The organism is Pseudomonas pharyngis (assembly GCF_021602345.1).
Taxonomy (GTDB): domain Bacteria; phylum Pseudomonadota; class Gammaproteobacteria; order Pseudomonadales; family Pseudomonadaceae; genus Aquipseudomonas; species Aquipseudomonas pharyngis.
Genome location: NZ_BQID01000011.1, coordinates 57,672 through 115,342, shown reverse-complemented (window position 1 = coordinate 115,342; position 57,671 = coordinate 57,672). Strand labels below are relative to the sequence as shown.

Below are 57,671 nucleotides of genomic sequence, written 5' to 3'. Positions count from 1 at the left end.
GGCCGCGATGGAGTTTAAGCAAAGCCTTGCCCAGCGGATCATCATCGCCTTTGCGCTGATGAGCGCGCTGGTAGCTGGGGCGTTTGCCATGGGCATCGTCGCGACCGTGCACCTGGTCGAGGAAAAACTGATTTCCGCCGGGCTGGGCGGCGACCTGCAACGCCTGCTGTTGATGGACAACGTCTCGGACTGGAGCCATCGACCAGAACCGGATCAGTTGTTTTATTTCAGTGGCGGGCCGGGGGATTTCGAGCTGCCCAAGGACCTGCGACACCTGGATTCAGGTTTCCATGAAGTCTTTCGCGAGCAGCTGTCGTATCACGCAATGGTCGAGATCGTTGATGGTCGGCGTTATGTGCTCCTGCAGGATCAAAGCGATTTCGAAGAGCGCGAGCGCGTATTGTTCGCCGTGGTGCTGGTGGGCTTCGTGCTCAGTCTGGCACTGGCGGTGTTCCTCGGCTGGGTGCTGGCCCGCAAGGTGATGGCCCCGGTGGTGCGGCTGGCGCGTCAGGTGCGCCATCGCGATCAGTTGCTCGGACTGGCACCTCCGCTGGCGCCCGACTACGCGGCGGACGAGGTGGGCGAGCTTGCGGTGGCGTTCGACGCGACACTTGGGCGATTGCGTCAGGCACTGACGCGGGAGCGCTTGTTTACCAGCGACGTCAGTCACGAATTGCGTACGCCGTTGATGGTGCTGGCCAGCTCTTGTGAGCTGCTGCTGGAAAATCCGGGCATCGATCAGCGCGGCAAGGCTCAGGTTCAGCGCATTGCGCGGGCCAGTGAAGAGATGCGTGAGCTGGTACAGACCTTCCTGATGCTCGCTCGCGCCCAACGTGAAGACGCCGGCGCGGCACCCCAGCAAAGCCTCTCGCAAGTGGCTGACAGTTTGCTGTGCCTCTGGCGAGAGCCCATCGAATCCAAGGGCTTGCAGCTGATTTTCGAACCGGGCAATCCGCCCGATACCCGTTACAACGCGACACTGCTCAATGCCGTGATGGGCAACTTGTTGCGTAACGCCTTGCACTACACCGAACAGGGATTCATTCGCTTGACCCTCAATGCCAACGGATTCGTGGTCGAGGATTCGGGCGTCGGCATTCCCGAGGAAAAGCGCGAGGCGATGTTCCAGCCTTTTGTGCGCGGCAACGAAAAACGCGGAGAAGGGCTGGGATTGGGTCTGTCACTGGTTCAACGCATCTGCGAGAACCAGGGCTGGAGTGTCACTTTGAGCACGATGGAGCCTAATGGCTGCCGTTTCGAGGTGGATCTGGGCAAGCGCTGAAAGCGGTGCATCTGACACGAGAGTGCCTCCAACCTGTCTAAATCCTGTATAACCTTGAAATAGTTTGCCGGTTTACATGACGTTTTTTTCACAAAGGGATGACCTGACGCTGACACGCCGCTGCTTAAGGTGACGTCATCAGTAATTTCAGGAGTCCTGGTGATGGCCGGCCCGATCAAGCTCGATTTTTCCGAAAAATACGACGACAACCATGCGCAGAAGTACCTGCGTAAACATCAGGACGGTCTGGGGCGTCGTTTGTCCAATTGGCGAGATCAGCAGTTGGCCCGCAAGGCGTTGACCCTTGTTGGCGAGCCGGGCCTGGTGCTGGACCTGCCATGCGGTGCTGGACGTTTCTGGCCACTGCTGGCGGAAAAACCCAATCGGGTGATCATCGGGGCGGACAACTCCGAGTCGATGATCAAGACCGCCATGCAGGCACAACCGGCGGATGTGGTGAAACGGGTACAACCCTTGCACACATCTGCGTTCGACATTGCCTTGCCTGATAACGCCGTCGACAGCATTTTTTGCATGCGACTGCTGCATCACATCGGCGAAGCCGAGCACCGCCGGGCGATTCTGCGCGAGTTCGAGCGTGTCACCCGGGACAGCGTAATCATTTCGCTGTGGGTGGACGGCAATTTCAAGGCCTGGAAACGCAAGCGCGCCGAGCGCAAGCGTGGGCAGGAAGGTTACCAGAATCGATTTGTGTTACCGGCCGCAACGGTTGAAAAGGAATTCGAAGAAGCAGGATTCCGGATCCAGGAACAACTGGACTTTATTCCGCTCTATGCCATGTGGCGAGTCTACGTATTACGCAAGAGGTAAGAGGATGGCAGTGCAATTTGCAGCAGAAGCGGAAGTCGCTCCCGAGGATCGCTTCGACTACTACTGGAACCAGCGCGGTGAGTGGGTGGAAGAACCCAATGTGCGTCGTGGTGGCGAAAGTGGTGTGCAGCGGGTGGTGGGGCGCGATGGTCAACTGCTGTATGCCAAGCGCCAGACCGGACATATCTATCGCAGCTGGCGGCACCCGTTCGGGCGGCCTACCGTGTTGCGTGAACTGGATGCGCTGACCGGGGTTTCCCGTCTCGGGGTTCGTGTTCCTGAAATCGTGTTCTGTGGTGCGCAGCCCGATCCGAAATTCAATTGGCGCGCGCTGTTGGTGACCAAATCCCTCGACGGCTTTCAGGAGTTTGAGCAATGGAAGGCCGCCGGCGGTCGTGAGCAATATGGCGAAGCCGTCTATGAACGCGTGCTCAAGGACCTCGCCGAAAACCTGGCACGCATGCACAAGGGCCGTTGGCAGCACAGCTGCATCTACATCAAACACGTGTTTGTGCGGGTGACGGGCGAAGGTGAATCGGCGAAGGTCGAAGTCGCCCTGATCGATCTGGAAAAGTGCCGTCAGCGTCTGACCGCTCATCGCGCGGCCGCCCATGACATGAAGCAACTGCGCCGCCACTCGTCGTTCAGCGCTACGGACTGGAAAAAACTCGTCTACTTTTATGAGACGGCGTTTGGCAGCGCTATCAAAGGTTTATAGCGATGAAACTAGAAATTGCACGAGGTTTGTTTCTGGTAGGAGCCTTGGCAGTTGCATCATTGGCGGTGGCGGCCTGGGAACAGCCACGCATGCAGGTCATTGGCGCATCGGCCAGTGATCCGCATTGCCCGATGCCACGGGTGGCGAAAGCCGCCGTGGCCACACAACCCGATCATGATCTATTGCTGTTCATGTTCGGACTTTCTCAAGGGATGAGGCCGCAGAGTTGAATCGATTGAAATCTCTTTCTACAAGAGCCAAAGGCCTCGCTGATGCGAGGCCTTTTTTATTGCGTCATGGTTTGGGATCGGGTTTCGCCAGCAGGGTGTAAACGCATGGCAGGACAAACAGCGTAAACAGCGTCCCGATCGACATCCCTGTGGCAATCACCGTCCCGATGTCGAAGCGGCTGACCGCACCGGCGCCGGTGGCCACGATCAGCGGCACCATGCCGAACACCATCGCCGCCGTGGTCATCAACACCGGGCGCAGACGAATAGCCGCTGCTTCCTCCACCGCCTCGCGGGGTGTCAGGCCCTTCTCCTTGCGCAGCTGGTTGGCGAACTCGACGATCAGGATCCCGTGCTTGCTGATCAGCCCGATCAGCGTCACCAGCCCGACCTGAGTGTAGATGTTCATGCTCGACCAGCCGAGGAACAGCGGAATCAGCGCCCCGCAGATCGACAGCGGCACGGTCACCAGAATCACCAATGGATCGCGGAAGCTTTCGAACTGCGCCGCCAGCACCAGGAAGATGATCGCCAGCGCTAACGCGAAGGTCACCCACAGCGCGCTGCCTTCCTGGACGAACTGCCGGGAGGCGCCGCCGTAATCGAAAGCAAAACCGGCCGGGGCTTCTTCCCGGGCGATCTGCAACACGCTGTCGATGGCTTCGCCCATGCTCACCAGCGGGAACCCGGACAGCTTGGCCGCGTTGAGTTGCTGGAACTGGTTGAGCTGTCGCGGTCGCGCGCGGTCAGTGACGGTGATCAGGGTCGACAGCGGCAGCAGTTCGCCCTGGGTGTTTTTCACGTAGTAGTTGTTCAGCCAGTCCGGGTTGTCGCGGTAGGCCCGTTCGACCTGGGCGATGACCTTGTAGCTGCGGCCTTCGATGGTGAACCGGTTGATCTCGGCTTCGCCGAGCAAGGTCGCGAGGGTGCCGCCCAGATCCTGCATCGACACGCCCATCTGCGCAGCCTTGGCGCGGTCGATGTCGACCACGACTTCGGGTTTGTCGAAAGCCAGATCAAGGTCGACGAAGGCGAACTTGCCCGACTCCATGGCGCGCTTCTTGATCCGGTCGGCCACTTGCAGCAACAGCTCGTAGTCGTTGGCGGTGTTGATCACGAATTCGAACGGCAGACCTTCACCGGTACCGGGGAGGGATGGCAGGTTGAAACCGAAGATCTGCAGGCCCGGAATGCCCTCGAGTCTGCCCTGCACCTCGGGGAGGATTTCCATTTGCGTGCGGCTGCGCTCGTTCCAGGGCTTGAGCAGGAAGCCGCCGATGCCGCTCTGCACGCCGTTATAGCCGTTGATCTGGAACGATGAGTAGTACTCCGGGAACTCCTTGAAGATCTTGATGAACTCGTCGGTGTAGGTGTTCAGGTAATCGAGGTTGGTCGGCTGCGGGGCGTTGGCCATCATGAAAATGATGCCCTGATCCTCGTCCGGCGCCAGTTCCGACTTGGTGAACTTGAGAAGCACCGGAATCAGGCACAGCACGATCACCGCAAACACCAGTACCACCGGCCGGGTATTGAGCGTGCCGTGCAGCATGCTCTGATAGCGCCGCTTGAGGCTGTCGAAAATCCGGTCCAGTCGATGGGCCAGGCCCGTGGGGTTTTCATCATGGCGCAGCAGCATGGCGCACATCATCGGCGACAGGGTCAGCGCGACGACGCCGGAGATTACTACCGCCCCGGCCAGGGTCAACGCAAACTCCTTGAACAGCGCCCCGGTCAGCCCGGTCAGGAAACCGATCGGTGCGTACACCGCCGCGAGGGTGATGGTCATCGACACCACCGGCATGGCGATTTCCCGGGCGCCTTCGAGCGCGGCTTCCAGTGGTGTCTTGCCTTCCTCGATGTGCCGGTGGATGTTTTCCACCACCACAATCGCGTCGTCGACCACCAGCCCGATGGCCAGCACCATCGCCAGCAGGGTCAGCAGGTTGATCGAGTAGCCCATCATCTGCATGAAGAACATCACGCCGATCATCGACAGCGGAATGGTCACCACCGGAATCACTACCGAACGCAGGGCGCCGAGGAACAGGAACACCACCACGATCACGATCAGCATCGCCTCGAACAGGGTTTTCACCACTTCGTCGATGGACGCCTGGATGAACAGCGTGGCGTCGTAGGCAATCTCGCTCTTGAGGTTGGGCGGCAGCTGGGCTTCCAGCTCCGGCATGATCTTGCGCACTTCCTTGATCACTTCCAGCGGGTTGGCCCCGGGCGTAGCCTTGATCCCGATGTATACCGAGGGCGTACCGCCGAATGAACTGATCGAGTTGTAGTTCTCCGCGCCCATCTCGACCCGCGCCACATCGCTGAGCAGCACCCGGCTGTCGCCGCTGACCTTGAGCGGAATCTTGCCGAAGGCTTCGGCGGACTTCAGTTCGGTGTTGGCGTTGATGCTGGTGACCACGTACTCGCCTTTCACTTCGCCGGCGGCGGAGAGGAAGTTGTACTGGCGCACCGCATTGGTCACGTCGCTGGCACTGAGCCCGAAGCCGGCGAGTTTCACCGGGTCGATCCACAGGCGCATGGCGAACACCTGGTTGCCGAGAATCTCCGCTTCGGCCATGCCCGGCAGGGTCGCCAGTTTCGGCTGGATCACCCGCGACAGGTAGTCGGTGATCTGCGGGTTGTTCAGCTCCTTGCTGAAGAAGCTGATGTACATCAGTGCCGAGGCGTCGGCGGCTTCCTTGCTCAGCACCGGATCTTCGGCGTCCTGGGGCAGTTTGTTCTTCACCTCGTTGGCCTTGGCCAGCAATTCGGTGAACAAACGGTCGCTGTTGGAGCCGATGCGTGCGTAGATCGAAATCACCGAGAAGTTTTGGCGACTGACCGAGGTCATGTAGTCGATGCCTTCGGCGCTGGCCAGGCTCTGTTGCATCGGCTGGGTGATGTAGCCCTGGATGGTTTCGGCGTTGGCCCCGGGGTACGCGGTGGTCACCGTGATCAGGGCGTTTTCCATTTGTGGGTACTGGCGCAACGGCAATTTGCTCCAGGCCTGGAAGCCCAACAGCACAATCAGCAGGCTGACCACGGTGGCGAGCACCGGGCGGCGGATGAACGGATCGGTAAAGGCCATGGGGTTTCCTTGATCAGTCGGCGCGGGGCGGACTGTTCTGCTCGCCGAGGGTCTTGTCATCGCTGATGGCAATGTGGGCGCCGTTGTCCAGTTTGATCTGGCCGGCCGTCACCACCTGTTCGCCACTCTGCACGCCCTTGTTGATCATCACCTGGCCATCGCGGCGTTCGCCGGTCTCGACGAACCTGCGCTCGGCGATCAGCACGGGTTGGCCCTTGTCGTCTTTCTCGACGGTGCCGTCTTCGGCTTTTTTCTGGGTAACCACGTACGTCGAGTTGCCGTAGAGGGTGTAAGTGATCGCGCTTTCCGGGACCACGATGTGTTTCTGCGGATCCGGCAGCAGCACCTCGATGCTGGTGAACATGCCCGGCAGCAACTTGCCATCGGGGTTGGCCAGGGTGGCGCGCACGAGGATGTTACGGGTGGTGCTTTCGACGATCGGGTTGATGGCGCTGATGGCACCGGTGAAATGCTGGCCGGGATACGCCGCGACCGTGATCTGCACCGGCTGACCGAGGGCCAGTTTCGGCACCGATTGTTCGGGCACGTAGAAGTCGGCGTAGAGACTGCTCAGATCCTGCAGAGTGGCGATCTTGGTGCCGCTGGCGAGGTAGTCGCCGATGTCGACGAGGCGGATGCCGATGGTGCCGCTGAAGGGCGCGACGATGCGTTTTTTGGCCAGTGCCGCATTGAGTTGATTGACCGTGGCCTTGTTCTTTTGCAGCTGCGCCGAGAGCCGGTCGAATTCGCCTTTGGAGATGGCGCTGCTGCCGACGAGCTGGCTGCCGCGACCGTAATCCAGCTGCGCGAGGCCGAGATCGGCCTTGGCGGTTTCGAGGAAGGCGGCTTCGACGGCGCTGTCCAGTTGCAGCAAGGGTTGGCCGGCCTTGACCTTCTGCCCCGATTCGAACTTCAGCTCGGTGACGGTGCCGGCGTTCTCCAGACTCAGGTCGACGCCTTGCAAGGCCTTCAGCGTGCCGACAGTGGGCAGACGCATCTGCCACGGGCGCTCGACGGCCGTGGCCACGGCGACGCTGATCGGCGGCTTCGGTTTGGAAAAGCCCTGGATCATCGTATAGATCGAGAAGGCTTTGTAACCGGCGAGAAGCAGAACGATCAGCAGTACAACACCTAACATGATCAGCATGCGGCGACGCAGCATATTTCCAGTTCCTTGGAGAAAATCAGGCGAGACAGGCGGGCACATTACCCCGAGTCCGGCAGGGATTCCAACTGCCAGTTTTACCGGGTGTAAGGGAGGACGGTGGAGAAAAGCGGGGCCGCCGACCGAGCGGTCGGCGGCGAATTTCAGGCCATCAGATGAAGATGGTTGTCCCAGAGCCCTGCGGGCAAATCCAGCGGTTTGGCCAGCAGATCATCCTGGCGGCAATCGTAGTAGCGGCAACGTCCCTGACCGGAGGTCACGACAAACCCGTCCTTCACCGCACCGACGCCGGCGCAGTCGGGCAACGGGGCGTCGAGGCGCACTTCGCCGCTGTCCAGATCCCAGATGAAGAAGCGGTTGCCGCGCGGTGCGGTCAATGCCACCAGACGCAGGTCGCTGTGCACGGCGACGCTGGCGGTGTAATGCCCCATCGACTGCAACTGATGCTCCGGCACCGGGAACGCCACGAATGGCTGGCCGGGACGTTTGATCGCCAGCAGCTCCGAACGCTCGTGGGAAGGCCCCATGAATTGCTGGCCGGCAACGATGGTACCGTCGCTGGCGATCCCCAGGTGGCGCACGCTGTTCATCTGCTGGGCGAGGGTTTCCTTGCTCAGCAGGGTGCCGTCCCGTTGCATCAGCACCAGGCTCGGCTCCATGGCGTCGAGGTTCATGTCGACCCGGCTTTCGGCCTCGGTGCGGATCCCGCCGTTGGCCACCACCAGGGTTTCACCGTCGGGCATCCACGACACCTGATGCGGGCCGAGACCGTGGGTGGAGATCTCGCCGCTGTGCACCAGCCGTTCGCCTTCGAACTTGTACACCCCGAGCAGGCCACGGCCCGGATCGGTGGTGTCGTTTTCGGTGGCGTACAGGTAGTCACCGCTGTGGTGGATCACCGCGTGGCCGTAGAAATGCCGGTTCGGCTGCGACGTCACGGTTTGCAGCAATCCACCGTTGCGCAGGTCGATCAGGTAGCTCTCGGTGCCCGGCCGGCGGGCGACGAACAGCGCGATCGACAGCGTCGGGTGATTGATGATGTCGTGGCAACGCTGGCCGACTTCGGTGGCGAACACCTGGGTGCCGTCCAGTCGATAACCGACGGCGTAATGCTTGCCGTCGGTGTCGTCCCGCGCCGACAACAGCAGCGGGCTTTGGTCCTTGCGTTTGAACAGCGTCCAGCCGCCCAGTGTCACTGCTCCCAGCAGCAAACTACCTAAAGTCAGAGCCTGGCGTCGCAGCATGGCACGTGCCCTCATCAGTCACCGTCGTTGGCGTTGAAGCCCAGTTGAATGCCCAGCGCCTTGGCCAGCTCGCCTTCGTGCAGGCGGTGGACGACGTTGAGGCTGTCGTAGATATCGTTGAGCTGCTGGCGACCGGCGTCATCGTTGAGCATTTCGGTCAGCGAGCGCTGAGTGCTGCCGAACAGTTTGAGCGACGCCGCGTAGGCTGCATCGATCTTGTCCGCCAACGGTTTCTGCTCCGCCGGCAGCAGGCCGCGCAGGCCTTTGTTGTCGACGCCTTCCCAGACGGTTTTGGCCGCTGCGAGGCTGGCTTCCAGCGCCTCCATGGACGACTGGCTGCGCCATGCATCGGCCTGGAACGGCTGAGGCACGCCCTTGCTCTGGCGGCCCATCGGCGTGCCGAGTTTTTTCTTCAGGGTGTCGAGGGCGGTGACCTGAACCCGCAGCAGATCGGCGATCGCTTCGTGGGAGTCGGCGTAGCGCTGGTTCGGGAACTTGCTCATCTGCGCGAGCATGCCGTCGGTGTTGTTCCAGCTGCTGAGGATCTCTTCGGCCAGTTGTTTCTGACGCTCGCCGATGGCCACCAGCAGTGGGCAGTATTTGGCTTTCTGCGCGACGTTGGCGACGTCAGGCTTGGCGTCGAACAGGATGTACTCGTAAGCGGACAGGCCTTGCACCACAACGCTGGACTTGGCCAGTGCGGCGGCGTCGATCTGCGGCTGCGCGGTGACCAGTTGCTCGACCTGACGGCCGACCAGGTTTTTCTTGTCCGGCCAGAATTGCACCTGCCACGAGCGGTTGCCCTCGGCCAGCGGGCCGATCAGCAGCGGTTGCAACTCGGCCCAGGCTTTCTGCGCATGCAGGAAGTCGGCACGGGCGGTGTCCAGCGACTCTTTGCCCTGGCAGTAGGCGAGGGCGCTGACGGCCAGTTGCTTGTCGGCTTCGACCCAGCGGGTGTAGGTCGGCAGGATCACCGATTTGGCGATGGCCGCCGAGGTGACGGCTTGCGGATCCTGCGGCGAGCACGCGCCGAGGGCCAGTGCGGCAAGGCTGGTGAACAACAGCTTGGGACGGAACATGTCGGGCTCCCGATTCGTTCAAGTGTTTAAAGTGAGTTCAAGAACGCCAGCAGCGCGGCACGCTGCTCGGCGTTGAAAGACAAAACCTGTTGCTGCGCCGCTTTCGCTTCGCCGCCATGCCAGAGCACGGCTTCGAGCAGATTGCGGGCGCGGCCGTCATGCAGAAACTGGGTGTGGCCGCTGACCGTTTGCGTCAGGCCGATGCCCCACAGCGGCGGGGTGCGCCAGTCGCGGCCGGAGGCCTGGAATTCAGTACGGTTGTCCGCGAGGCCTTCGCCCATGTCGTGCAGCAGCAGATCGCTGTACGGGCGAATCACTTGATGGGCCAGTTCAGGTTCGGCGGCATTGGCGGCGGTGGTGTATTTCGGCGTGTGACAGGACTGGCAGCCTGCCTGGAAGAACAGGCTCTTGCCGGCCAGCACCTGCTCATCGTTGACGCCACGGCGGGCGGGAACGGCGAGGTTGCGGCTGTAGAACAGCACCAGACGCAGGATGTTGTCGCTGACTTCCGGTTCGCCGTCCGGGCCGTTGCCGTTCGGCGCCTGTTTGCAGGCGGTTTGCGCGTCGGTGCAGTCATCAAACGGTCTCAGGCTGGTGGTCAGGCCCATATCACCAGAGAACGCGTGAACATTTTGTTGATTGAGGTTTGGTTGGCCGGCTTTCCAGCCAAATCGCCCCATGACGGTCTTTTGCTGCGCGTCATCCCAGACCCGGTTTGGCCGGCCGTTGATGCCGTTGTTCTCTTTGGCCTGCGCGGCGGCGTTGGCGAGGATCGCTTCTTCCGGGATCGCTTCGAGCAGGCCCAGGCCGATCATCGGCGGCGCGACACGGGCCGAGAAACGTGTGTCCGGGTGCATCGGGCCATAGCCGAGCTGGGTGATCTGCAGGACCGGTTTGCGCAACTCGACTTCGGTGCCGTCCTTGAAGCGTACCGGCACCGGCGTGTAATCGACCCGCACCTTGCCCTCCGGCGCGACGCCCGGCACGGCCATGTCCTGGAACTGGCCGCCGTAGACTGGCTCGGGCACCACTCCGACCTGCTCGATCAATTTGGCGTACTGCGGCGCATCGGGAATCGACAGGCGTACCAGCATCGACACCGCGTTGGCCGCATCCGGCGTCGGCGGATGGCCGCGGCCGTCCTTGATGTGGCAGTTCTGGCAGGCGTTGGTGTTGAACAGCGGGCCGAGGCCATCGCGGGCGGTGGTGGTCGACGGCGCGATCACCCACGGGCTGCGAAAGAAACTGTTGCCGACGCTGAAGTCCACCCGGCGCGACGGCGGCAGATTGGCCGACGGCAGGGAAAACGCGTTCTGATCGCTCTTGCGCACGGTCGCCGCGCCGCCGGAACGGGCTTCACCCGGCTCGGCCTTGGTGAAACGCGGGGCGTCATCGCAGGCACTCAGGCCCAGGGCCAGAAACAGTGCGGACAAGCGAAGAGGCAGCGAGGGCATCAGACTTCCTGCAAGAGGGGCGAATTTAAAGGCGCAAAGTCTAACAGGGCGAGGGGGTTTGAATAAGAGGAATTATCGTTTGCTTGATTTGCGGCAATTGTGAAGGATCGCTGAAACCCTTGTGGGAGCTAGCCTGCTAGCGATTGTGGCATTCGCCTTTCTGAAAGTGTTGAAGCAGAAAATGCTTTCGCGAGCAGGCTCGCTCCCACGGGTTTTGTGTATGGCAGGAATAAAAAAGGCGACCCGAAGGTCGCCTTTTTCAGTCAGACAGCGTTGATCAGAACTCGTGATCAGCGTTGTCCGGGTTCAGGTCGCTGATGCCGAGCTTGCCGGCTGCGGCTTCGATCGAACCGGTCTGCTTGACCAGCGAAGCGATGGCGTCGCGCACGATCTGGTTGCCGGCGGTGTTGCCGGCCGCGATCAACTGATCGTAGTGCTCACCCTTGTTGGCGTGATCGACCATGACCTGAATCTTGGCTTCGGTGGCAGCCAGATCGGCTTTCAGCGCGGTGTCGGCAGCCGGGTCGACCTTGGCCACCAGCGACGACAGGCTGGCGCCGGTCAGTTTGGTGCCGTCGACGCGGGTGTACTCGCCCAGGTAAACGTTGCGAATGCCCTTGGCATCGTAGAAATGCGAGTTGTGGGTGTTGTCGCTGAAGCAATCCTGTTCGTCTTCCGGGGAGTTCGCTTCCAGGGACACCTTCATGCGCTCGCCGGCCAGCTCGCCCAGGGACAGGCTGCCCATGCCGAACAGCATCTTGCGCAGGCCGCTTTCAGCCGGTTCGGCTTCCAGGGTGGCGCGGTAGTTGTCGGCCACGTTCGGCTTCCAGTTGCCGACCATTTCTTCCAGGTCGCTGACCAGCAGCTGGGTCACGGCTTTCAGGTAGGCACGACGACGGTCGTTGTGACCGCCTGTTGCGCCTTTGCCTTCCAGGTAGTCCGACGGTGGACGGTTGCCAGCGCCAGGGCCGGTGCCGTTCAGGTCCTGGCCCCAGAGCAGGAATTCGATGGCGTGGTAGCCGGTGGCAACGTTGGCTTCGGAACCGCCCAGCTCGTTCAGGCTGGCGAGTTTTTCCGGGGTGATGTCCTTGACGTCGACCTTGTCTTCGCCGACCTGTACTTCGGTGTTGGCGATGATGTTGGCGGTGGCACCCGGGTTGCCCAGTGCGTGCTCGTAGGACTTGTCGACGTAGTCGATCAGGCCTTCGTCCAGAGGCCAGGCGTTCACCTGACCTTCCCAGTCGTCGATGATGGTGTTGCCGAAGCGGAACACTTCGCTCTGCAGGTAAGGAACGCGGGCGGCGACCCAGGCAGCCTTGGCGGCTTTCAGGGTGTCGGCGTTCGGCTTGGCGAGGAACGCGTCGATGGCGGTTTGCAGGGTTTTCGCGGTGGATTCGGCATCGCTGTAAACGGCGAAGACCATGTCGGCATAGTGCGAGACAACGGCTTTGCCGGCGGCCTCGTCGACTTTACCGGCAGCAGCAGGCGCAGCCGGTGCAGCGGTGCTCGCAGCCGGAGTCGGCGCAGGAGCGGCGGCCTTTTCTTTGTCTTTACCTTCGCCGCAACCGGCGAGGGAAATAGCGATGGCCAGCAGACTGGCGGTAGCCAGAGGCATACGAATCATGGCGAACATCCTGCTTCGGTGATTGAGTGGACAGGCGCGGGGGTGCGCAAAACTGCGACATAATGCAAATCTTTCGCATTATGTGTAAAGGGTTGTAGCTGGAAATATTTCTTATTTGCGCGGGGTATGCGCTGGGTCAACAGCCAGGTTGATGCCCGGCAGAACCCGGGTTGCGTCGGGCCTGGCAGGCACGTTTCAGAGGATGGCCGCGTTGCTGCGCTGGGCCTGCTTGAGATAAATGCCCAACTCGCGCGCCGGCAGCGGTTTGCTGTAGTGGTAGCCCTGACCTTCGTGGCAGCCTTCGGAAATGATGTAGGTTTCCTGTTCGGCGGTTTCCACGCCCTCGGCGATCACCTGCATGCCCAGGCTCTTGCCCAGTTGGATGATGGCGCGAACGATGGTCGCATCATCGTCGTCATCCAGCAGGTCCTGGACGAAGCTCTTGTCAATCTTGATCTTGTCCAGCGGCAGACTCTTGAGATAACTCAGCGAGGAATAGCCGGTGCCGAAATCGTCGATAGCGATCAGTGCGCCGGAGCGGCGCAGGCTCAGCAGGTGCTGGGCGGCGGTGCTGATGTCTTCCATCAGGCCGGTTTCGGTGACTTCCAGCTCCAGGCTGCGTGGCGGCAGGCGGTACATCTGCAACAGGTTGTTGACCACCCGTGGCAGCTCGGCGTGGTGCAGTTGCACGGTGGACAGGTTGACTGCCATGCGCAGGTCGACGAAGCCCTGATCGTGCCAGTCGCGCAGTTGCTTGCAGGCCTGATCCAGCACCCATTCGCCGATGGCGATGATGGTGCCGTTCTGTTCCGCCAGCGGGATGAACAGGTCCGGCGGCACCAGGCCGTGTTCCGGATGCTGCCAGCGGATCAGGGCCTCGACCCCGACTACGCGATGATCGCGGTAGCTGATCTGCGGCTGATAGACGAGGTAGAACTGGTCGCGCAGCAAGGCGTCGCGCAGGTCTTTTTCCAGCTCGCGACGGCGGCGCATCTCACTGTCGACGCTGGCGATGTAGAACTGATAGCGGTTGCGCGAGCGGGTCTTGGCCAGGGTCATGGTCTGCTCGGCTTTCTGCAGCAGCTTCTCGGTGCTGTCGCCGTCTTCCGGGAACAAGGTGATGCCGATGGTCGCGCGCAGGCGGATCTCCTGATGATCAAGGGCGAACGGGGCTTCCAGGTCATCGAGGATGCTTTGCGCCAGCTCCGCCGCTTCGTAAGGCTGTTCGATATCGGCCTGCACCAGCGCGAACTGGTCGCCACCGAGACGGGCGAGGGCGCCGAGGCGACCGCTGTGGGCACGAAGCCGGTCAGCCAGGGCCAGCAGCAACTGGTCACCGGTCTGGTAGCTGAATTGTTCGTTGATGCCTTTGAAATCGTCCAGACCTACGCAAAGGACGGCGACCCGCCGTTGCAGCTTGCCGGCATCCACCAGAATCTTGTCCAGCTGCTGCTGCAATTGCTGGCGATTCGGCAGGCCGGTGAGGAAATCGTACTGGGCCATGCGCAGCAGGCTGTTTTCCGCTTCATGGCGCAGGTGGGTATTGCGTTCGATGGATTCGAGTAGCTGGTTGGCGGTGTTGATCCAGATCCCCAGTTCGTTTTTTTCGTGACCCTTGAGCTGCGGGATCTTGTGTTCGCTGGGGCGGTCCGGGTTGATCTCGGTGAGGTGCTCGATGATCCGCGACAGCGGTTTGGTCAGCAGCCAGTGATAGACCAGATACAGCACCAGGCCCATGGCCAGGGCGCGCAACACACCGGAAATGAAGATGATCACCGAGCTGACGATGAAACCCTGACCGTAGGTGGCGGTGTCGAGGGTGATGCTCAGGTCGCCGTAATATTCGCTGTACGGCCCGCGCCCCACCAGCTGGGTGGTGAACGTGCGTTCCTGGCCGAGGATCAGGTCGGTCAGCCAGCGGCTGTTGGATTGCTGCAGCTCACGCGACTTTTGCGCGAGCATCGCTTCGTTGGGATGGCCGATGGACGCCTGACGCACAGCGTCGTCCTGGAACAGGCCTTCGATCACCTGCATGCCCATCTCCCGGTCCAGGCTGTAGACCGCCTGGGTGGAGGGATCGCGGAACATGTCGAGGATGCGCTCGGCATCGCCGGCGACGGCCTGGCGTGTTTTATAGGCATCGAACACGATCTGCGCGCAGCTCAAGACCACGCCGACGATCAATGCCGACAGGAGCACGACCCGGAGCAACTTCACCGACAAGCTGTTCTTGAGTTCCAGCTTCAAAGGGTTATTCCTTGTTCCGTGCGGGTAGCGTCAAGTTGCCATGAGTATTGGCAATCCCGTGTTGGCAGTCAAAGGGACAATCGAGCCGCGGAAAATTTGTCCGTGGCCTTGGCCGAAATGCTGCTGTCTGGAGTATTTGCCCTGGTTGTACTGTGTCGGTAGTTTCGGTCTCCAACTTGAGGGACGTCGGACAATTTTTCCTCTTTTGATGTTAGTTCGCCGTGGCTTGGGAGCAAGGCGAGAAGGGCTGCTTCAGGTGTGGGAAAAAGCCTTGTTTGTGATGCAACGCACTCACGATTATTTCCGCAGGTATAAAAAAACCCGGCAAAGCCGGGTTTTTGTCTGGCGTGCAGCTTAAGCGGTGAAGGTCTTGCCTTCGAACTGCTCGGCCACGAACTTCCAGTTGACCAGGTTCCAGAACGCCTCGACGTACTTAGGACGCAGGTTACGGTAGTCGATGTAGTAAGCGTGTTCCCAGACGTCGCAGGTCAGCAGCGGGGTGTCGCCGCTGGTCAGCGGGTTGCCGGCGCCGATGGTGCTGGCCAGGGCCAGGGAACCGTCAGCCTTTTTCACCAGCCAGCCCCAGCCGGAACCGAAGGTGCCGATCGAGGTTTTGCTGAACTCTTCCTTGAACTTGTCGAACGAACCGAAAGCCGCGTTGATGGCTTCAGCCAGTGCGCCGGTTGGTTGACCGCCGGCGTTTGGCGCCAGGCAGTTCCAGTAGAAGGTGTGGTTCCAGACCTGAGCGGCGTTGTTGAAGATGCCGCCCGAGGAAGTCTTGACGATCTCTTCCAGGGTCTTGCCTTCGAACTCGGTGCCTGGCACCAGGTTGTTCAGGTTCACGACGTAGGTGTTGTGGTGCTTGTCGTGGTGGAATTCCAGGGTTTCCTTGGAAATGTGCGGCTGCAGGGCATCGTGTGCGTAAGGCAGCGGCGGCAATTCGAAAGCCATGATGATTCTCCTAATCAGGTCTGTTGCGGTGAGCGCAAGGCCGATCACGGGCGGCCAGAAATGCACCGGCGAGTTTTTACTCTTTGCGGCGCAGGGTTCGGATCATAGCACCGGGGGTGCGGCTTAACCACGCAACAACTGTGTGGGATAGAGGTTCAAGGGGATGCCCTCGTTAAATGACGGATCGCGTTGGAACTGTGATCGTGCCAAGCAAGGCGCGGGACGAAGAGGATGCTTTTTGCCTCTTCGAGTCCCGCAACGCCGCTTGGCACGATCACAGCTCCAACCCGAAGGGCCGGCCCCCCGTAAAGCGCAATCCGTCGTTGTTCGTCGCTCATTTGGACCACCAAACCGCGCTCCTCACGCCTAGTCTTGCGCTTTACGGGGGGCGGCGCGACCGTCATTTAGCGAGGGCATCCCCTTAGCCTTTTGGAATAATTCAGGAAGCCAATATCAATTGCCCTGCCACGGTGAACATCATCACCGCCACCAACAGATCGAGAATCCGCCACGTACTCGGCCGTGCCAGCCACGGGGCGAGCCATGCCGCGCCGAACGCCAGGGTGAAGAACCACAGCAGCGAAGCGCTCGCCGCGCCCACGACATAGGCGCCGGGCACCGACTGTTGTGCGCCGAGAGAACCGATCAGCAAGACGGTGTCGAGATAGACGTGCGGGTTGAGCAGGGTCACCGCCAGTGCGCTGAGCATCACCGCCCGCAGCGAACGCACGGTCTGGTTTTCACCCTGTTGCAGGCTCTGTTTCGAAAACACCCTGCGCAACGCCTGGCTGCCGTACCAGATCAGGAACACCGCGCCGCCCCAGCGGGCGACCGCCAGCAATGTCGGGTTCTGCGCCAGCACCGTGGCCAGGCCGAACACACCCGCCGCCACCAGCAACGCATCGCAGGCGACGCACAATGCAGCGACCGGCAGGTGATGTTCACGCCGCAGGCTCTGGGCCAGGACAAAGGCATTTTGCGTGCCGATCGCCATGATCAGCCCGAACGCCACCAGCAAACCGTTGGTATAGCTTTGCCACATGACGATTACTCCGCGTTGGCTGCGAGATCGCGCAGCACTTGCATGGCACGTTCGGCTTCGGCCTGACCGACGAACAAATGGTCGTGGTAGTAGCCGGCAATCACGTTGCAGCTGATCCCGGCCTTGCCGAGTGCGGTGGCGAAGGCGGCGGTCAGGCCGACGGCTTCCAGTGCCGAATGCACGTTCAGCGTGATCCAGGCCGCGACGTAGTCGAAGTGGAAACCGGCGCGCTCGGCGTGGGAGCGTTCGAGAATCACCGTCAGGCCTTCCTGTTCACGGAAACTGCCTACGACTTCCAGGCCGCTCGGCAACTCGCCGTCGGACAAGGTGCAGAACACGAATTCGCCGGCATTGAGCTGCGGGCTCATGCTGCGCAGCAGGGTGGTCAACGAGGTTTCGCCAGCCATGGGGGTGATCCTTGATAAAGAGTGCTTGCTGGCTATTCTCCCGGTTGACGCGGTATAAGAAAAACCAATAGTGCTGATCGCTCATTAGGAAAACTGATGTTCGACTACAAATTGCTTTCCGCTCTGGCCGCCGTGGTCGAGCAGGCCGGATTCGAACGGGCGGCGCAGGTGCTGGGTCTTTCGCAATCGGCGATCTCCCAGCGGATCAAACTGCTGGAAGCGCGGGTCGGCCAGCCGGTTCTGGTGCGTGGCACGCCGCCGTCGCCTACCGAAATTGGCCGGCGCCTGCTCAACCATGTGCAGCAGGTGCGCCTGCTCGAACGGGATTTGCAGACGCTGGTGCCTGCGCTGGACGAAGAGGGCCTGCCGGAGCGCCTGCGTATCGCCCTGAATGCCGACAGTCTCGCCACCTGGTGGGCCGAGGCGGTGGGCGACTTCTGCGCCGAACAACATCTATTGCTGGATCTGATTGTCGAAGATCAGACTGTCGGCCTCAAACGCATGCGCGCCGGTGAAGTGGCCGGTTGCCTGTGCGCCAGCGAGCGGCCGGTGGCGGGGGCACGCAGCGTGTTGCTCGGGGCGATGCGCTATCGAGCGCTGGCCAGCCCGGCGTTCATCGAGCGGCATTTCCCCGACGGCGTACGGGCAGAACAATTACCGCGCACCCCGGCGCTGGTGTTCGGCCCTGACGATTTTCTCCAGCATCGATACCTCGCGTCCCTCGGCGTCGATGGCGGTTTCGAACATCACCTGTGCCCGTCGTCCGAAGGTTTCCTCCGCTTGACCGAAGCCGGGCTCGGCTGGGGCCTGGTGCCGGAATTACAGGTCCGCGAGCAGTTGGAGCGCGGCGTGCTGCGCGAACTGTTGCCAGATAAACCGATCGACGTGCCCTTGTACTGGCATCATTGGCGCAATGGCGGTCAGTTGCTCGGGCTGTTGACCGAACAATTGGTGCGCTCGTCGGCGCAATGGCTGGTGCCGTTGGACTGACGGCCAGCGTCAAGACTCACGAATCAGGCAAAACGAAAGACAGCGGAGCTCTACATGAAAATTCTGGTCACCGGCGCAAGCGGCTTCATTGGCGGACGCTTTGCGCGTTTCGCCCTGGAGCAGGGCCTGGACGTGCGGGTCAACGGTCGCCGGGCCGAGGGTGTCGAGCATCTGGTGCGTCGCGGTGCCGAGTTCGTTCAAGGCGATTTGAGTGATCCGGATCTGGTGCGTGAACTGTGCAATGACGTCGAAGCCGTGGTGCATTGCGCCGGCGCGGTCGGCCTGTGGGGCCGTTATCAGGACTTCCATCAGGGCAATGTGCAGGTCACCGAAAACGTGGTCGAGGCCTGCCTGAAGCAACGGGTTCGGCGGCTGGTGCATCTGTCGTCGCCCTCGATCTACTTTGACGGTCGCGATCATCTCGGCCTGACCGAAGAGCAAGTGCCCAAGCGCTTCAAGCATCACTATGCGGCGACCAAATACCTGGCCGAGCAAAAGGTCTTCGGCGCCCAGGAATTCGGCCTCGAAACCCTCGCCCTGCGCCCGCGTTTCGTCACTGGCGCCGGTGACATGAGCATCTTCCCGCGCTTGCTGAACATGCAGCGCAAGGGGCGTCTGGCAATCATCGGCAACGGTCTGAACAAGGTCGATTTCACCAGCGTGCACAACCTCAACGAGGCGTTGCTCAGCAGTCTGCTGGCCGACGCTTCCGCGCTGGGCAAGGCCTACAACATCAGCAACGGCGCCCCGGTGCCGCTGTGGGATGTGGTCAATTACGTGATGCGCAAGATGGAAGTCCCACAGGTCACCAAGTACCGTTCCTACGGTCTGGCCTACAGCGTGGCGGCGCTCAACGAAGGTGTGTGCAAGCTCTGGCCCGGGCGTCCCGAGCCGACCCTGTCGCGTCTGGGCATGCAGGTGATGAACAAAAATTTCACCCTCGACATCAGTCGCGCCCGGCATTATCTGGACTACGATCCGAAAGTCAGTCTGTGGACGGCCCTCGATGAGTTCTGTGGCTGGTGGAAGGCTCAGGACATTCGTTGATACGAATCTGCCGGCCGGCACTGAACCGCGTCACGGCTTGAGGGTCAACCCCAGCGGCCGCGGGGTTTATACTTCGCGCCAATCTGTCATCACCGCGTTTCACAAAGGTTGCCTCAATGTCCATGCGTAACGATGCCCACGACGATTTCGACGATGTACCGAGCCTGCGCGCCGATACCCTCGATGACGACGATTTTCCGGTCACCGCCCGCACCACCGTGCATTCGCGCACGCCACCCGTGGTCAAGGTCAAGACTGCCAGCACCGGGCCGTTATGGGCACTGGTTGGCGCGCTGTTCTTCGCATTCATTGGTCTGGCCTGGTGGAGCTTCCAGCAGATTTCGCTGATGGAGCAGCAACTGGTGGCGACCCAGGAAAGTTTCGCGCGCATCAGTGAGGAAGCGGCGGGGCGCCTGCAGGACATTTCCGGCAAGGTCGTGGCCAGCCAGACCAACGTCACCACCGACAGCGAAGCCCTGAAGCTGCAGATCAAACAGCTGCAAAGTGCGCTTCAGGATCAGAGCAAACAGCAACAAGGCGTGGCCGGGCAGGCGACGGATCTGGACAAGCGCCTGGCGCAGATGACCGCCCAGACCACCGAACAGCAGAACGCCAACACCCAGTTGCAAGCCCAGGTCAAAGCCCTGAGCGCCGAACTGGCAACGCTGAAAAGCACCCCGGCCGATACCAGCAAGGTCGACGCCCAGCTCAAGAGCTTCGATGCCCAGGTGAAGGGCTTCGATGCGCAGTTCAAGAGCCTCGGTGCCGACATCACGGCTCTGAAAAAACAAGGCAATCCGAGCGCCGCTATCGATCGTCTGGAGCAGGAAATCGTCATCCTCAAGAGCGAGCAGGACAACCGCCCGGCCGCTGCGCAGGGTGGCACCAACACCGCCGAGTTCGACGCGTTCCGAGCGCAGATGACCCGCAACATCAACACCCTGCAAGCGCAGATCCAGAACCTGCAACAGCAACTCAACGCGCGTCCGTAAGCCTCTTGTGTGGCGAGGGCGCGCGCCCTCGCCACAGCAACATTCAGAAGCGTTCTGAATATCCATACATGCCTTCAGGCCGTCTACGCTCTTGAAACACCAACAAGAACGAGGGATGCGTCATGGGGTTTGTGCACAAGCTGGCCTGGCTCGGTGCGGTACTGCTGTTGAGTTTCGGTCAGGCCAACGCGGCCACCACTGAAAAAGTCGACAGCAAGGCTGCCATCGCCTTGCTGGAAAAGGCTCTGGCCTATTACCACGACAACGGCGACAAGGCGTTTGCGGCGTTCAGCCGTCAGGGCGAATTCGTCGACAAGGATCGCTATGTGTTCGTGGTCGATACCAAGGGCGTGATGCTCGCCAGCGGTGGGCCGTCATCGGCGTTGATCGGGCGCGACGTCAGCGAAGTCCTCGGGCCGGACTTGCAGAAGTCCTTCAAGGACGCCTTGAAAGTGCCGGAAGGCAACGGCATCCAGCAGGCCGAATACCGCTGGCAGAACTGGTCCGACGGCAAGGTCGAGCGCAAGCACGTTTACTATCAACGCGTCGGTCAGCGGATTCTGGCGGTGGGTTATTACCTGCCGCGCGCGTCGGCGGAGCAGGCGAAAGCGTTGCTCGACAAGGCCGCCACTGACCTGACTAAAGACGAGAAGGGCACGCTGTCCGCGATCAACTCACTCAAGGGCGGTTACCTGCAGGACGACCTGTATGTGTTCGTGGTCAATCTCGACAACCACCGCTACGTCGCCCATGGCACCAACCTGCGGCTGATCAACACCGATTTCGCCAAGGTCGACGACCCGGAGGGCAAACCGGTGGGCGAACCGATTCTGGCGCTGATCGGCAAGCAAGATGAGGGCGAGTACGAGTACCGCTGGAAAAATCCGGTGACCGGCAAGGTCGAGAACAAGCATGCCTACCTGAAAAAGGTCGGGAACATGCTGGTGGCGGTCGGTTATTACAGTGCTTGATTGCTGAAAGCTCCCATGCCGCGCGTGGGAGCGATCGGCATCAATCAGCGGGCGCCGTGCTCACGGCCCCGCAGCAACCGGTTCGGCATCGCAATCGCCGCCGCCAGCCCGAGCAGCGACACCGCCGCGCTGACCATCAGCAAATGGCGGAACGTCACCAGCAGTTCGGCACGCAAGGCATTCTGCGCATCGCCGGGCGCCGCGTTCAGGCCGTCGAGCAGCACGTTGCCGGAATGCCCTTCGCTCATCAGCGAGCTGCCGGCCAGGTGGGCGAAACTGGAGTCCTGCAACAACGCCAGCAACAGCGCCGACATCAACGCCACGCCCACCGCGCCGCCCAGTGAGCGGAACAGGTTGGTGGTGCTGGTGGCGACGCCAATATCCTTTTGCTCCACCGAGTTCTGCGTACCGACCAGCGAAGTCGGAAACTGCATGCCACCGGCGATCCCGCTGAGCAGCATGAACAGGCTGCTGAGCAGCGTGGCATCGGGCGGGCTGAAGGCCATGCCAAGGATCGAGATCGGCATCAGCAGCGCGCCGCTCAGAATCTGCGGTTTATAGCGTCCGGTGATCGAAGTGCGGCGTCCGGCGAAATACGCGCCGATCGGTAATCCCATCGCCAGCGGCAGCAAGTGCAATGCAGCGCTGTCCGCCCCAGCACCGGTCACGCTCTGGAAGCGCAGCGGCATCAGCACGATCAGGGAAATCGCCTGGAAGCTGCAAAAGAAAATCGTGCACCAGCACAGCAGGGCGCTGCGGTTGGTGAACAGGTGCATCGGCAACAACGGCTCCCGGGCGCGCCGCTCGTGCCAGACGAACACCGCCAGTACCGCCACCGCGCAAGCGAAGAGACCGAGCACTTCGCTGCTGCGCCACGCATGGCCCTGGCCGACCTGAGTGATCGCCAGCAACAGAGCGGTCAGGCCGATGATCATCAACAGTGTGCCGAGATAATCGATGACCGGTTTGCGCTGGGGAATCGGCAGGCCGATCAGGTTGCGTCGCGCCACCCAGTACGCGCCGAGGCCCAGCGGCAGGTTGATCAGGAACACCCAGCGCCACGACAGGTACTCGGTCATGTAGCCGCCGAGCACCGGGCCGGCAACGCTGGCCACCGCATACATGCTGGAGAAATAGCCCTGATAACGCCCGCGTTCGCGAGGCGGCACGATGTCGCCGATGATCGCCTGACTCACCGAAATCATCCCGCCAGCGCCGATGCCCTGGAAAATCCGCGCCAGCACCAGTTGCTCCATGCTCTGGGCCATGCCGCAGAACAGCGAGGCGAGGGTGAACAGGCCCATGCCGAACAGCATCAGTTTGCGCCGCCCGTACAGATCGCCGAGCTTGCCGTAGATCGGCACCGCCACGGTCATCGCCACCATGTAGCCGGAAATCACCCAGGCCAGCAGGCTGACGTCCTTGAACTGTGCGGAAATGGCCGGCATGGAAACGGCGACGATGGTCTGGTCGAGCGCGCCGAGAAAGATCGCCATCATCAGCGCGACCAGTACGCTGCGAATGGCCGGTTTGGGCGTTTCGGGATGGTTGAGATTGGTCACGGGCGAACCTGCGGGCAGTGATTGACCCGCAGTGCCAGGGCGAGCGGGTGAGTGCTCGCCAGTGTAAGTCGGTAGGAAGCTATTCGATAGCCTCATAAGGAAGCCCGACGTAATTTTCTGCAATGGTTTTTTGACCGGCCTCCGAGCTGACAAAGTAGTCCAGTTCCGAAGCGCAGATCCGCTGGCTGAAATCATCGTGCTCGTCGAAGCGGTGCAGCATCGAAGTCATCCACCAGGAAAACCGCTCGGCTTTCCACACCCGGCGCAGGCAGATTTCCGAGTATTTCTCCAGCAAGTCAGTGCGACCTTCGCGGTAAACCTTCAGCAAAATCCTGAACAGCGTGCTGACATCGCTGGCCGCCAGATTCAGCCCCTTGGCGCCGGTCGGCGGAACGATGTGCGCCGCGTCCCCAACGAGAAACATCCGCCCGTATTGCATCGGCTCGACCACAAAGCTGCGCAGCGGCGCGATGCTCTTTTCAATCGACGGACCGGTCACCAGTTTCTGCGCCAGATCCTCCGGCAGACGCTTGCGCAGTTCATCCCAGAAACGCTGATCCGACCAGTCGTCGACGTTTTCTTCGGCGGGCACTTGCAGGTAATAACGGGTGCGGGTCGCCGAGCGCATGCTGCACAGGGCGAAGCCGCGCTCGTGGCGGGCGTAGACCAGTTCCTCGTGAATCGGTGGCGTGTCGGCGAGAATCCCCAGCCAGCCAAACGGATAAACCCGTTCGAAGACTTTCAGGCAATCCTCGGGAATCGACTGCCGGGCCACGCCGTGGAAACCGTCGCAACCGGCGATGTAGTCACAATCGACGCGCCAGGTTTCGCCGTCCTTTTCGAAGGTGACATAAGCTTCGTCGCTTTTCATGTCACAGGGAACGACATGGCGGGCTTCGTAGATGGTCTGCCCTCCGGTCTCCCGACGAGCGGCCATCAGGTCGCGAGTGACCTCGGTCTGGCCATAGACCATCACGGTTTTTCCACCGGTCAGGGCTTGCAGGTCGATGTGGATCCGGCGCCCGTCGAGGGCCAGTTCGAACCCGCCGTGCACCAGCCCTTCGGCGTCCATCCGCTGACCCACGCCAGCCTCGCGCAACAGCTCTACCATGCCTTGTTCAAGCACGCCGGCGCGGATTCGGCCGAGCACGTAGTCAGGTGTCTGGCGCTCCAGAATCAGGGTGTCGATGCCGGCGTTGTGCAGCAGTTGGCCGAGCAGTAATCCGGACGGACCGGCGCCGATGATGGCGACTTGGGTTTTCAGCGTTTTCATTGTTTTTATGACTCGCAAGCTTCACGCGACAACGGCCGGTGAATGAGTTTCAGGATTCGAGTGCTTGCATTTTTCCCTTGCGGGTCTGTCAATTGAAGGTGAAAACTGAGCCGATACCTGTACATTCTGCCAATCGGTGCGATTATCGCCCGCAAACCTCGAGGCCTGGATTGAAGTGATGAACAAGCCTGACCTGCCTTCGATTCCGGTGTTCAAGCTCTACGGTGAAAGCCTGGACTGGCCGACCCCTGACTTGCTGCACTGTGAAACCATTTCCAAACGCAGCCGCGAACACCAATGGGAAATCAAACCCCACCGCCACGCCGATTTGTGCCAGTTGCTCTTCGTATTCAAAGGTCAGGCAGAGCTTGAAATCGAAGGCCAACGCACGCAACTGAACGAAACCGCGATCCAGATCCTGCCGCCGTTATCGGTGCATGGATTCCGTTTTTCCGAGGACGTCGAAGGATTCGTCGTCACCCTCGCCACTCCGTTGATCAACCATTTGCAGGCGCAACTGGGCAGCGCGGTGCAGGCCCTGGCCCAGGCCGAAAGCTATCCGGCGGGCAAGGACGCGGATTACCTCAACAGTCTGTTTGCCGCGTTGCAGGCCGAGTACAACGGCCATCAACCGGCACGTGAAATGCTCATGCATTCGCTGGTCAGTGTGATCATGGTCTGGGTCAGCCGTCAGGCGATCCGCCGTCACAACGCCACGCAACGCCCGCAGCGTCAGCGCGAATACCTCAACGGGTTCATTCAGCTGGTGGAAGAAACCTACCGCCAGCACGTCAAGGTCGAAGACCTGGCCCATCGGCTGGGGATTTCCGTCTCGCACCTCAACGGCACCTGCCGTGAACTGGCGGGGCAGCCGGCGTTGCAGATCATGCACGAGCGTCAGTTGCTGGAAGCCAAGCGTCTGCTGACGTACACCAGCATGACCATTTACGAGATGTCCGAGGTGTTGGGGTTTTCCGATCCGACCAACTTCACGCGCTTGTTCCGGCGCCGGGTGGGGATCTCGCCAAAGGCGTTCCGCGACCGCTTGAAGGCCGAGCAGAACGACGACGCCTGAGCCCTTTATCAGCGCAGGGCGTTGAGGGTGGCGTTGTGAGGGATGCAGCGCTCGAAGTTGCAGCTCGCGTATTCACGGGGCAGTTGCCGCAACTGCTCCACGCGCCATGCCGCGGTGCCGTACAGCGCCAGCGTGGCCGCGCAGGTGATGAAAATCGCGAGGTATCTTCTTGTTCTGGTGTTCATGGCGTTGACCTCTGAACGAATACCCTTGGGTACTACTTTCAGCATAGGTCAGCGCCGTGGAGTTGCCAGCGGCTCTGTGAACGGCTTTACAGTCCGATATCCCACTGCGGGTTTTCGGGAAAACGCTGCACCAGAAAGTCCAGCATGCAGCGCAACGCTGCCGGCATGTGCTTGCGCGAGGCATACACGGCATAGATGCTCATCTGCCGGGGCTCGGCGTGGGGCAGCAGGCGCACCAGTTCGCCGCTGTGAATATGTGCCCCGGCCAGATAGGTCGGCAGCATCGCCACGCCGGCGCCGGCCAGGGTCGCGCGCAGCAGGGTGCTGGCCTCGTTGGCGCTGATGTTGCCCTGCACCGGCACCGAGACCGGTTCGCCATCCTCCTCGAAATGCCACAGGCTCTTGCCGAAATAGGAATGGGTCAGGCAGTTGTGCCGGCTCAGATCTTCAACCCGCTGCGGCTGCGGATGTTCCCGCAGATAGGCGGGTGCGGCGCAGACCACCGAACGGCAGACCGTCAGACGCCGGGCGATCAGGTTGGGGTCGAGGTCATTGCTGGTGCGGATCGCCAGGTCGATGCGTTCGTCCACCAGGTTCACCGTGCGATCGAGCATTTGCAGGTCGATGCTCACTCCCGGATACGCTTTGACGAACACCGCCATGGCATCGGCCAGTTGCGCCTGACCGAACGAGGTGCTGACGCTGATCCGCAGCAACCCCCTTGGTGCATCGGCGGGTTCGCTGACGGCGGCCTGCATGTCACCGGACAGCTCCAGCATCTGCCGGCAGCGCGGCAGGATTTCGTTGCCGGCGGCGGTCAGGCTCAACTTGCGCGTGGTGCGGTGCATCAGACGCGCCCCGACCCAGTCTTCCAGTTCCGCCAGATACCGCGACACCACCGGCCGCGACAGGTCCAGGTGATCGGCCGCCGCCGACTGGCTGCCCAGATCCACCACCGTGACAAACACCCGCATTGCTTGGAGACGATCCATGATTTGCCCGCTTTCAGAAACAAACTATGTCCAAGCATCGCATTTTTTGTAACGAGTCTGGCAACTAAGCTCTGTCCCCATCGCCAAGCACGGCATTCGAACAGCGGAGCAACCCATGATCGGCTTCACCACCCTCAAGCGCGTTTTACTGGCCACCGCCACCCTCGGCTTTGCTGCCCACGCAGCGGCCGCGAATCTGACCCTCGATGTCTACAACCCGGGCACCCACGCGATCTTCCCGGTGACTTCGGTGCTGGTCAGCGGCGAGAAGGACGCGATTCTGGTGGACGCCCAGTTCGGCAAATCCCAGGCCGAGCAAGTGGTGGAAAAAATCCGCGCCAGCGGCAAGCAATTGACCACCATCTACATCAGCCACGGTGACCCGGATTACTACTTCGGTCTCGACACCCTGATCAAGGCATTCCCGAATGCCAAGGTGCTGGCCTCGCAACCGACCGTTGATCACATCAAGCAAACCGTCGACGGCAAACTCGCCTTCTGGGGCCCGAAAATGGGCGCCGACGTGCCGGCCAAAACCATCGTACCGGGCGTGCTCAAAGGCGACAGCCTGATGCTCGAAGGGCAGAAACTGCAGGTGATCGGCCTTGACGGCAAACAGCCGGATCGCAGCTTCGTGTGGATTCCTTCGTTGAAAGCGGTGGTCGGCGGTGTGGTCGTCGCCGAGAACATCCACGTGTGGATGGCCGACACCCAGACCGCGCAATCCCATGCCGACTGGCTGCAAACCCTGCACTCGATCGAAACCCTGAAACCGAAAACCGTGGTGCCCGGTCACTACCTGGGTGACAGCGCCCGTTCGCTGGCGGCCGTGAAATTCACCGCCGACTACATCAAGGCGTTCGATGCCGAAACTGTCAAGGCCAAGGACTCTGCCGCGCTGATCGCCGCGATGAAAAAACGCTACCCGACACTGGGCGAAGAAAGCTCGCTGGAGCTGAGCGCCAAAGTCGCCAAGGGCGAAATGCAGTGGTAATCCGATTCTGAAAAACGCAGCACTCTCAAGCCAACTGGAGAATGTCATGAGCAAGATCGCAATCATTGGTGCCACCGGCCGTGCCGGCAGCCAACTGCTGGAAGAAGCCCTGCGTCGCGGCCACAGCGTCACCGCCATCGCTCGGGATACCTCGAAGATCGGCGCTCGTGCCGGTGTGGTCAGCAAGAATGTCGACGTGCTGGACGCTGCGGCGTTGCAGGACGCCGTCGCCGGTCAGGATGTGGTGATCAGCGCCGCGCATTTCGCCACGGTGCCGGCCAGCGCGCTGATCGGTCCGGTGAAACAGGCCGGGGTGAAACGTCTGCTGGTGGTCGGCGGTGCCGGTTCGCTGTTGCTGCCGGACGGCACCCGCGTGATCGACAGCGCCGGTTTCCCGGCCGAGTACAAGGCTGAGGCCAGCGCTGGTGCGGCGTTCCTTGATGCACTGCGTCAGGAGAAGGAACTGGACTGGACATTCCTGTCGCCGTCGGCGCTGTTTGTCGAAGGCGAGCGCACCGGTAAGTTCCGGGTCGGCAAGGATGACTTGCTGGTGAGTGATGACGGTCAGAGTTCGATCAGCTTTGCCGACTACGCGATTGCGCTGATCGACGAAGTGGAAACACCGAAGCATTCGCGTCAGCGGTTTACCGTCGGTTATTGAGGGTTTTGGGTGGTTTTCGGGGTTTGTGTCTGATCCGAAAATTGGCCCTCATCGGAACGCCGCCCGCCCAGCACTCTCCCGGAGGGAGAGGGAGCCGACCGAGTTGTCTGACGTGATTCATCGACCTGAAAGTTCGAGTCGATTATGGATTCGGTACAGCACGTTCAGGTCGGCGTAATTTTCGAGCATCCCACGATCGGACCCCTCTCCCTCCGGGAGAGGGCTGGGGTGAGGGGGGGGGGCCTCACCGCGTATGAGCCTGCTCAACCAACCACCCCATCAATTCCTGCAACTTCGCCGACGGCTCCGACGCCGGCGCGACGATGTAATAGCCCAGTCCCGTCTTCACCTTCAGATCGAACGGCATCACCAGTCGCCCGGCGTTCAAGTCGTCGCCGATCAGTGACCAGTCGCCGATCGCCACACCCGTCCCATGGGACGCCATCGACATCGCCTGATCCAGCGTCTCGAAATGCTGACCGCTGGCGATATTGCTCAGGTGCAGTTCGGCGGCGTTGAGCCAGAGTGTCCAGTCGTCATCGGTGTGAGTCGGGTGCAGCAGCAGATGCTGTTGCAGATCTGCCGGTGTGTGCAGGGCCGGTCCGCCGTTGAGCAGCGTCGGTGAGCAGACCGGCGTCAGTTGTTCATCGAACAGATGCAGGGTCGCAGGAGAGTCGTGTGGCGCGGTGCCGTAGATCACCGCCGCGTCGAACTGCTCGCGATGAAAATCCACCCCGTGTTGCAGCGACGCCGTGAGCTTCACCGGCACGTCCGGACGCTCGCGCTGCCAGTGCAGCAGGCGCGGCAACAACCAGCGCATCACGCAGCTCGGCGCCTTGAGTTGCAGGGTTTCGCGTTTGGCGCCGATCTGCTCCACCGAATCGCCGATCAGGCTGAACACTTGCTGCACCCGTGGCAGCCATTCGCGACCTTCGGCCGTCAGCTCCAGGCCCCGGGCCAGGCGAATGAACAGCTCATAACCCAGATGTTCCTCCAGCCCGGCGATCTGTCGGCTCACCGCACCCTGGGTGATGTGCAACTGCTCGGCGGCCCGGGTGAAGTTGCAGCACTGCGCGGTGATCAGAAACGTGTGCAGGGCGGGCAGGGGAGGCAGTCGTTTCATGTGGATCCAAGGTATGACGTGAGGACATGGCTAGTATGAGCTTTTATCGATTGTTGCGGCTACGGGTCGCCCGTTTCAATGAGGCCAATCACCGGTTCCTTTAAAGCCCGGTGCCTCAACGAACAAGAAGGGCAAAGACATGGCGACGTGTGGCGAAGTACTGGTCAAGTTACTCGAAGATTATGGGGTCGAGCAGGTGTTCGGCATTCCCGGTGTGCATACCGTGGAGCTGTATCGCGGGCTGGCCCGTTCGAGCATCAACCACGTCACCCCGCGCCATGAACAGGGCGCCGGCTTCATGGCCGACGGCTACGCCCGCACCAGTGGCAAACCAGGTGTGTGCTTCATCATCACAGGTCCAGGCATGACCAACATCACCACCGCGATGGGCCAGGCTTACGCCGATTCGATCCCGATGCTGGTGATCTCCAGCGTGCAGTCGCGCAGTCAACTGGGCGGCGGACGCGGCAAGCTGCATGAGCTGCCGAACCAGAGCGCACTGGTCGGCGGCGTGGCGGCGTTCTCCCACACCCTGATGTCGGCGTCCGAATTGCCGGGCGTGCTGGCCCGTGCTTTCGCGCTGTTCCAGGCCGGGCGTCCGCGTCCGGTGCACATTGAGATTCCACTGGACGTGCTGGTCGAAGAAGCCGACGAACTGCTGACCAGCGTGCCGGTCAACATCGACCGCGCCGGTGCTGCGCCGGCCGCCGTGAGCCGCATGACTGAACTGCTGGCCGGCGCCCAGCGTCCGCTGATCCTCGCCGGTGGCGGCGCCATCGACGCCGCTGCCGAACTCACCGAACTGGCCGAACTGCTCGACGCACCGGTGGCCCTGACCATCAACGCCAAAGGCATGCTGCCGTCCAGCCACCCGCTGTTGATCGGATCGACTCAGAGCCTCGTGGCGACGCGCGCCTTGGTGGCCGATGCCGACGTGGTCCTGGCGATTGGCACCGAACTGGCGGAAACCGACTACGACGTGACCTTCGCCGGCGGTTTCGAAATCCCCGGCAAGTTGCTGCGCGTCGATATCGATCCGGACCAGACCGTGCGCAATTACCCGCCGCACGTGGCGCTGGTGGCCGACTCGCGCAACGCGGCACAAGCGCTGCTCAGTGCGCTGTCGCACAAACCGCTGGCCGAGCGCCGCAACGATTGGGGCCAGGTACGCGCCGCCCGTCTGCGTGAAGACCTGGCCGCAACCTGGGATGCCCCGATGCTGGCCCAGACCCGTTTCCTCGAAACCGTGCTGCACGAATTGCCGAACGCGGTGTTCGTCGGCGACTCCACGCAACCGGTGTACACCGGCAACCTGACCTTCAACCCGGAGCGCCCGCGCCGCTGGTTCAACTCGTCCACCGGTTACGGCACTCTCGGTTACGCCTTGCCGGCGGCGATTGGCGCATGGCTCGGCGGCTCTCTGGAACATGGCGCGCGTCCGCCGGTGGTGTGCCTGATCGGCGATGGCGGTCTGCAATTCACCCTGCCGGAACTGGCCAGCGCCGTGGAAGCGCGCACGCCGGTGATCATCCTGCTGTGGAATAACCAGGGTTACGAAGAGATCAAGAAATACATGGTCAACCGTGCCATCGAGCCGGTGGGCGTGGACATCTACACCCCGGACTTCATCGGTGTGGCCAAGGCCCTGGGTTGCGCGGCCGAGGCGATCAGCTCCGCCGAACACCTGCGCAGTGCATTGCGCGCCGCCACCGATCGTCAGGGCCCGACCCTGATCGAGATCGACCAGACCCAATGGATGAAGGCGGTGGCCCAATGATGAATTTCCCGACCACACTCGACGGCCTGTACATCAACGGCCAATGGTCCGCCGGGCGCGAACACCTGCGTGTGATCAACCCGGCCACCGAAGCACTGCTGACCACGGTCAACGGCGGTGACGAAAGCGCCGTCAATCAAGCGGTAACGGCGGCGACCGAAGCCTTCAAAAGCTGGTCGAAAACCACCGGCGCCGAGCGCGGCGCGATCCTGCGCAACATCGCCAATGGCGTGCGCAACGGTCGCGAACATCTGATGAAGTTGCAGTCGAGCAACAACGGCAAACCGCAGTTCGAAGCGGGCATCGATGTCGATGACGTGATCGCCACCTTCGAGTACTACGCCGAACTCGCCGAAGGCCTCGATGCGAAACAGGACAGCAACGTGCCGCTGCCCAGCGACGACTTCAGCGCACGTCTGCGCCGCGAGCCGTGCGGTGTCGTCGGGCTGATCGTGCCGTGGAATTTCCCGATGGTCACCACCGCGTGGAAACTCGCCCCGGCCCTGGCCGCCGGTTGCTGCGTGGTGCTCAAACCGTCTGAAGTCACGCCGCTGCCGGAGTTGGAACTGGCGACCATCATCGCCGAATCCGGTTTGCCAAAAGGCGTGTTCAACCTGGTGTGCGGCACCGGTCTGGCAGTCGGTGCGCCGCTGTCGGCAGACCCGCGCATCGCCAAGATTTCCTTCACCGGCAGCAACGCCGTCGGTGTGCAGGTGATGCAGCGCGCCGCTGAAACCGTGAAGGGCGTGAGCCTGGAACTGGGCGGCAAGTCCTCGCTGCTGATTCTTGAGGATGCCGACCTGGATCTGGCGGTGGAGCTTGCCTGCGGTGGCGGCTTCTTCAATGCCGGGCAGATGTGCTCGGCCACCAGCCGGGTGCTGGTCGCCGATGAACTGGCCGACGAATTCCTGATTCTTCTGAAGGCCCGCGCGGAAAAAATCCGTGTCGCCGATCCGTTCGATCCTGACGTCGAGATGGGCGCACTGGTCAATCAGGTGCAGTACCAACGGGTGCTCGGTCACATCGACCGTGGTTTGAGTGCCGGGGCAAAGCTGATCTGTGGCGGCAATCGTCCCGCCGATCTGCCGCGCGGCTATTTCTTGCAGCCGACAATCTTCACCGAAGTGCCCCTCGACAGTGCGCTGTGGTGTGAAGAGATTTTCGGCCCGGTGATCTGCGTGCGCAGTTTCGCTACGGAAGCCGAGGCGATTGCCTTGGCCAACGACAGCCAGTTCGGTCTGGTGGCCAGCGTGGTCACGCGCAATGCCGAGACCGCGGATCGGGTCGCCAACGCCTTGCAGGCGGGGCTGGTGTGGCTCAACGCGCCGCAGGTGATCTTCCCGCAGACCGCGTGGGGCGGCTACAAACAGAGCAGCCTCGGCCGCGAATTGGGGCCGTGGGGCCTGGCGGCATTTCAGGAAATCAAGCACGTGATCCGCGCCCTCTGAATGCCCGAAAAAGGTCAGCGCATGCCTCGCAACGAGGCATGCGCCGGCGTCATGGCTCCAATGAGTTTTTATCGATAGTCAGGTGTTTTGCACGACCTCAGGATGAACCCGCAGACCATGCTCAAGCCCTTTGAAACCGGGCGCTTGAGCAATCTCGGTCAAGCAGATGCAAGGGTTGCGATCAATCTCATACTTACAAGAATAATGGGAGTCCCAAATGGGCGAGCACGATCTGAACAGGCGTCAATTCATCAAAACCGTCGGCGTGGCTTCGGTGGCTGCGGCGGCCATGAGCATGCCCTTCATCCGGGCCAGTGCCAGCGACACCCGCTTCGCCGGCAAGACCCTGCGGCTGCTGACCTGGTCCGATGACACGGGCCTGGCTGCACTGCGCAACATCGCTGCAACGTTCGAAGCCAAGACTGGCGCCAAAGTGATTGCCGACCGCACCGGCAGCACCTCGGAAATGGTCGCCAAACTCAAGGCCGGCGGTGACCGTCCGCAGTACGACATCATCACTCTGGCTGGCGTTGGCGCCGAAGGTCTGGCCGCTGCCGGGCTGCTGGAAAAACCCGATCTCAACCGCATTCCCAACCTGGTCGACGTCCCGGAAAAATACCGCACCGGCGCCAACGGTCACGGCATCGGTTACCTGCTGTGGTGCAACAGTCTGGTCTACAGCACTCGTACCCAGAGCACCGCGCCGGACAGCTACGCCGCGCTGTGGGACGCCGATCTGGCGCCGAACATTTTCCTGCCGCCGCCGAACTGGACCGAGGCCATGGACCTGATCATCATCGCCGCCAAACTGGCCGGTGGTGACGAGCACAACATCGAGCCAGGGTTCAAGAAACTCGCCGAGCTGAAAGACCGCGTGGTGACCCTTGGCGAAAACCCCAACCAGATTGCCGAGCTGTTTCGCACCGGTTCCCTGGACATGGGCGGCCTATATGCCCCGGCGTTTTTCCCCAAGCAGATCCGTGATCCGAACTATGGCCTCGGTGCCACGTTCGGCATGAAGGAAGGTTTCTACACCGACCTGATGCTTTCGGTGATGCCGAAGAACCGTCCGGGCGACACCGACCTGGCCTACGCCTTCATCGACCACTCCCTCGACCCGCTGGTGCAGGGCAAGATGGCCGAAGACATCTTCAACGGCCCGGTCAACGCCAAGGCGATCATCTCCGCCGAAGCGCGCAAGAGCCCGTTCATCCTCACGCCGGAGCAGATCGCGGAGAAGGCGATCATGCACGACAACGCCTTCCTGGCGACCGTGCATGACCAGTGGATTCGTCGCTACACGGAAATCTTTTCTTCCTGATCGAGTGACGTACTCAGGCTCTCAAGCACCGAAAGTTCTTGTGGGAGCGAGCCTGCTCGCGATAGCAATCTGTCAGCCGACGTTGTTGGTGAATGTCAGTCCGCATCGCGAGCAGGCTTGCTCCCACAGAGGGCCAGGTGAGCTTGAAGCCGTTGTTTTTCCATTGACGAGATCATTGCTATGGAACATCAATCCCTGACCCAACCGGTCGGCACGGGTGACGTGCGCCCGGCGCGCGGTGTTTCGCCGACCGCGCGGGCGTGGTTTTTCCTCACGCCGTCGATGCTGTTTCTCGGCGTGCTGATTGCCGCCAGCCTGCTGGTGCTGCGCATGAGCGTCGGCACCAAGGGCGCGGAGTGGTCGGGCTTCAGCCTGGCCAGTTACGCGCAGTTGCTCGAACCCTACTACCTCAAATCGTTGCTGCTGACCTTGCGTCTGGCGCTGATCAGCGCGGTGATCGCGGTGGTGCTGGCGATCCCGGTGGCGTACACCATGTCGCGTCTGACCTCGCCGTTCGTGCGGCGGATCTTTCTGGCGGCGGTGCTGTTGCCGCTGCTGGTCAACCTATTGCTGCAAAGCTACGGCTGGCTGGTGATCCTCGGCCCCGGCGGCATGCTCAACCAGACCTTGATGGGCCTCGGTCTGATCAAGCGCCCGATCATGTTGCTGTACAACCAGAACGGCGTGTTGATGGGCCTGGTGCAGACCGCGTTTCCGCTGGCCGTGCTGCCGATTGCCAGCGCCATGCGCGGCGTCGCCCGCAGCTACGAAGAGGCTGCCGCGACGCTGGGCGCCAGTCGTTTTCAGGTGTTCCGTCAGGTGGTGCTGCCGATGAGCCTGCCGGGGATCATCACCGGCGCGACCCTGGTGTTCGCCTACAACGCCAGCAGCTTCGTGGTGCCGCTGTTGCTCGGCGGTCGGCGAGTGCCAATGCTCGCGGTGATGGTGCATGACCAGATCGCCCCGCTGATGAACTGGCCTGCCGCGTCCGCCGCCGGGGTGGTGCTGATCGTCACCACGCTCGCCATCATGACCTTGTCCGAATACATCACCGGCCGCCGTCGCCGTCTGCTGGAGGCTTCGCAATGAGTGCCCTGTTCAAGAAGCGTCAGTCGCTGTTGCCGGGCGACACCGGCAAGTTTGCCGGCATCCTCTCCGGGATCATTCTGCTGCTGGCCGTGTTGCCGATCCTGACCATGATCGTGATGTCGTTCAGCGGTGCGTCGAACCTCGACTTCCCGCCGAGCAGCTACAGCCTGCAGTGGTACAAGGCGGCGTGGCACACCTTCGTCTCGCCCGATGCCAGCGATGTTTTGAGCCTCGGCCAGGCCATGGGCACCAGTTTGCTGGTGGCGTGCCTGACGATGATTTTCGCCACGCTGATCGCGGTGCCGGCGGCCTACGCGCTGACCCGTTGCGAGTTCCGTGGCAAGGGTGTGGCGCTGCAATTGATGTCGCTGCCGCTGGTGTTCCCGATGGTGGTGCTGGGGTTGGCCTTGCTGCTGGTATTCGACAGCCTGCCGTTCCACATGACCACCTCGCGGCTGGTGATTGCCCACGTGATTCTGGCGCTGCCGTTCGTGGTGAAGAACTGCACGGCGGCCATGCTCTCCATCGGCAGCGAAGTCGAAGAAGCCGCGCAGATGCTTGGCGCGTCGCCATTGAGGGCCATCGTCGATGTGGTGGTGCCGTTGATGAAGTCGGGGATTCTGGCGGGGATGCTGCTGGCGTTCATCGTCTCGTTCAACGAATTCACCGTGACCTATTTCCTCTACACCATCGACGTCATGACCGTGCCGATCTGGATGTACAGCCGCACCGTGTCATCGCTCGACCCTACCGTGTTCTCGTTTGCCGTGCTGATCGTGCTGATCGACTTCGTCCTGATCTGGGCGCTGGAGAAGCTGGTCGGTGAAGGCGGCGTGTCCTTTTGATTTCTTGAGGTGATTTTATGTCTGGTCTGATTCTGGAAAACGTCGAGAAACACTACGGCTCAGCCTGCGCGGTAAAAGACGTCAACCTGCATTTGCCCGAGGGCAAACTGGTGTGCTTCCTCGGCCCGTCGGGCTGCGGCAAGACCACGTTGCTGCGGACGATCGCCGGGCTGGAAACCCTCACCGGCGGCGAGATCCGCCTGGACGGCGAGGACATCGGCCACACCCCGGCGCACCTGCGCAACTTCGGCATGGTGTTTCAGTCGCTGGCGCTGTTCCCGCACATGACCGTGGGCGAAAACATCGCCTATCCGCTGAAACTGCGCGGCGTCAGCAAGGCCGATCAACAGGCGCGAGTGGTGGAGTTGCTGGAGTTGATCCAGCTGCAACCGATGATCGATCGCCCGGTGGCCAAGCTCTCCGGCGGCCAGCGTCAGCGAGTGGCGATTGCCCGGGCGATTGCCTCGCACCCGAAAATCCTGTTGCTCGACGAACCTCTGTCGGCGCTCGACGCCAAGTTGCGCGAGTCGATGCAGGTGGAAATCCGCCAGCTGCAACAACGCCTGAACATCACCACGATCATGGTCACTCACGATCAACGCGAGGCCATGACCATGGCCGATATCGTGGTGGTGCTGGGCGAGCATCGGGTGCAGCAGGTGGGTACGCCGATTGAAATCTATCGGCACCCGGCCAACGAATTCGTCGCGGACTTTATCGGCTCGGGGAATATTTTCCCGGCCACCGCGCTGGGCGATGGCAAGGTCGTGCTGCCGGGCGGCGATGCCCTGCAAGTGCCGATCTGCAGCAGCATCGTGGTCGGGCAGAAAGTGAAAATGCTGATCCGCCCCGAAGACCTGCAACTGTCGGCGCCGCAGGCCACGGCGGGCAATCGTCTGCTGGGCAAGGTGACGTTTGTGCGGGATATCGGCGCGACGATCGAGACTACGGTGGAGTGTTCCGGGGTGACCTTCACGGCGCTGAGTACGCCGTGTCAGGGGATTGGGTTGGGGATCGGGCATCCGGTGTCGGTGACGTTGCCCAGTGAGGCGTGTCGGGTGCTCGGCGCTTGATTACGCTTCTGCTCGAAATCGCTCCCTCACCCCAGCCCTCTCCCGGAGGGAGAGGGAGCCGACCGAGGTGTCTGGCGTTATCCGTCGACCTGTGAGATCGAGTCGATTATGGATTCGGTAAAGCAATTTCAGGTCGGTGTATTTCGTCAATATCCCCCAATCAGTTCCCTCTCCCTCCGGGCGGTCCGACGTTTCGGGAGGGCTAGGGTGAGGGGCTTTTGAGAGTCAGACGGTCAGCCGCAACCGCGCCAGATCCCTCAACGGCGGCGCCCCAAACAGCCGGCTGTACTCGCGACTGAACTGCGAAGGGCTTTCATACCCCACCCGATACCCGGCCGCCGACGCCTCCAGCCCCTCAGCCAGCATCAAACGCCGCGCCTCTTGCAGGCGCAGTTGCTTCTGATACTGCAATGGACTCATCGCCGTCATCGCCTTGAAGCGGTGATGCAAGGTCGAGACGCTGAGGTTCACTTCCTTCGCCAGGTCATCAATGCGCAGCGGCTGTTCGAAGTTGCCGTTGAGCCATTTGATCGCCTGGCTGATGCGGTGGCTCTGGCTGTTGGCGATAGCGATTTCGTACAGCCGATGCCCCTGCGGGCTGCGCAGCAAGCGATAGAGAATCTCCCGGCGGATCAGCGGCGCGAGCATGGCGATGTCTTTAGGTGCGTCGAGCAGGCGGGCCAGACGCAGCACCGCATCGAGCATGGCGCTGTCGATTTTCTCCACATACAGACCACGCCCGGTCGGCCGGGTCGGTACGCCCATCGGACCGGCGTCGGCGATCAGCGCGGTGATTTCCGCAGGATCAATGTCCAGGCGCACGGCGAGGATCGGCTCCTCCGGCGAGACATTCACCACCCGTCCACTCAACGGCATCGAGACCGACACCACCAGATAATTGAGCGGGTCGTAATTGAAGAACTCATCCGCCAGCCGTACCTCTTTGCGCCCCTGGGCCATGATGCACAGCGCCGGTTGCGCAAGCACCGGGGCGAAGTCATGGGACTGGGTGTGGCGCGACATGAACAGCGAACCGACGGCAGTGGCATAACTGCCATCTTCGGACGTGTTGCGGCGGATGATCGCCGCCAGTTCCGCGCGCTGCTTTTCCATGTCGGCATCGGGTGGCGCTTGAAAACGATCGAATGACGTCACGTGCGGCATCCTCGGCAAAGTCGGTGGAGTGGAGCAGAGCATAAGTTTGTGCAAGCCAGGGCGGTAGACACATCCTGCGAAATGCTTGCCTGATCCTGCATTGGGTTGTTGGCCCGTCCAGCCATAGCAGGACGCAGGTGGTCAGAGTTGCCCGAAATCGGTGTGACAGGACGGTGACAGGAATTTACGACTTGTTACAGGTCTGCAAGACAGTCTCGCAGGATTGTGCAACGCGACGGCAGGAATCGACTAACGGCGAACGGGGAGCGGCCCTTAACCTTGAATCCTGTCGCAGCCCGTCCCCGGCTGCCACGCGACTCCCTGGGAGGGTTGAACATGTCCAAGCAGATTCCCGTCAGTCATATGGCCTTCGTTCGAGCGCGTGCCGGACGTTCGGCGGAACTCGGCATGCGCCTGAGCGCCCTGATCGAACCGTCCCGCGCCGCCCCCGGCTGCCTGAGCTTTGCCTTGCAGCATTCGCAGTGTGATCCCGAGTTGTGGCTGGTCTCCGGTTTCTGGAGCAACCAGCAGTCGATGACCGCGTACTTCAGCAGCCCGTCGATGGAAGTCTTTGCCGAGCTGGTGCAGGACCTGGTGGTCAACAGCCTGGATTTCCACACGTTCAAGGAAGTCTCGGCCGCACAGGCCGTAGGGCAATGCACTGCGCCGGTACACAAACTTGCCGGTTGAATGTTTAATGTCCGGCTTATCCGACTGAGCCAGGACCTGCGATATGGCACGTAAAGAGTTCGAACACTTCGAAGCGGTTTCCGCTGTAGTCCCCGTCGAGTTGGGCGGCAACAAGGGTTATCACGCGGCAATCGCCGTCAAGGCCCTGGTCGACGGCGGTGCGCCGCGCTTTCACAAGCTTCTGAATGATCAGGTTTTCCCCGGCGCCATCGCGGCCGATGAAGCCGCGATCAATGAGCTGGACAAGCTCAAGGGCGTCACCGACGACGCCGAGCTGATCTGGTAAGCGCTTACTTCGTCGCCCCCGGGCGCCACATCTTGAACAACGCCTCCGGCCCCAGCTGGAAGTAGTCCGCCGGCCCGCCGCCCCGCAGAATCGGTTCGGCGGCGGCGGTGTCGTAGATCCCGTCCTTCAACAGCCACTTGGCAATGTGCACGGCGACCACTTCGCCGAGCACCAGCCAGCTCGGCACGGTCTCGCCGTCGGCGCGCTGCAACTGAATGATCTGGGTGACCTTGCACTCGAAGGACACCGGGCTTTCGGCCACGCGCGGCACGGCAATCACCTTCGACGCCACCGGCGTCAGCCCCGCCAGTTCGAACTCATTGACCTGCGGCCCGACCATCGCGCAGCTCTGGTTCATTTGCTCGGCCAGCGGGCGGGTGGCGAGGTTCCAGACGAATTCGCCGGTCTGCTCGATGTTGTTAAGGCTGTCTTTGCGCCCGACGCTGGAGAACCCGATGATCGGCGGAATGTAGTTGAACGCGTTGAAAAAGCTGTAGGGCGCCAGGTTCAGCCGACCCTCGGCATCCTGCGAAGAAATCCAGCCGATGGGACGCGGGCCGACGATGGCGTTGAACGGGTCGTGGGGCAGGCCGTGGCCGTTGGCCGGTTCGTAGAAATGGATGTCATCGGGCATGGCGGGTGTTCCTGGAAACGGCTGTCAGAGAGCGGCCATAGTGCAAGGACGGGCGGCTGATTTCCAGCCCTCCAGACATGACTAAGCCCGGCCGAAGCCGGGCTGTGGTGTGTGTATTTGATGATCAGCTGATGGCTGCGGCAGTGCCGGTTTTATCGAAACCGTCGGCAGCGATGGCGTTGGCAGTACCGGTTTTATCGAAACCATCTGCGGCGATAGCGTTGGCAGTGCCGGTCTTGTCGAAACCATCCGCAGCAACGGCTTTGCCGACGTTGGTCTTGTCGAAGCCGTCAGCAGCGTAGGTGCCGGTGTGGCTGGTTTCGATGGCGGCGCTGGCGCCGGAAATGAAGTCGGCGGATTTGGTTTTGTCCGAGCCATCGGCGGCGAAGGTGTTGGCGGCCAGTACGGACAGGGTCAGGGCGAGGATCAGTTTGGTTTTCATGGTCGTTGTCTCCGGGTTCGTTGGCGATGTGTTTCGCATGGGGTTCATGCTACGCCAACTAAATTGATTAAAAAGCGCAAAATAATGCTAAAAACAATCGATTAAATTGATATTAAGGGCGACGCATTCAATTCGCTTTCGTCGTCGCAGCGAGCGTCGCGCAGTTAATCGATCAGGTAGGTGCAGGATGCGGCAGGGGCATTAACCGGTGATTAATCGCCGCTTTTCGTTTGTGTGACAGATTTTTCATGGATTCCCGACCGGTTTTTCACCCGCGCAACGCCAGTCTGCCCACGGCCATAAAGCCAAAAACCGGCCGTCACACACTGGAGCGTTGCCTGCGATGAACAAACTGCCTCAAATCACCCTGGCCTTCTGGGTCATGAAAATCTGCGCGACGACCCTGGGGGAAACCGCGGGGGATTTGCTGTCGATGACCCTCAATGTCGGTTACGCCATCAGCTCGCTGATCCTGATCAGCGTGTTTGTCCTGACGCTGATCGCGCAACTGATGTCCAAGACTTACAAACCGCTGCTGTACTGGATCGTGATCCTGTCGACCAGCACCGCCGGCACCACCATGTCGGACTTCATGGACCGTACGCTGGAACTGGGTTACGCCACAGGTTCCATGATCCTGATCGCGATCCTGCTGGCGATTTTCGCGGCGTGGCGCCTGAGTGGCGACTCGCTCAACGTCACCAAGGTGCAGAGCTTTCGCGGCGAGATGTTCTACTGGATGGCGATTCTGTTCTCCAACACCCTGGGCACCGCGCTCGGCGATTACCTGGCGGACGACTCGGGCCTGGGCTTTGCCGGTGGCGCGCTGTTGATCGGCTCGGCGATTGGCGTAGTCGTGCTGCTCAAGTACTTCACGAAGATTTCGACGGTGGCGCTGTTCTGGGTGGCGTTCGTGCTGACCCGGCCCTTCGGCGCGACCTTGGGCGACCTGATGACCAAGTCCCATGAGAAGGGTGGGCTGGACTTTGGCACCATCGGTTCGTCGGCGGTGCTGGGGGGGATACTGCTGGTGATGATTGTCGGCGCGTCTTTTGCGCAGAAACGTTATGGAAAACCGGCGATTGCCGAGTCGGCATGAGACCGAGGTGACTCCAATCGCGAGCAGGCTCGCTCCCACATCGGATCGGCGTAAATCTGATCCTGTGGGAGCGAGCCTGCTCGCGATGAGGCCAGAACAGCCACCATTGCAGTGGCTGCATAAACCCGATCAGTCAGTGACGATGCGCGAGTGTTTCTGGGTGTCTTTCATGGTGATGTACACCAGCAGGGACACCGCGATGCACGCGGTCACGTACCAGTAATAACCGGTTTCCATGCCGATGCTCTTGAACCACAGCGCGATGTATTCGGCGGTGCCGCCGAAGATCGACACGGTCAGCGCGTACGGCAGGCCGACGCCCAGGGCGCGGATTTCGGTCGGGAACAGCTCGGCCTTCACCACGGCGTTGATCGAGGTGTAGCCGCTGACGATGATCAGCGCCGCCATGATCAGGAAGAACGCGCCCCACCAGGTCTGGATGGTGTGCAGGGTCATCAGGATCGGCACGGTGAAGATCGTCCCGAGCACGCCGAAGGCGATCAGGATCGGGCGACGACCGATTTTATCGGACAGGCCGCCGATGATCGGTTGCAGGCACATGAACAGGAACAGCGTGGCCGCCGAAATGGTGGTGGAGTCGGAGATGCTCATGCCGACGGTATTCACCAGGTATTTCTGCATGTAGGTGGTGTAGGTGTAGAACGCCAGCGTACCGCCCATGGTCAGGCCGACCACGGTGAGCAGTTCCTTCGGATGACGCAGCAAGGTGCGCATGGCGCTTTCCTTGGACTTTTCCTTCTTGGTGAACGACTCGGTTTCTTCCATGCCACGACGCAGGTACAGCGCGACGATTGCGCACAGCGCGCCGATGGCGAACGGAATACGCCAGCCCCACGCGTACAGCTCTTCGGTGGTCAGGAACTGTTGCAGCACGATCAGCACGCCCAGCGCGATGAGCTGGCCGGAAATCAAAGTCACGTACTGGAAGCTGGAGAAGAAGCCGCGGCGATCCCTGGTCGCCATCTCCGACAGGTAGGTCGCCGAGGTGCCGTATTCGCCGCCGACCGACAGGCCTTGCAGCAGACGGGCGAACACCAGCAGGATCGGCGCGCCGACACCGATGGTTTCATAACCCGGGCTCAGGGCGATGATCAGCGAGCCGAAGCACATCAGGTAAACCGAGGCCATCAGGGCTTTTTTGCGTCCGACCTTGTCGGCGTACAGGCCCATCAGCCAGCCACCGATCGGGCGCATCAGGAAGCCCACGGCGAAGATCGCGGCGGTGTTGAGCAGTTGGGCGGTGGTGTCGCCTTTGGGGAAGAAGGCTTTGGCGAAGTACAGCGAGAAGGCGGCATAGACGTACCAGTCGTACCACTCGACCATGTTGCCGACGGAACCGCTGAAGATCGACTTGATGCGACTGGCGGTGGTTCGTTCTTTGGCCGGCACGGCAGCCGACCCAAGGGGCAGGGTGTTGGAGTTATCCATTGAAGGATCCTTCATTTAATTGTTGTTGTGGAGCGCGTTGAAACGCAGCCTGCGAGGGCTATAGCAGGAGCTGTGCCAACGGGGAGAGGGCCGGTTTAGAGGGGGGAGGTGGATTTTTTGAGCGGAAATCCGCTCATTGTCGGTGGCGACTGAGCAGAAAGTTGCCGAGATTGCTGGCTTCGGCAACTCCTCGCATGATGAACATGGCTCAGTTGAAACCGCGTTGAGTCCGGGCGTGAAGATTCCTCAAGTTTGAAATGGTTGCGTTTGTCGCATTTGCCACGCTTTGGTAAGTATCCCCCGGTGCGTTCCCGAAGAATTTGCTGAGCATTCGATAGGTATGAATCGAGTCGCGGTTGGCGGTATCGAACGCCGTGTTCACTTCAGCCAATCCTCTTTCCAATACATCAATCAAAGCGGGTATGTACTGATTAAGCAGTTCGATTTTCTCTTGCAGCGCAGGAGTCATTCCGTCCTTGGCTCTTTCGATCTCGTACATGATTTCGACGGCGCCGACCAGGGTGCTCATAACGGCACCGATCTCCCCGGATAGCGGAGACTCATGGGCCTTCATTGCAATGGATATGAGCGGAGACGAGACTTCCTTGGTTGCCTTGAGCGCGTTGAGTTCGGTGGGAGCCATGACGCCCTCAAACGTTTTCTTGTATTTCATGTGAGCGTAGCCTGACAGCGAGACGGTTTTGTATTCGCCTTTGCGCACAATGCTTTCCGGATTCAGTTTTCTGGATTTGAGTATGACTGACGTCGATAGGCCCTGCTGTTCCGCAACATAGTCGAATGCCAGACCGGTCGTCGTCTTGGCTAACATCCCAAGAACGATGGCGAACGCGGTACCGACGGGGCCCGCGACCGCGCCCAATGCACCTGCCACTGCGCCTACGCCGATCCCGACCACGTAACTGGTCACTTGTTTTACGACGAAGGTGCCGGTGCGCTTGACGGCGTTACCGGTCAGCGCATTTTGCGACTGGAGATTGTCGAGTTGTGATTCAACGGCGCGGATCCGCAGGTCGGTGACCTCGAGAATTTTCATATGCCGGACAACCGCGTGTGAAAGCGCCTTGTTGGCTGAGAGGGCCTGTTGAGCCGCAGCGCTTTGCGCTTTCCTTGCATCGCGTTCTTGCGGCGTTTCGTGGAACAGGGAACGTCCCTGTCCATCGTTATCGATAAAACGGATGGGATTGTTGCCTGTGAATCCGTAAAGATTCGGCCCGTCGACCACCCCCGCCGGATCGCTGCTTATCCAGCGTTGCAGCCAAGGCGCGTAGTACCGCGCGCCATAGTAATACAGGCCGCTTTCATCCATTTCCTTGCCTGAATAGCGAACGAACTTGTAGGCCAGTTCGATTACCGAGCGTGTGGCCATCCATGCCGTTTCGCCAAACGAGTAAAAGCCTTCGTTGCTGATCAATTGCGCCAGGTGATCGAGCTCCATCAGGCACGAACCCAGGTGATCATCCAGCGTGAAGCGCAATTGATCCGGATCGACACCGGCGGGTGCACGCGCGACCCAGTGCAGGCAACGTACAGTGCCGACACCGATGTTCAGGGTGATGACATTGAGTTCTTCGCCATTGTCTTTGCACCGGACTTCCAGCCCCGGCAGGTAGTAAACATCGTGGTAGTGGCTGTTCGAGGCCGAGTAGGTCGCGTGGCGTTTGTAAACTCGCGAACCCTGACTGTAGCGATAGAACTCAGTGTCGTCGGGAGCCGAATCGCGATGTACCAGAGTGACGCACTCCAGTTGGTCGAAGGAATCCCATTGAAGGGGATTACCAGGTTGCAGGGCCAAGAGATTGCCATGACGGTCGAAGAGAGTGCCGAAATCGGGGGCAGGGTCGCCGCAGGCCCGGCGTACTCCCCGGTTGCTGCCGGGATCGATGGACATTTCGCGGGTATGGTTGTGGCCATCACGCACATGCCGGATCCGGTACAGATTGTCACCGGAGTCATAGGAATAGGTTTGAATGTAGTTACGCCGGTCTTTGGGATCGGTGGGGTGCGGTCGCCCCGGGTTGTCTTGAGGCGCCGCGTCATCGTAACCGCTGGCGCTGCGCAGTCTGTTCAGAGAGTCGTACTTGAATTCGCGCTGACCATCGACTCGTTGATTGGCGAAGTAATGTGGCGTGAACACATGATCGAGAATCCGGGTGATGTTACCCACCCGGTCATATTCATATCCGAAATCCTGCAGTGGCGGCAGCGCATTCACCCGAGCCGATTGACGCAGCAGACGCAGGCTGGCCGGATCATAAAACCAGCGTCGAGTCACGCCGTTGCCCGCCAATTGTTCAATGATGTGCCCGGCCGCGTCATATTTCGCATCCTGCAGGACTGCCTGCCAGCGAGTCTGTCCTTTGATCTGCAGCTGTACGTGATTGATCTGTCCAGCGATGTCGTAATTGAACAGTTGGCAGTGTCCGCCGCCGTCGGTCTGCTCCAGCACGCTGCCGTCTGGACTGTGGAGACGGCTGCTGGTGAACACCTTGCCATCAAAGTAAGTGCGGGTTTCGCGCAGTGATGTACCCAGCGTCGAGTAACTGTCGAAAATCAAATGCCCTGACGAATCCTTCCGTTGGATCAACTGGCCACGCAGGTTGAAACCTGTGTCGGCCGATGCGTCTGCGTAGACGCAGGTCTCAATATCGGGTTGGGTGTTATGCGCCACGGCCACCAGGCGAAGTTGATCGTCATAGGTACTTTGCCAGTGACTGCCGCGCTCGTCCCACTGCTGCAAGGGTTCACCCCCCGGACCTGGCAGACTCAGTCGCCAACCGGCGTCCACACTGTCGACTTTCAACGGCTCTGCGGCCAGATTGAGAACACTTGAGATATTGGCAAGGGCAAGACGCGGGTCACGCTGCTGCACCCTCTGGCCGGCCGCGTTATGTTGCTGTCGCGTGATCAGGGGCGTTACAGATTCATCGGCAACCGTACGCAGGTACGCGACCTGACGAATCACAAGGCCACGGCTGTCGTGGACTGACAGCGAGGGTGTGCACCAATGGGGGGAAGTATTCATGCCCTTGTGCCTCTCCCGCACGGCAGGACGTAGAGGCCTCAGTTTAGGCGTTACGCAGTACCGCGTAACCTGACAGATCTGACAGTGGAGCGCCCTTTAGACTTTGTGTTTCATTACGGTACAAACATCTCGCGGGTCAGCCCATGGCGCTGCATCTTTTCATTGAAGGTGCGACGCGGCAGTTGCAGTTCTTCCAGTACGGCTTTCACATCCCCCTTGTGCCGGGTCATTGCAGCCCGCAGGCACTGCGCTTCAAATGCCTCTTGCTGCGCCGCCAGCGATTGACCGGGATCTATGCCCTGCACCGGTTCATCCAGCCCCAACACCTGCCGTTCGGCCACGTTCGTCAACTCGCGAACATTACCCGGCCAGTCATGGCTGAGCAGGTGGCTCAACTGCGCACCACTGAGCGGCGGGAACGTCCGGCCCAAACGCTGGGCGGCGCTCTGGGCGAAGGATTCGAACAACAGCGGGATGTCTTCACGACGATCACGTAATGGCGGCAGGCGCAATTCGGCGACGTTCAGGCGATACGCCAGATCCTCGCGAAAACGCCCGGCCCGCGCTTCATCCAGCAAATCGGGTTTGGTCGCCGCGACGATCCGCAAGTCCACGCGAATGCTCTGGTTTGACCCCAGCCGTTCCAGTTTCTGTTCCTGCAACACCCGCAGCAGTTTCACCTGCTGGGCCAGCGGCATGCTTTCGATTTCATCAAGAAACAGCGTGCCGCCATCGGCGTATTCCAGCTTGCCGATGCGCTTGCCGGACGCCCCGGTGAACGCGCCGCTCTCGTGCCCGAACAACTCGGCTTCGAACAGTTGCTCGGGGATCGCCGCGCAGTTCAGGGCCACAAACGGCTTGTCGGCACGCGGGCCGAAGTCGTGCAGGCAGCGGGCGACCAGCTCCTTGCCGCTGCCGGTTTCGCCACGGATCAGCACATTGACCGGCAGCGTCGCCAGATCGAGTACCTGTCGGCGCAAGGTCTGCAAACCACGGGACACGCCGAGCAGCGTCGCGTCGAGTTTGGCGCGGTTGTCGGCCTGCTCGTGCAGTGCGCGGTTTTCCAGCACCAGCCGGCGCTTGTCCAGCGCCCGGCGCAGGCTGCCGAGCAGGGTCTCGGGGCTGAAGGGTTTTTCCAGAAAATCGTAAGCGCCGTCGCGCATCGCTTCGACCGCCATCGGCACATCGCCGTGGCCAGTCAGCAGAATCACCGGCAAATCGGGATCCCGGCGCTGCACTTCGGCCAGCAGTTCAAGACCGCTGAGGCCCGGCATGCGCACATCGCTGAGGATCACCCCGGCAAAGTGCCTGGGCAGCGCCGCCAGGCATTCCTCGGCACGGCTGAACAGCTGCACCTCGAACCCGGACAGGCTCAACCATTGTTCGACGGCATTGCGAATGCTGCTTTCGTCATCGACCACCATCACCGCGTTGAGCATCAGATGTGCGCCTCCAGATCGATCGGCAAGGTCAGGCTGAACACCGCGCCGTTGTCGCCATTCTCGGCGCACAGGCGCCCGCCGGATTCATGGACGATGGCGAACGATACTGCCAGCCCCAGACCCAGCCCGTCACCCACAGGTTTAGTGGTGAAGAACGGATCGAACACCTGACCCAGATGTTCTTCGGCGATGCCGCCGCCATTGTCGATAACGCTAAGGCGCCACAGTTGCTCGTCGGTTTCCAGGCGGATTTCCAGACGCTTGCAGGGCTTGCCCTGCATGGCATCGAGGGCATTGCGCAACAGGTTGATCAGCACCTGCTCCAGACGGATCGCATCGCCGCGCACCCAAGCCGGGCGCGTCAGGTGCAGCACCAGACTGACCTGTTCATCGCGCAGGCGCGCATCGAGCAATTGCAGGGCCTGATCGACCACCGTCGCCAAGTCCAGCCGTTCGCGCAAGCCGCTGGGGCTCTTGCGGGCGAAGGTTTTCAGGTGGCCGGTGAGGGCGGCCATGCGCGTGAGCATTTCATCCACCGGTTTGAGCGCCTTGTAGGCGTCGTCGACGCGACCGTGATCGAGCAGCAGCCTCAGAGTTGCAAGCTGCATGCGCTGGGCGGTCAGCGGCTGATTGATTTCGTGGGCCAGCGCGGCGGACATCTGCCCCAGTGCCGCGAGTTTTGCCGACTGCACCAGACCGTCCTGGGCGGTGCGCAAGTCGCGGGTGCGCTCCTCGACCAGTTGCTCAAGCTCCTCGCGGCTGCGCTGGCGCATCTTCGCCAGACGCCAGCGCTGGTTGAGGAACAGCAACAGGAACACCAGCGCCAGCCATACCCCGGCAGCGGCGAGCCCGGCATTGCGCTGGTCTTCAAAGGACAGTTGCGGGCGGCGCAGCAGATGCAAGGTCCAGCCTTCGGCGGTCAGCGGCAGTGATTCCCACAGGTAATCCGCCGTGCCCTGCGGGCCTTCGACGCGGCGCAGGTCACTGTTGTCGTCGAAACTGCGCAGCGCCAGGTGAGTCAGTGGCACCAGCGACTGTTTGTCGTATTGGCGGGTGGCCTTGATCTCGCGGTAATCGGCCGGGCTCAGCGGGTGCAGCAGGCGATAGCGCCAGCCGGGCTGGTTGGCGATGAAGATGATCCCGCGCGCATCGCTGACCAGCAGGGTGTCACTACCCTGGCTCCATTCGCGTTCGAGTTCGGGGAATTCGAGCTTGACCACCATCGCCCCGAGGAACTCGTCGTTATCGCCGAGCACTGCGCTGGACAGGAAGTAACCGGGAATCCCGCTGGTCACGCCGACCGCGTAGAAACGCCCGGTGCCCTGGGTGCGGGTCTGGCTGAAATAGGGGCGAAAGCCATAGTTGTGACCGACGTAACTGCTGGGCAGGCGCCAGTTGCTGGCGGCCACCGCGAGGCCGGTGCGGTCGAGCAGTTCAAGGGTCGAGGACTGTGCGGCGCCGTTGATCTTTTCCAGCTTCAGATTGAGCGCCGTTTGCTGTTCGGCGCTCACGGGACCGGCCAGCGCCGCGCGCAGCTGCGGGTCCAGTGCAAGCACGGCGGGCAGGGCGCGATAGCGGTCGATCAGGGTGTGCAGCGAGTTGGCATACAGCGCCAGTTGCTGATTGGCCCGGGCCGCGTCTTCTTCAAGCGCCTGACGCTCGGCGTGGCGGATCGCAAGCGTTGCAGCAAGGGCGGCACCGGCGATGATCAGCAGGGTGTACAACGACAGACGCAAGGTACGGGAAGTCGGCAGCATGCTGAGAAAACTGAGGGTGAAATGGGGTTGGCACCATACCACGAGGCGTCGTTCCACTGTGTCCTACACCGCGGTAATCCTCGCGGATCTGGAGTGCAGCACCGCCCGCAGATCCTTGAGTTCACCAATGCGTTTTTCAGTCTTCTGTCTGATGCGCTCCAGCGAGCGTCCCAGCAACTGTGTTTCTCCTGCCAGAGTTGCTCGTTCGATCAATCGTTGTGAGCTAACCTGCAGCAAATCCATCAGTCCAGTGATGTCTGAATCCAGAGCATCTTCTTGTTCTTGCGTAAGGTTTTGGCCAATGGCTTTGACCTCTTTAAGAATATCTTGTGTCCCTGGAATCGCCTTTATGCCCGGCCCTACATACGGGACCTTGCCCCCCAAGGCCCACCCAATGTCCTTTCCGGGTCTCGATATCCGGTGCCCCGTTCTGTTCAACGGTCAACGGGCGCAAATGATTGTCGTAGGTCGTGAGCCAGTGATTGCCCCGTGCATTCCAGCGCTGAAGTTCCTCTCCCGATTGACCCGGCAGTACCACGCTCATGCCGGCATCGACACTCTTGACTTTGAGTGGCTGGCTACTCAACGCAAAAACGGTCACCTGACTGGCAATGGACAGGCGCGGATCCTGCTTCTCGAGCAGATGCCCGGCTGTGTCGTGGCGCAGGCGGGTGATGAGTGTTTCCACAGGGGCATCGGCGATAGCGCGCAGATAAGCAACCTGGCGAACGGGCAAGCCTCTGCTGTCAGTCGCTATCACCGAAGGGGTGTGTCGATGGGCTTGGGTGTCCTTCATCGCCACTTGCCCATAGGTTTACCCTTGCGTGCCCGGTCTGGTCACCTGCCGGTTGTTATTTGTTCTGCTGTTTGTGTGCAGTTTGCCTTCCATAGGTCCTGAGCATTTGTTTTCTGTCATCGATAACGTACAAGGCTCTTTCAGTGAGTGCGTGCAGATTCTCGCGTCGGACAGACCTGGCTTTTTGAGTGCCGACTCTCCTTTGTGCCAGGTCGAGTACAAAATCGAGATCCGAGTTGTAGAACTCGTTGACCCCAAGCTCGCTGAAGGCTGTCTGGCCGGCGTTGGATACGCCGAGAATGTTTTCACGCAATGCGTCGAGCGCATTCAGCTCGGCTTCGATTTCCTGTGAAAACATGCCTTCTTCGGCCCTGCTCCCCTGTTCTGCCACTTTACCAAGCTCTATAAGTTCTCCTAATCCGTAGAGTTGTGATCCCCCGGTGGCGGAGATGGCATTGACCGAGGCTTCGATGGCGTCCTTTGGCTCAAAGGATCTGATGTCCATGAACGCATCGAGGGGACCACTTTCTAATCCTCTCGCCTGGTTCGAGATTGCATCAGCGGATATATCGGTTTTGCGGGGTATCAAAGGGTTGGAAACGTCCTGGAAGGCTGAAAAAGCCAAATCGACCACTTTAGCGGAGTGTTCAGCAGTGAAGTTGCCAATGGTCAGCCCCTTGACTTCACTCACCATTGACGAAAAAGGATCTCCTCCTGCTAATTTTTCCACTGCACTAAAAAGATCGTTTGTGGAGAACCAACTGGCAACGACTTTGGCGACTTGTACGAGAAATTTTGCAACTATGACGGTACGCAACCGTCTCCGACTCGAAAGGTTGTCAATCTGTCGTTCGAGGATATCCATTTCACTGTTGGCAACACTCAGGAATTTCATCGAGTAGGCAGCTTGAGCTTTCAGCTCTGCCCGCGTCCTGGTCTGTCCGCCAGTGTCGACGTACGTCATCGGGTTGTTCCCGACAAACGCATACCGGTTCAGCCCGTCCTCATCACCCACCGGGTCAGAGCTGGCCCAGCGTCCCAGCCAAGGCGCGTAATACCGCGCTCCATAATAATAAAGCCCGCTGCAATCCATCTCCTTGCCCGAGTAGCGGATGAACTTGTAATCCGCCTCCACGAGTTTGTCTGCGACCATCCACGCGGTTCCGCCCAATGCAAAATAGCCTTCCTGGTTGATTAGCCGCGCCTGTTGATCGAGCTTGGTCACGCTTGAACCCAGATGATCCGTCAGGGAATAACGCATCTGATCCGCATCGATGCCGGGCGGTTTGCCAGCGACCCAATGCAGGCAGGTCACTTCGCCGACGCCCGTGCTTACAGAAATCCGGTGCAGTTCTTCACCCGAACTCTTGCTTCGGATTTCCAGATTGTCCACATAGTGCACCTCCTCGACATGGCTGACCTTGCGGGTGTGGGTCTCGTATCGTTTGTAGACCCTGGTGCCCTGGCTGTATTGATACATTTCCTGGTCAGGCGGACCGCTGGCATGTTCCGCCAGGGTCAGTGACGCCAGTTGATTGCGGCTGTTCCACTGCATGGGCTGACCCCGCTGCAGGGCGAGCAGATTGCCGGCGGGGTCGAACCATTCGGGAAAGATCGGTTCCGGATCGCCCGTTTTCCAGCGCACACCGCGGTTGCTGTCCGGGTCGATGAACATCTCGAAGGTATGGGTACTGCCGTCGCGGACATGGGTGAGCAGGGTGAGGTTTTTGCCTTTGTCGTATTCGAAGGTCTCGACATAGTTGCGCCGGTCCCGTGGGTCGGTTGGCTGAGGCCGGCCCGGGTTGTCCCTGGGCGGGGCGTCGCTGTACCCGGTGGCGCGGATCAGCTGATAAGTCGTGTCATAGTCAAACGTGCGCTGGCCGTCGACCCGCTGGTTGCGGAAAAACGTCGGTGTATAGGTGTGGTCAACAATGCGGGTGGTGTTGCCCACCCGGTCGTATTCATACCCGAAATCCTGAATCGCCGGCTCTGAAGCCTTTTGCGCGTACTGTCGCAGCAGGCGTCCGTCGGCGTCCCGGTAACACCAGCGGTTGGTCACGTCGTTGCCGAGCTGTTGTCTGGTGATCTGGCCGGCGGCGTTGTAATCCGCACCTTTCAAAACCGGCTTGAAGGCTTGTCCGTTGAGTTGCAGTTGTACCTGGACGAGTTGCCCGGCGATGTCGTAGGTCGACTGTTGTAGGTGCCCGCCGGCGTCAGTGGTTTGCAACAGTGCGCCGACGGCGCTGAAGACCCGACGGCTGGTGCAGGTTTTGCCGTCCTTGAAGGTGCGGGTTTCTTCCAGCGTCTGCCCGTGCACGCCGAAGCTGTCGAGGTCGAGCGTGCCCGATGGATCGCTCAGTGCTGTCGTTTGCCCGCGCAGATTGAGCGTCGGGTCGGCCGATGCGTCGAGGTAGCGAAAGGTTTCAAAGTTCGCTGCACCGTTTTCTGTGACGGCCAGCAGACGCAGTAGTGGGTCGTAGGTCATTTCCCGGTGATTGTCGTTGGCATCCCAATGGTGCAGAAGTTGACCGCCGGGACCTGGCAGCACAGTGTCGTTGCCAGCGTCGACGTTATGAGTTTTGACCGCCATGCCGTCCAGCCTGTGAACCATGGTGCTATTGGGCGTGGGCAGACGCGGATCGCGCAGCGCAACCAGTCGGCCGGCAACGTCATAGTGCTGTCGGGCAATGAGCGCCTGCACATCCTCGCCGGCCACCCTGCGCAGGTAGTCGACCTGTCTGATGGCCTCGCCGCGCGGGCCGATGACGGCCAGCGATGGCGTGTGCCAATGCACACTGGCGTTCATGGCTTGACCTTCTTCGCCGGTGTGTCGTCGGTGTCGTTGAAGTCATAGCTGAGCTTGAACCATGGGTGCAGGATATCGAACGCCAGATAGCCGAGGGCATTGATGGTCTTGATCGGCCGCCCTAGGGCGTCGTAGAACATCCGGTCGTGGTAGCCGTGCTCACGCATCGCGCTGTCATTGATGTAGCGATGGGTGTTGAGGAAATAGGGGCGGTAAACGCGGATGGTTTCGCCTTTGTGGTTGTATTCCACACGACCTTGTACGCGCCAGCGTTGAACGGCCGGCATTTCGAGCGGCCTGCCATCGGCGCCCGTCTCGAGGTTGTCCTCATGCGTGGCCACGAAGGCATCGCCCGGCGGGACGAGTTGTTTGCTTTGCAATTCGCGGCCGAAGCCGTCGATGTAAGCGATGACCATCTGAATCAATTGCAGCGGGTCGGTGTGGTAGCGGTCGGCAACCAGATTGAGACTGTGCACCGGTTGCCGCTTGGCCGTGCGGATGATCTCGAACAGTGTCTGTTCGCTGGCTGTGCACTTTTCCCGCTGGTTCAGCCAGCGCAGGGCCGAGGCGCGAATGTGGCCGTCAGGCAGGATCAGCCCTTTGGCGATCCATTCGTTTCTTTTGAGCGGCAGCGTTCCGGGCGGTAGCAATGGCATCCAGCTGTGCAGTTCCGTACGCACCACACTGGCGGCGGATGCCAGCACTTCTTTTGGATGGGCGAGGGCGTACTCGACGCTCAGATCTGTCTGCTCGGGGTACTCCGCCAATGGTTGGAAGCCGGCCGGTTTGCCGTCTTCCGTACCATGAAAACTGTGCGCCATGGGCTGGCCGCCTGGCTCGTAAAGCACTTCATGGATGTTGTCGTTGGCGTCCGTGATGCTCAGGGGCTGGAGCGTGTGAAGGTCATGACTGATTGTCGTCGTGCAGCCATCCGGCAGGGTAATGGCAATGGTCAGCAGGTGGTTTTCGTCCCGGGTGATGTGCGTCACGCCATGGCTGGCGGTCTGTTGCACATCGGTGACGTGGTAAAAACCGTTGGCGCCGGTGTAGGTGAAAAATCCGCTGTCGGCTGACCACAGGTTTTCCAGGTCGTCCTCTACCGGGTCATCGGGGAAAAACACATTCATGGGCCTGTATCCGATCGTCTGCAATTCTGTGCGAATGGCAAATGGCGGCGGGATGTTGTCGTATGCCGACAATGCCTTCTTGTCGAATACGGCCTGTTCCGTCGGCCCGGCCAGCGGCGGGAAATGGAGCTTGCCGCCGGCCTCCAGATACGTTTGCTGCGAGAGCGAAGTCAGTTCACGGGCGGCTGTCCACTGGGCGCTGTCCATATGTCGCGTGAAGCTTTCAAAACTGATGTCCTCCGGGCGCAGTCCGCCCGGCAGCGTACCCTTGGGCAGCTTCAGCGCGTTGCTGCGCTGGCGCCAGGGCAAGCCGAGCAGCCAATGGCCGTCTTCAGTCAAATGCTTGAACCCGGCACGGCTTTCCGTCAGATAGAAACACTGCTGTTGCTCATCGTGGCTATCCATCCAGGCTTGCCGTTGATCCTCCTGGTCGAAGGGCGGTTCGTCGGTCTCGGTGCGGCGACGCGCGCAGGCAACAGTGAAACCGTGAGTCAACAGGCCGTACTCGTCCCACTCCATATTGACCACATGCTGGCAGAGCGGGTCGTCCATGACGCGCTCGTATTGATGGCTACGGGTTTCCTGTTCAAGCACCAGCAGGCTCGAAGGTTTGTCCAGGACTTGCCGGACCCGATAGCGATGTTCGGTCAGGGAAAACAACCGCGTGGGCTCGGGGTCGTCAGCCTGGGACACTTCGCTGCGCAGTAGTCGGCCGCTGAGGGCATAGGCAACTTCATTTTCGTCGACCGGGTAGGGCTTGCGGGTCACCTCAGTGCCTTCGACGGCGTCGAAACGCGAATACACGGTGGCGCCCAAGGGGAGGGCGTCCGGATCCAGCTCGCAGATGTTCTTGAGGGACATGTCAATGCATTGGCCGGTATGAAACCAGTGCGTCACGCGCATCGGCGCCGTGTGGCCGCTCTCGGCCTTGCCCGGTTCCAGTTCGCTGTCGATCTGACAGACCCGGCCGAAGCCGCGAAATTCACGTTCCCTACCGTCGTAGTAACCCTCGAAATACTCGAATTGCTGACTCAGCTGATTGCCGGTGATTTCGTCCAGTTGTTGCAAGCAGCGGAGCACCGTCTGCGGAAACGGCAACCGGCACACCGGACGTCTGCGCGCCATCAACTCCAGGCGTTTCTCGTCCAGCCAGAATTGCGCACTGCTGCGATGTTGCAGCGTAGCGCTGTAGCCAATGTTGTTGTTGCAACCGGTGAGCAGGTATGGCCTTGCATTGACGAAGTGATACACCCAGTGCTGCGGTTTCATGTGCGGCTTGGTAAACAGCAGGCTGGCGCAGCCAATGCCTTGCAGATCGGCGAAGGTCACCTGGCAGAGGTTGTCGTAGCGCACGCCCCTGGGCCACTGGACGACTTCCGGGACTTGCGCAAAGGCGTTGCCACCGTAATTCCAGTAGATCTCGAAGTGATCGGAACAGAGCTTGATCAACGCAGGCGCGCCGGAACCGTCGAGATCGGCGAAACGAATGTGATCGGCATTGAAGTGCTTGTATTCGAAAGGCAGAGCGCTGATTTCGACACCCTTGCCGAATCTGCCATGACCCAGATTGGCCCACGCTTCGATCTTGTCGTGGCGAACCCTGCACAGTCCCGAGCGGTCGCTGGCGTGCAGGTTGGCGAACATCACCAGTTCGGTGAGGGCTGGGCCGAACAGCGGCAAGCAATCCGGGGTCGGGGTATGCGGTACATCCTTGCCGGGCGCGAATCCTTTTTCCCGCACATTGGCGTACACCCGTACGCTGTTCGGGCCGATCAGCGCAATGTCGTCCAGACCGGCGCCGCTCAAGTCGCCCATCTGGGCCAGTTGATGGAAATATTCCACGGGGAACTGGCTGAACGGTTTGAACAATGACCAGCTGCCATCCGGGTCGAGCGTGTAATACCCACTGCCACCGGGCTGGGCAACGATCCAGTCCAGACGGCCGTCACCGGTGAGATCGGTAAGAATCTGCACCACCTGTTTGCTGCTGTCGGCATTCGGGATCAGCGGCAGCAGGGTCCAGGGGCCGTAGACGATTTCGTCTGTGCCTGGCATGCCGCGCAAGGGGTCGCGGTAGTACCAGCCACCGTCGTACCGGCAGAGAAAACCGGGCAGGCCTTCGCCGTAAAGATCGACGCAATGGTAAGGCTGACCGTCATTGAGGCCTGGCATCGTGTCGAGTGCCAGAAAGGCCTGGGGAAATGGATTGGGCTTGAACAGTTCATAGAAGTACTCCAGCGGGGGAAAGTGTTTGATATGCCCCTGCGCGTCGTAATTCATGTAGTGCGCGGCGCTCAGGTGGTTATAGAGCAGCGCCGTGGCCTGGTGCTCCAGCAACAGGCGATTGACCAGCACCTTCTCCGGGCCCGTGTTGTTGAACAACAGGAACTGCCTGCACAACCGTCGGCTACCGACCTCGAAGCCATAGCGATGCATGCGATAAGGGTCTGAGCGCAGTGGCCAGGCGTTTTCGTCCGGTGCCTTGAACGGCGGAACCGCATCGAGCCCGGTGTCACGTTCTCCGTAGTCCACGATCAGCCGGAACAGCCACTCCAGATCCTGCGGTTGCGCGTGGTCCAGGCACAGCAGGTCGGCACTGGCGGTCTTGTTGCAGTAGCAGACCTGCCGCAGGTAACGCTGGGCCCGATAATCAAAGCGTGGGTCAATTTCGTTGTCGTCGCGCTTGTACTCGAAAAAGATGTTTTCTCCCACTGCATTGCGGATTTCCACCAGCAGCCACGCGGCGATGTGGCCCGGGATTTCAGGATCGCAGATGCACGAATCCGGCGTGATGCCATAGCACTGTTGCGAGCCGTCGGCACGCGCGATTATCCAGAAGGGGTTGCCATCGTCAGGTGTCCAGAGTTCGTAGCGGTCGAACGTACTTTCCAGGCGAGGAATGTAGCGAACCACCGAAAACTCTCTGGCCCTCCTCCCAATACCGAGGGTGCGTCGGGTCGACAGGATCTTGTCGTCAGCCGTCAGTTCGGGTCGCAGATCCGTGCCGTCGGCCTGCATGATGTCGGCGTCTTCATATTTCGGTACGCCTTTGCTGGTCTTGCGCGAGATGGCCGCCAGCGGCAGATCCCAGCCGAGGCCGCACGTCCCGTTGCCCGCATTGCCGTCGTAGACCAGTTGCAACTCGGGATTGAGGCTGCGCGCGTCCAGGGTCGGCAACGGCAGCGTGTAAGACCGTTGCCCCGTGACACCGATCTCCCCCCAACTGCGTCCGTTGGTGGCAATGGACGCAGTCCTGGCGATGGAGGGAGGAGTGACGAGCGCATCTGCATCAGGGACCATGGCAGCGCAACCTGTAAACGTCGAGGTTCCACGCTAACAGAGGGCATCGGGCGTGACACCTGTCAGATCTGACAGGTGCCGACTGACGGCAGGCAAAAAAAACGGGCGGTCATTGCTGACCGCCCGTTTTTTCCGAAGCCGATGAAGCGCTTACTGCACTTCAACCGCCAGGCTTTCGCTGATCTTCTGCTGCCAGATCGCAGGACCGGTGATGTGTACCGACTCACCTTTGCTGTCCACCGCAACGGTGACCGGCATGTCCTTGACCTCGAACTCGTAGATCGCTTCCATGCCCAGCTCGGCGAACGCCAGAACCCTGGACTTCTTGATCGCTTGCGCCACCAGGTAAGCGGCACCGCCGACGGCCATCAGGTACACGGCCTTGTTGTCCTTGATCGCGTCGATCGCGGTCGGGCCGCGCTCGGACTTGCCGATCATGCCCAGCAGACCGGTTTGCTCAAGGATCTGACGGGTGAACTTGTCCATCCGCGTGGCGGTGGTTGGGCCGGCAGGGCCCACCACTTCGTCACCGACCGGATCAACCGGGCCGACGTAGTAGATGAAGCGACCCTTGAGGTCCACCGGCAGGGTTTCGCCCTTGTTCAGCATCTCGACCATGCGCTTGTGCGCGGCGTCGCGACCGGTGAGCATCTTGCCGTTGAGCAGGACGGTTTCGCCCGGCTTCCAGCTCTGCACGTCTTCCGGGGTCAGGGTGTCAAGGTTGACGCGGCGGGCCGACGGGCCGGCTTCCCAGACGATTTCCGGATAGGCGTCCAGCGGTGGCGCTTCCAGCGAGGCCGGGCCGGAACCGTCGAGCACGAAGTGCGCGTGACGGGTGGCGGCGCAGTTCGGGATCATG

47 protein-coding genes (2 of these 47 cut by a window edge) are annotated in these 57,671 nt (G+C 61.0%); 21 read left to right on the top strand and 26 right to left on the bottom strand.

The genetic code is table 11. The features are described from left to right. The 5 genes from colR to L6D74_RS21965 all read left to right on the top strand — a co-directional run. Nucleotides 1-18: the end of a two-component system response regulator ColR gene (colR, locus tag L6D74_RS21985; protein ID WP_007953224.1), read on the top strand. It extends 666 nt beyond the left edge of the window; the window shows 18 of its 684 coding nt (coding positions 667-684); the start codon falls outside the window, past its left edge; it ends in the stop codon at nt 16-18. Then, nucleotides 8-1,282, top strand: a complete 1,275-nt coding sequence (locus L6D74_RS21980; RefSeq protein ID WP_064599121.1) for a sensor histidine kinase — start codon at nt 8-10, stop codon at nt 1,280-1,282. The genes colR and L6D74_RS21980 overlap by 11 nt, the downstream gene beginning before the upstream one ends. A gap of 162 nt (nt 1,283-1,444) precedes the next feature. Continuing rightward, entirely contained in the window at nt 1,445-2,113 is a 669-nt protein-coding gene (locus L6D74_RS21975; RefSeq protein ID WP_011335719.1) for a class I SAM-dependent methyltransferase, read from the top strand. A 4-nt stretch (nt 2,114-2,117) separates the two neighbouring features. Continuing rightward, a complete protein-coding gene (locus L6D74_RS21970; protein ID WP_236190358.1) occupies nt 2,118-2,831 on the top strand; it encodes a lipopolysaccharide kinase InaA family protein in 714 nt (237 codons plus the stop codon). Nucleotides 2,832-2,833: 2 nt separating this feature from the next. Then, the gene (locus tag L6D74_RS21965; protein WP_011335717.1) at nt 2,834-3,061 is read left to right on the top strand and encodes a hypothetical protein; all 228 of its coding nucleotides are present in this window, start codon (nt 2,834-2,836) and stop codon (nt 3,059-3,061) included. A 64-nt stretch (nt 3,062-3,125) separates the two neighbouring features. Here L6D74_RS21965 and L6D74_RS21960 read toward each other — a convergent pair whose 3' ends face one another. The 10 genes from L6D74_RS21960 to L6D74_RS21915 all read right to left on the bottom strand — a co-directional run bounded on the left by L6D74_RS21960 (nt 3,126) and on the right by L6D74_RS21915 (nt 17,368). Then, complete coding sequence (locus L6D74_RS21960) at nt 3,126-6,155, bottom strand: multidrug efflux RND transporter permease subunit (protein ID WP_236190357.1); 3,030 nt, start codon at nt 6,153-6,155, stop codon at nt 3,126-3,128. Nucleotides 6,156-6,168: 13 nt separating this feature from the next. Then, complete coding sequence (locus tag L6D74_RS21955; protein ID WP_085647262.1) at nt 6,169-7,317, bottom strand: efflux RND transporter periplasmic adaptor subunit; 1,149 nt, start codon at nt 7,315-7,317, stop codon at nt 6,169-6,171. Between the two features lie 146 nt (nt 7,318-7,463). After that, nucleotides 7,464-8,564: a DUF1513 domain-containing protein gene (locus L6D74_RS21950; RefSeq protein WP_236190356.1), complete on the bottom strand. Its 1,101-nt coding sequence runs from the start codon at nt 8,562-8,564 to the stop codon at nt 7,464-7,466. 14 nt (nt 8,565-8,578) lie between these two features. After that, a complete protein-coding gene (locus L6D74_RS21945; RefSeq protein ID WP_085647264.1) occupies nt 8,579-9,643 on the bottom strand; it encodes an imelysin family protein in 1,065 nt (354 codons plus the stop codon). Nucleotides 9,644-9,669: 26 nt separating this feature from the next. Further along, nucleotides 9,670-11,097, bottom strand: a complete 1,428-nt coding sequence (locus L6D74_RS21940; protein ID WP_236190355.1) for a di-heme oxidoreductase family protein — start codon at nt 11,095-11,097, stop codon at nt 9,670-9,672. Between the two features lie 277 nt (nt 11,098-11,374). Continuing rightward, nucleotides 11,375-12,721, bottom strand: a complete 1,347-nt coding sequence (locus L6D74_RS21935; protein WP_236190354.1) for an imelysin family protein — start codon at nt 12,719-12,721, stop codon at nt 11,375-11,377. 195 nt (nt 12,722-12,916) lie between these two features. Further along, entirely contained in the window at nt 12,917-14,968 is a 2,052-nt protein-coding gene (locus tag L6D74_RS21930) for a putative bifunctional diguanylate cyclase/phosphodiesterase (protein WP_039765890.1), read from the bottom strand. A 354-nt stretch (nt 14,969-15,322) separates the two neighbouring features. Continuing rightward, complete coding sequence (locus L6D74_RS21925; RefSeq protein WP_003227660.1) at nt 15,323-15,919, bottom strand: superoxide dismutase; 597 nt, start codon at nt 15,917-15,919, stop codon at nt 15,323-15,325. Nucleotides 15,920-16,358: 439 nt separating this feature from the next. Beyond that, nucleotides 16,359-16,961: a LysE/ArgO family amino acid transporter gene (locus L6D74_RS21920; protein ID WP_236190351.1), complete on the bottom strand. Its 603-nt coding sequence runs from the start codon at nt 16,959-16,961 to the stop codon at nt 16,359-16,361. A 5-nt stretch (nt 16,962-16,966) separates the two neighbouring features. Then, entirely contained in the window at nt 16,967-17,368 is a 402-nt protein-coding gene (locus tag L6D74_RS21915) for an ACT domain-containing protein (RefSeq protein ID WP_236190349.1), read from the bottom strand. 96 nt (nt 17,369-17,464) lie between these two features. Between L6D74_RS21915 and L6D74_RS21910 the strand changes: the two genes are divergently transcribed. From L6D74_RS21910 to L6D74_RS21895, 4 genes are all read left to right on the top strand, one after another. Then, the gene (locus L6D74_RS21910) at nt 17,465-18,358 is read left to right on the top strand and encodes a LysR family transcriptional regulator ArgP (protein ID WP_085647266.1); all 894 of its coding nucleotides are present in this window, start codon (nt 17,465-17,467) and stop codon (nt 18,356-18,358) included. Between the two features lie 54 nt (nt 18,359-18,412). After that, a complete protein-coding gene (locus L6D74_RS21905) occupies nt 18,413-19,405 on the top strand; it encodes an NAD-dependent epimerase/dehydratase family protein (protein WP_039765898.1) in 993 nt (330 codons plus the stop codon). A gap of 116 nt (nt 19,406-19,521) precedes the next feature. Continuing rightward, nucleotides 19,522-20,397 (top strand): ATPase, encoded by an 876-nt coding sequence (locus L6D74_RS21900; RefSeq protein WP_236190347.1) that lies wholly within the window; start codon nt 19,522-19,524, stop codon nt 20,395-20,397. 122 nt (nt 20,398-20,519) lie between these two features. Continuing rightward, complete coding sequence (locus L6D74_RS21895) at nt 20,520-21,368, top strand: cache domain-containing protein (RefSeq protein WP_236190346.1); 849 nt, start codon at nt 20,520-20,522, stop codon at nt 21,366-21,368. 44 nt (nt 21,369-21,412) lie between these two features. Here the strand turns inward: L6D74_RS21895 and L6D74_RS21890 are convergent, their stop codons facing one another. Further along, nucleotides 21,413-22,930, bottom strand: coding sequence for an MDR family MFS transporter (locus L6D74_RS21890; RefSeq protein WP_064599095.1), 1,518 nt, complete (start codon nt 22,928-22,930; stop codon nt 21,413-21,415). 79 nt (nt 22,931-23,009) lie between these two features. After that, nucleotides 23,010-24,194, bottom strand: a complete 1,185-nt coding sequence (pobA, locus tag L6D74_RS21885; RefSeq protein WP_373874482.1) for a 4-hydroxybenzoate 3-monooxygenase — start codon at nt 24,192-24,194, stop codon at nt 23,010-23,012. Between the two features lie 187 nt (nt 24,195-24,381). Here pobA and L6D74_RS21880 point away from each other — a divergent pair, with 187 nt between their 5' ends. After that, a complete protein-coding gene (locus L6D74_RS21880; protein WP_085610843.1) occupies nt 24,382-25,278 on the top strand; it encodes a helix-turn-helix domain-containing protein in 897 nt (298 codons plus the stop codon). Nucleotides 25,279-25,286: 8 nt separating this feature from the next. Here L6D74_RS21880 and L6D74_RS21875 read toward each other — a convergent pair whose 3' ends face one another. Together L6D74_RS21875 and L6D74_RS21870 are read right to left on the bottom strand one after the other, a co-directional pair. Beyond that, nucleotides 25,287-25,463, bottom strand: coding sequence for a hypothetical protein (locus L6D74_RS21875; RefSeq protein WP_007953274.1), 177 nt, complete (start codon nt 25,461-25,463; stop codon nt 25,287-25,289). Nucleotides 25,464-25,549: 86 nt separating this feature from the next. Continuing rightward, the gene (locus L6D74_RS21870; RefSeq protein WP_236190345.1) at nt 25,550-26,455 is read right to left on the bottom strand and encodes a LysR family transcriptional regulator; all 906 of its coding nucleotides are present in this window, start codon (nt 26,453-26,455) and stop codon (nt 25,550-25,552) included. A 115-nt stretch (nt 26,456-26,570) separates the two neighbouring features. Here L6D74_RS21870 and L6D74_RS21865 point away from each other — a divergent pair, with 115 nt between their 5' ends. Both L6D74_RS21865 and L6D74_RS21860 read left to right on the top strand, forming a co-directional pair. Beyond that, the gene (locus tag L6D74_RS21865; protein ID WP_236190344.1) at nt 26,571-27,449 is read left to right on the top strand and encodes an MBL fold metallo-hydrolase; all 879 of its coding nucleotides are present in this window, start codon (nt 26,571-26,573) and stop codon (nt 27,447-27,449) included. A gap of 46 nt (nt 27,450-27,495) precedes the next feature. Further along, nucleotides 27,496-28,110: an NAD(P)-dependent oxidoreductase gene (locus L6D74_RS21860; RefSeq protein WP_236190343.1), complete on the top strand. Its 615-nt coding sequence runs from the start codon at nt 27,496-27,498 to the stop codon at nt 28,108-28,110. Nucleotides 28,111-28,354: 244 nt separating this feature from the next. On the opposite strand, the gene L6D74_RS21855 is transcribed toward L6D74_RS21860, so the two are convergent. Beyond that, nucleotides 28,355-29,233: a LysR substrate-binding domain-containing protein gene (locus L6D74_RS21855; RefSeq protein WP_236190342.1), complete on the bottom strand. Its 879-nt coding sequence runs from the start codon at nt 29,231-29,233 to the stop codon at nt 28,355-28,357. A gap of 139 nt (nt 29,234-29,372) precedes the next feature. Here L6D74_RS21855 and L6D74_RS21850 point away from each other — a divergent pair, with 139 nt between their 5' ends. The 6 genes from L6D74_RS21850 to L6D74_RS21825 all read left to right on the top strand — a co-directional run bounded on the left by L6D74_RS21850 (nt 29,373) and on the right by L6D74_RS21825 (nt 36,786). After that, nucleotides 29,373-31,010 carry a 5-guanidino-2-oxopentanoate decarboxylase gene (locus L6D74_RS21850; protein ID WP_236190341.1) on the top strand — a complete coding sequence of 546 codons (1,638 nt, stop codon included), beginning with the start codon at nt 29,373-29,375 and terminating at the stop codon, nt 31,008-31,010. Continuing rightward, entirely contained in the window at nt 31,010-32,458 is a 1,449-nt protein-coding gene (locus L6D74_RS21845) for an aldehyde dehydrogenase family protein (RefSeq protein WP_236190340.1), read from the top strand. Before L6D74_RS21850 ends, L6D74_RS21845 begins: the two co-directional genes overlap by 1 nt. A 217-nt stretch (nt 32,459-32,675) precedes the next feature. Then, nucleotides 32,676-33,779, top strand: coding sequence for an extracellular solute-binding protein (locus L6D74_RS21840; protein WP_064383797.1), 1,104 nt, complete (start codon nt 32,676-32,678; stop codon nt 33,777-33,779). Between the two features lie 180 nt (nt 33,780-33,959). Next, on the top strand, nt 33,960-34,868 hold the full coding sequence (locus L6D74_RS21835) for an ABC transporter permease (protein ID WP_039765919.1): 909 nt from the start codon (nt 33,960-33,962) through the stop codon (nt 34,866-34,868). Beyond that, nucleotides 34,865-35,713: an ABC transporter permease gene (locus tag L6D74_RS21830; protein ID WP_221398011.1), complete on the top strand. Its 849-nt coding sequence runs from the start codon at nt 34,865-34,867 to the stop codon at nt 35,711-35,713. The genes L6D74_RS21835 and L6D74_RS21830 overlap by 4 nt, the downstream gene beginning before the upstream one ends. Nucleotides 35,714-35,730: 17 nt before the next feature. After that, complete coding sequence (locus tag L6D74_RS21825; RefSeq protein WP_236190339.1) at nt 35,731-36,786, top strand: ABC transporter ATP-binding protein; 1,056 nt, start codon at nt 35,731-35,733, stop codon at nt 36,784-36,786. Nucleotides 36,787-37,011: 225 nt separating this feature from the next. On the opposite strand, the gene L6D74_RS21820 is transcribed toward L6D74_RS21825, so the two are convergent. Next, nucleotides 37,012-37,941 (bottom strand): AraC family transcriptional regulator, encoded by a 930-nt coding sequence (locus tag L6D74_RS21820; protein WP_064383794.1) that lies wholly within the window; start codon nt 37,939-37,941, stop codon nt 37,012-37,014. Nucleotides 37,942-38,277: 336 nt separating this feature from the next. Between L6D74_RS21820 and L6D74_RS21815 the strand changes: the two genes are divergently transcribed. Further along, nucleotides 38,278-38,631 carry a putative quinol monooxygenase gene (locus L6D74_RS21815; protein ID WP_064599069.1) on the top strand — a complete coding sequence of 118 codons (354 nt, stop codon included), beginning with the start codon at nt 38,278-38,280 and terminating at the stop codon, nt 38,629-38,631. Nucleotides 38,632-38,674: 43 nt separating this feature from the next. Beyond that, nucleotides 38,675-38,917: a hypothetical protein gene (locus L6D74_RS21810; protein ID WP_007960172.1), complete on the top strand. Its 243-nt coding sequence runs from the start codon at nt 38,675-38,677 to the stop codon at nt 38,915-38,917. A 4-nt stretch (nt 38,918-38,921) separates the two neighbouring features. On the opposite strand, the gene L6D74_RS21805 is transcribed toward L6D74_RS21810, so the two are convergent. Then, on the bottom strand, nt 38,922-39,551 hold the full coding sequence (locus L6D74_RS21805) for a flavin reductase family protein (RefSeq protein WP_085606680.1): 630 nt from the start codon (nt 39,549-39,551) through the stop codon (nt 38,922-38,924). A 124-nt stretch (nt 39,552-39,675) separates the two neighbouring features. Beyond that, nucleotides 39,676-39,993, bottom strand: a complete 318-nt coding sequence (locus L6D74_RS21800) for a hypothetical protein (RefSeq protein ID WP_085610837.1) — start codon at nt 39,991-39,993, stop codon at nt 39,676-39,678. A 343-nt stretch (nt 39,994-40,336) separates the two neighbouring features. On the opposite strand from L6D74_RS21800, the gene L6D74_RS21795 reads away from it, so the two are divergent. Further along, nucleotides 40,337-41,092 (top strand): COG4705 family protein, encoded by a 756-nt coding sequence (locus tag L6D74_RS21795; RefSeq protein WP_236190337.1) that lies wholly within the window; start codon nt 40,337-40,339, stop codon nt 41,090-41,092. Nucleotides 41,093-41,221: 129 nt separating this feature from the next. Here the strand turns inward: L6D74_RS21795 and L6D74_RS21790 are convergent, their stop codons facing one another. The 8 genes from L6D74_RS21790 to L6D74_RS21755 all read right to left on the bottom strand — a co-directional run. Next, entirely contained in the window at nt 41,222-42,541 is a 1,320-nt protein-coding gene (locus L6D74_RS21790) for an MFS transporter (protein WP_064599063.1), read from the bottom strand. A 208-nt stretch (nt 42,542-42,749) separates the two neighbouring features. Next, nucleotides 42,750-45,584 carry an RHS repeat-associated core domain-containing protein gene (locus L6D74_RS21785; protein WP_236190335.1) on the bottom strand — a complete coding sequence of 945 codons (2,835 nt, stop codon included), beginning with the start codon at nt 45,582-45,584 and terminating at the stop codon, nt 42,750-42,752. Nucleotides 45,585-45,697: 113 nt separating this feature from the next. Continuing rightward, nucleotides 45,698-47,023, bottom strand: coding sequence for a sigma-54-dependent transcriptional regulator (locus L6D74_RS21780; protein WP_236190334.1), 1,326 nt, complete (start codon nt 47,021-47,023; stop codon nt 45,698-45,700). Further along, nucleotides 47,023-48,783, bottom strand: coding sequence for an ATP-binding protein (locus L6D74_RS21775; RefSeq protein WP_085647281.1), 1,761 nt, complete (start codon nt 48,781-48,783; stop codon nt 47,023-47,025). The genes L6D74_RS21780 and L6D74_RS21775 overlap by 1 nt, the downstream gene beginning before the upstream one ends. 316 nt (nt 48,784-49,099) lie before the next feature. Then, complete coding sequence (locus tag L6D74_RS21770; RefSeq protein WP_236190332.1) at nt 49,100-49,579, bottom strand: hypothetical protein; 480 nt, start codon at nt 49,577-49,579, stop codon at nt 49,100-49,102. A 55-nt stretch (nt 49,580-49,634) separates the two neighbouring features. Beyond that, nucleotides 49,635-52,385, bottom strand: coding sequence for an RHS repeat-associated core domain-containing protein (locus L6D74_RS21765; protein ID WP_236190331.1), 2,751 nt, complete (start codon nt 52,383-52,385; stop codon nt 49,635-49,637). Then, on the bottom strand, nt 52,382-56,812 hold the full coding sequence (locus L6D74_RS21760) for a SpvB/TcaC N-terminal domain-containing protein (RefSeq protein WP_236190329.1): 4,431 nt from the start codon (nt 56,810-56,812) through the stop codon (nt 52,382-52,384). Before L6D74_RS21760 ends, L6D74_RS21765 begins: the two co-directional genes overlap by 4 nt. Before the next feature lie 150 nt (nt 56,813-56,962). Then, nucleotides 56,963-57,671: the end of a fumarate hydratase gene (locus tag L6D74_RS21755; RefSeq protein WP_236190327.1), read on the bottom strand. The gene runs 815 nt beyond the window's last position; the window shows 709 of its 1,524 coding nt (coding positions 816-1,524); the start codon falls outside the window, past its right edge; its stop codon occupies nt 56,963-56,965.

Coding starts and splice junctions, on each gene's coding strand:
- L6D74_RS21980 (WP_064599121.1), top strand. CDS start 8: ATGGAGTTTAAGCAAAGCCTTGCCCAGCGGATCATCATCGCCTTTGCG.
- L6D74_RS21975 (WP_011335719.1), top strand. CDS start 1,445: ATGGCCGGCCCGATCAAGCTCGATTTTTCCGAAAAATACGACGACAAC.
- L6D74_RS21970 (WP_236190358.1), top strand. CDS start 2,118: ATGGCAGTGCAATTTGCAGCAGAAGCGGAAGTCGCTCCCGAGGATCGC.
- L6D74_RS21965 (WP_011335717.1), top strand. CDS start 2,834: ATGAAACTAGAAATTGCACGAGGTTTGTTTCTGGTAGGAGCCTTGGCA.
- L6D74_RS21960 (WP_236190357.1), bottom strand. CDS start 6,155: ATGGCCTTTACCGATCCGTTCATCCGCCGCCCGGTGCTCGCCACCGTG.
- L6D74_RS21955 (WP_085647262.1), bottom strand. CDS start 7,317: ATGCTGCGTCGCCGCATGCTGATCATGTTAGGTGTTGTACTGCTGATC.
- L6D74_RS21950 (WP_236190356.1), bottom strand. CDS start 8,564: ATGCTGCGACGCCAGGCTCTGACTTTAGGTAGTTTGCTGCTGGGAGCA.
- L6D74_RS21945 (WP_085647264.1), bottom strand. CDS start 9,643: ATGTTCCGTCCCAAGCTGTTGTTCACCAGCCTTGCCGCACTGGCCCTC.
- L6D74_RS21940 (WP_236190355.1), bottom strand. CDS start 11,097: ATGCCCTCGCTGCCTCTTCGCTTGTCCGCACTGTTTCTGGCCCTGGGC.
- L6D74_RS21935 (WP_236190354.1), bottom strand. CDS start 12,721: ATGATTCGTATGCCTCTGGCTACCGCCAGTCTGCTGGCCATCGCTATT.
- L6D74_RS21925 (WP_003227660.1), bottom strand. CDS start 15,919: ATGGCTTTCGAATTGCCGCCGCTGCCTTACGCACACGATGCCCTGCAG.
- L6D74_RS21920 (WP_236190351.1), bottom strand. CDS start 16,961: ATGTGGCAAAGCTATACCAACGGTTTGCTGGTGGCGTTCGGGCTGATC.
- L6D74_RS21915 (WP_236190349.1), bottom strand. CDS start 17,368: ATGGCTGGCGAAACCTCGTTGACCACCCTGCTGCGCAGCATGAGCCCG.
- L6D74_RS21910 (WP_085647266.1), top strand. CDS start 17,465: ATGTTCGACTACAAATTGCTTTCCGCTCTGGCCGCCGTGGTCGAGCAG.
- L6D74_RS21905 (WP_039765898.1), top strand. CDS start 18,413: ATGAAAATTCTGGTCACCGGCGCAAGCGGCTTCATTGGCGGACGCTTT.
- L6D74_RS21900 (WP_236190347.1), top strand. CDS start 19,522: ATGTCCATGCGTAACGATGCCCACGACGATTTCGACGATGTACCGAGC.
- L6D74_RS21895 (WP_236190346.1), top strand. CDS start 20,520: ATGGGGTTTGTGCACAAGCTGGCCTGGCTCGGTGCGGTACTGCTGTTG.
- L6D74_RS21880 (WP_085610843.1), top strand. CDS start 24,382: ATGAACAAGCCTGACCTGCCTTCGATTCCGGTGTTCAAGCTCTACGGT.
- L6D74_RS21875 (WP_007953274.1), bottom strand. CDS start 25,463: ATGAACACCAGAACAAGAAGATACCTCGCGATTTTCATCACCTGCGCG.
- L6D74_RS21870 (WP_236190345.1), bottom strand. CDS start 26,455: ATGGATCGTCTCCAAGCAATGCGGGTGTTTGTCACGGTGGTGGATCTG.
- L6D74_RS21865 (WP_236190344.1), top strand. CDS start 26,571: ATGATCGGCTTCACCACCCTCAAGCGCGTTTTACTGGCCACCGCCACC.
- L6D74_RS21860 (WP_236190343.1), top strand. CDS start 27,496: ATGAGCAAGATCGCAATCATTGGTGCCACCGGCCGTGCCGGCAGCCAA.
- L6D74_RS21855 (WP_236190342.1), bottom strand. CDS start 29,233: ATGAAACGACTGCCTCCCCTGCCCGCCCTGCACACGTTTCTGATCACC.
- L6D74_RS21850 (WP_236190341.1), top strand. CDS start 29,373: ATGGCGACGTGTGGCGAAGTACTGGTCAAGTTACTCGAAGATTATGGG.
- L6D74_RS21845 (WP_236190340.1), top strand. CDS start 31,010: ATGAATTTCCCGACCACACTCGACGGCCTGTACATCAACGGCCAATGG.
- L6D74_RS21840 (WP_064383797.1), top strand. CDS start 32,676: ATGGGCGAGCACGATCTGAACAGGCGTCAATTCATCAAAACCGTCGGC.
- L6D74_RS21835 (WP_039765919.1), top strand. CDS start 33,960: ATGGAACATCAATCCCTGACCCAACCGGTCGGCACGGGTGACGTGCGC.
- L6D74_RS21830 (WP_221398011.1), top strand. CDS start 34,865: ATGAGTGCCCTGTTCAAGAAGCGTCAGTCGCTGTTGCCGGGCGACACC.
- L6D74_RS21825 (WP_236190339.1), top strand. CDS start 35,731: ATGTCTGGTCTGATTCTGGAAAACGTCGAGAAACACTACGGCTCAGCC.
- L6D74_RS21815 (WP_064599069.1), top strand. CDS start 38,278: ATGTCCAAGCAGATTCCCGTCAGTCATATGGCCTTCGTTCGAGCGCGT.
- L6D74_RS21810 (WP_007960172.1), top strand. CDS start 38,675: ATGGCACGTAAAGAGTTCGAACACTTCGAAGCGGTTTCCGCTGTAGTC.
- L6D74_RS21805 (WP_085606680.1), bottom strand. CDS start 39,551: ATGCCCGATGACATCCATTTCTACGAACCGGCCAACGGCCACGGCCTG.
- L6D74_RS21800 (WP_085610837.1), bottom strand. CDS start 39,993: ATGAAAACCAAACTGATCCTCGCCCTGACCCTGTCCGTACTGGCCGCC.
- L6D74_RS21795 (WP_236190337.1), top strand. CDS start 40,337: ATGAACAAACTGCCTCAAATCACCCTGGCCTTCTGGGTCATGAAAATC.
- L6D74_RS21790 (WP_064599063.1), bottom strand. CDS start 42,541: ATGGATAACTCCAACACCCTGCCCCTTGGGTCGGCTGCCGTGCCGGCC.
- L6D74_RS21785 (WP_236190335.1), bottom strand. CDS start 45,584: ATGAATACTTCCCCCCATTGGTGCACACCCTCGCTGTCAGTCCACGAC.
- L6D74_RS21780 (WP_236190334.1), bottom strand. CDS start 47,023: ATGCTCAACGCGGTGATGGTGGTCGATGACGAAAGCAGCATTCGCAAT.
- L6D74_RS21775 (WP_085647281.1), bottom strand. CDS start 48,783: ATGCTGCCGACTTCCCGTACCTTGCGTCTGTCGTTGTACACCCTGCTG.
- L6D74_RS21770 (WP_236190332.1), bottom strand. CDS start 49,579: ATGAAGGACACCCAAGCCCATCGACACACCCCTTCGGTGATAGCGACT.
- L6D74_RS21765 (WP_236190331.1), bottom strand. CDS start 52,385: ATGAACGCCAGTGTGCATTGGCACACGCCATCGCTGGCCGTCATCGGC.
- L6D74_RS21760 (WP_236190329.1), bottom strand. CDS start 56,812: ATGGTCCCTGATGCAGATGCGCTCGTCACTCCTCCCTCCATCGCCAGG.